The organism is Paracoccus marinaquae, from assembly GCF_018860165.1.
GTDB classification, from domain to species: Bacteria; Pseudomonadota; Alphaproteobacteria; order Rhodobacterales; family Rhodobacteraceae; genus Paracoccus; species Paracoccus marinaquae.
Genome location: NZ_JAHKNG010000013.1, coordinates 1 through 57,029 on the forward strand (window position 1 = coordinate 1; position 57,029 = coordinate 57,029).

The window sequence follows — 57,029 nt, forward strand, 5'->3', positions numbered from 1 at the left end:
GCATCAGCCATGGGAGGGTCTCCTGATGAAAGGTTGGTCTTCAGCAACCAAACCTTCCCATCAGGGGGCCATTCCCGCCAACACAGACACCTCTCCCGCGTCAGCGGCTTCGTTCAATCATGAACGTTAACAGACCCTAGGTTCTTTCGGAAAGACCCTTGTTTTCGTCATCGACGACCGGAGACCGGATCACCATGGCCTTCATTTCCGAACTCAATTTCTTCGGCGGCAGCGGCGCCGCGGGCGGGGAGCATGTGGAGATCGTCCTCGGCCCCGGGGAGGATCCGGCGGATTTCGTTGTCAGCGCCTATACCGATACCGGCGCATTGCACACCGGGGCCGGCGGCCCGACCAATCCGTCCGGGCAGGTGAACCTCGCCAGCCTGACGGGCGTGCCCGACCCCGACCACCCCACCTACACCGTCTATGTCATTCCGCTGGGTTTCAGGATCGCCGCCAGTTCCCCGACCGAGGCCAGTGGCGTTGCGCTGACCAATGTCGACACGGACACGGTCATTGCATTCTATTCGGGGACCCGGACGGGTCCGGTCACGGCGACCGAGGGGGCAGCCTCTGGCGCAACGTCAGAGGACATCGTCGGCGTCGGGGCGGGAGGCGGTCAAAGCTATCAATGGGATATCAACGACAACCTGACCATCGGCCCGCCAACGCCCGGCGAGGCTGCCGTTTGCCTCACCGGGGGCTGCCTTGTCAGAACGGCCAGCGGCGTGAAGGCGGCGGAAGAGCTAAGCCCCGGTGATCTCGTCTGGACGCTGGATCACAGCTATCAGCCGATCCGCTGGATCGGGCGGCGCAAGCTGCGGCAGGACGAACTGGCCGCCGATCCGCGACAATGCCCGATCCTGCTGCAGCCATCCAGCTTTGGCCCCGGCCGGCCGGAACGTCCGCTGATGCTGTCGCCCCAGCATCGGGTGCTGGTCCGGGCGCGGGCCGCGCAGCGGATGTATGGCGATGACGAGGTCCTGATTGCGGCCAAGAAGCTGACCGCCTTCCTGGGCATCCAGCCGGCGGAGGTGGCCGAGGTCACCTATGTCCACCTGCTGTTCGATCGGCACGAGGTGATCGAGACCGATGGCCTGCTGGTCGAGAGCCTGCTGCTGGCGCCCGTCTCGAAGGACCTGCTGTCCCGTGCGGCGCTGGTGGACGAGGTCGGGATCCTGCCCGATCCCGACCGCTTTCCCGGCGCGCAGGTTCCCTGCCGGCCGGTCGCGGACGGGAAGAAGGGCAAGCAGCTGCTGCAGCGCCTGCAACGGAATGCGAAGCCGCTGCAGCCGGATGCGGACGGTGACCACGCGCTTCGCCGCGCCGACTGACCGGATATCGCGAGGCCAGCCCGGGGGCAGCCGAACGCCCCGTGCACCACGCGTATGCCGGGGGTGCACAGGCTGTACACAGCTTGCGCGCGCCGGGTTAAGGATCCGTTGAGATCCGGCAGGTCGGCGGGGGCAGGCAGGGAAGATGCCCTATTTCGTCGGGGGTTTGTCTGGCGAGCACAATCCGAGGGGCGGATTTGCGGATGAAGGTGCCGCTCAGGGATAGACCTGCACGACAACATCAGACGAAACAATCATTCCCGGCGTTACGATGGCCAGGTTCTTCATCCATCCCCAGCACATCTCCGTGTCTGTGGCCTCGATACAAGGGAAATGGCCTATTCGGTTCTCCAACAAAGCCTCCCCAAGCGGGGCGTCTATTGTTGTGACATCCCGGAGGGGCTTCGGCGCGACGAGCATGACGCCAGCGTTAAGCGCGGCCGCAAATGGAAGCTCGGCATTGTAGAGCTTGCCGTTTTCGAGCATCAATTCAGTATCATATGGCATTCCAAAGGCCACAATGCCTGAAAATAACGCCATCGGTCCAAGATCGTAACTTTCAGCCCTCACAGCCTCCAAGCCCTTGACGCGAAAAACGGCATAGGCCTCACTCTCAATGAACAGGTCCAGCGGGGTCTCGGTAACACCCTGCTCCTGGTCAACATAGATTACGACTGGCCCACCGCTTGACGGGCGGATCACGCCTACCGACGCCCACTCGCCAGATTCATTCTGCCGCACGATTTCATCGAAATCGTTGAGGCCGTTTCGGAAGACCAGATCGCCGGGAAGCCAATCCCAGGCTGCTTCGGCCATCATCCCGGTATAGTCGGAGTCCTGCGCAAAAGCGGAAGAGCCGGAAAAAGTCGCCAGAACCAGCGAAAGACGGAGAAGGATGCGCCGCATGGGATCTGCTCTGTTGTTTTCTTGCGCCAATCATCGGACCTGTTCCGAGCGAGGGCAAGCCGAAGGCCGGACTTTCATGAAGTGGCGCACCCGCGCGGCGGGTGCAGATAAGGTGTTTGCCCTGTCGCGGCGGGCAAACCGAGCCGGGGCGCAGCCGCACCCAAAGGGCATTTCGTGACCCGACAGGGCAAATGCCATGACTATCGACAGACGGCGCGCCTGCCGCCTCGGTCAGGTCCGGGTTGCGAGCCAGTCATGGGCGAGCAGACCAAGCTGAAGCTGGGTCCGGGTGTCGGTCTTGTCGAACAGGCGGGACAGATGCGTCCTTGCCGTGGTGAGGCTGATCTCGAGGCGTTCGGCGGCCTCGGGCAATGAACAGCCCGAGGCGAGCAGGCAGGCGATGTCGCATTCCCTCGGGGTCAGGCCGAAGGCCCGTGCAAGCCTGGTTCTCGGCTCTGCCTCCGAGGCGCGCGATATCCGCAGGCGTACCGCCCCGGGCGCGCTGCGGCCACCGGGCAGAAGCGCGACGTTGATGCGTCCAAGACTCGTCGCCACGGGGCCGATCACAATGCCGACGGGAGGCGGCCAGTCATCCGAGGCGCGGCCGGTCGCGCGCAACGCCGCGGCAAGCCCGGGCAGAAGCGGCATGGACAGGGTGCCTTGGCGAAGCACGATGACACCGGCGCGCGACCATTCCGCCAACCAGGCCTCGTGGCGCAGGACGCGCCCTTCGGGGGTGACAAGGGCTTCACGCGGCAGGTCCGTGGCGGGCTCATCGGCCAGGAAAACCGGCTGCGACGCATCCAACATGCGCGCGAGAGCGGTCGCAAGTTCAGCACCGAAACGGATGTCATCGCTGTCGAAGGGATCGCGTCCCTGCCGGCGCCCGACGGTCAGCAGACCGATGGTGCCCGAGCGAGGGTTCGTCAGGGTCAATGTCATCAATGCGTCGAACCCCTGCGGCCGGATGAAGTCGTTGAAGATCGTCGAGCGGCGATAGCCCCGGCGGGCCTTGTGATCGGTGGCCGTCAATGCCCGACCTGCGGGCTGGCCTGCGGCCTGAGCCCAGATATGGTTGGCCGCGTGCATCTCGGCATCGTAGCGTTCGTGCCAGTCGGGATCGGTGTCGGGACAGGCGCGCTCAAGCATCGTGCCGCGCCTGTTCAGAAAGCCGATGGTGGCCCGCCCGGCATCCAGCGCGCGCGCGGCCAGCCGGGCAACATCGGACCAGCGATCCGGATCCCGCGACGCCGCCGCGGTCTGCCCGACCGCCCCCAGCGCGGCGGAAATGTCATGCCTGACCATCAGGACGCCTCCCACGCATATCCTACGATCGAAGGACGCGCGCCGCCAGAGAATCATCCAAGAGTTGGACAGTCACATTCACCGAAGGAAGGGGCAAAGGAAGGAAGGGGCAAAGAATGTCGAAAGTGATTGATGGGCGGTTCACGGCGCGGATCGAGGGCGATTTCGTCGTCTTCCTGATCGGCATGCGGATCAACAAGCCCTGGAAGATCGCAAAATGGTGGCCGGTGTTCACGGGCATGCCGAAGATGGTCAAGGAACTGCAGCGTGCCGGAACCCAGAGCGGCTTTCTGGGAACGACGCCGGTCCGGCCTGGTGTCATCGCGCAATACTGGCGGTCGTTCGAGCAATTGGAAGCCTTTGCGCGGTCGGCTGACCAGGCCCACTGGCCGGCCTGGGTCGCATTCAACAGGCGGATCAAGGGGGCACGCGGCGATGTCGGGATCTGGCACGAAACCTACAAGATCCGGGCCGACGAATACGAGTGTTTCTATTCCGGCATGCCGCCCTATGGGCTTTCGTCAGTGGCCGAGTTGATCCCGCTTGGCCGGATGAAGGGTGGCGAAACTGCGGCGCGGGACCGACTGGCCGGGAAGCTGGGCTGAGGGAAAGACATGGCGACCTTCGTTCTTGTCCATAACGGTTTCGCCGGGGCATGGGTCTGGCGGCAGGTCGAGCACCTGCTGCGCGATGCCGGGCACGAGGTCCATACGCCGACCCTGACGGGGCTTGGCGCGCGCGCGCATCTCGCTCATCCCGGCATCGACCTTGGCACCCATGTCGCCGATGTGCTTGGCACTTTTGCCTGCGAAGAGATCAGCGGGGCGATTCTGGTCGGGTCGAGTTCCAGCGGCACCGTCATCGCCGGCGTGGCCGAACGCCTGCCCCGGGCGATCCGTCAGCTGGTCTTTCTTGACACGCCGGTCCCGACCGATGGCCAGTCCTGGTTCGATATCATCGGGCCCGAGGTCGCGGCGCCACTTCTCGACGCCGCCCGCCTTCATGGCGACGGCTGGCGTGTGCCGCGCAACGACGTGCCTCCGCCGAGATGGGTTCCGCACCCGCTTGGCGCCGTCACCGAGCGGCTGCGGCTGACCGACCCGGACGCCGCGCGTCTGCCGCGCACGATGATCCACTGCACCGATCGGCCGCCTGACTGGTTCCTTGGCCTCGGCGGGGTGATCGACCGCGCAGCCGAGGCCGCGCGCGGCTCCGGGATCGAGGTGCTGTGCCTGAAGGCGGATCATCTGCCGCAACTCAGCTGCCCGGGCGACCTTGCAGGCATGCTGAACGCGATTGCCGGGTCGTCCGACGAGGATCAGTTGAAGAAGGCTCCTGCGGAAAACCGCGGCCCCGCGTTCTGAACGCGGGGCCGCGGGGCGAAAATTCGATGCCGGAGCCGGTTCTGACGGGACGCGCGGGACGGCGGCTATTTCCGCGGCTTGCCCCTGAACGTGTCCAGCCAGCCGGTGAAGCGTCCGCGGGCCTCGCTGGCCTCGGCCACGACCCGGTCGCGGGCGGCGTCGGCGCCGGCCTCGACATCGTCCCAGGCCTGATCGACGCGGGCCACGGCCGGGTCGATGGTGCGTTCGCGGAACTGCGCCCACATGCGCCAGACCAGCAGCAGCAGGATCAGCAGGATGCCGCAGACAACCATGGCGGCCCAGTTGCGCGGACGCTCATCCGGGCCGGCGAGCGTATCGACCGAGATGGCGTTGGGATAGATCGTCAGCCACGGGATCCGCCAGCCATAGGCGGTGATGCTGACCCATTGCGGATCGGCCGAGTTGGAACGGAGATTGGTCGCCTCGGAATGCAGGTTGGCGCTGTCATATTTGAAATAGGGCGGCCAGATCCAGCCGGTATCCTCGTTGCGATAGACGAAGACCTTGCCGTTCGGGCGCACCGTGTCGATGAAGCGCACGTCGCGCTGGCCGGCGGCGTTCTCGACCGTGCCGGTATCCTCGGCGGCGTAGAAGATCGCGTTCGACGAGGTGATCGGGGTCAGCCGGTTATAGGTATTGGTGATCCGGACCGTGTTCTTCGAGGGCAGCGTGTAGTCGAGGAAGGCGAAGACCACGACGCCCAGCAGCACCCCCAGCAAGACCTTGACGTAATACAGCATGCGTGGCGCCCCTTATTGCCAGTTGACCCAATAGACGACCGCCATGACGGCCAGCGTCGGGATGATGAAGACCAGCCACAGCAGCCGCGCCTTCAGCGTCCGGTCGAAGCCGACCATCGACTTGCGGACAAACTCGTCCCGGGCCGGGTTGTTCCCGGCGCGGTCGGGATGACGCGCGTCCCAGATCTCCTCGAGCCGCTCGCGCCGCAGCGACCGGATATAGATCCGCAGGAGCAGATAGAACATCGCCTCGAGAAGCAAGACCAGGACGATCAGGCGAAACAGCGCAGCCATCCTATTCCCCCCATGGACCGGCGGGGCGCGGCAGCCCGGCTTCGCTGAGGCTGACGCGCGGGCTGCCCCAGGGGCCCGAGCCGGCCCGGGCCGGAGCGGGGGGCGCGCCGGGTTCGCGCATGCCCGGCTCGGGGCCGAACAGGGCCTCACGGGTGCCCTGCTTGTCGATGGCGTATTCGCGGGCCAGCATCTCGGCCACATAGGCGCGCTTGTCGTCGGGCCAGGTCTGGTAGAGGCGGTAGAACAGCGGCTTGTGGGTGATGAACAGCTGGCGGATGTCATGCGGCGCCAGTTCCGACAGCAGCCGGTTGATCAGGTCGCGGGCCGGGCCGGGCGTGGCGCGGATGGCGTAGAAATAGGCCGGGTCGGCGCTGTCGATCACCGGCCAGTCGCCGCCCTGTTCGGCATAGCGCTGCAGCGCCGCCAGCCCCCTGACCTCGGGCGGCAGGTCGGCGCCCATCCGGCCCGCCGCGCGGCGCAGCCCGGCGCGGCCGCCATCGCCGGCCCCGATGCCCAGCCGCACCGCCGCATCGGCCAGCACGAAGTCGATCTTCTGGCGCAGGATCGGGCCGGCATCGGCGCCGCGCGCGCTGATGATCGGCTCGGCCAGCGCGTTGCGCGCCAGCCAGGCGGCCAGCTTGTGGCGGTCCCCGGTGGTGAGGCTGAGAAAGCCCTTGACCTCGACCGCCTGGGCCGGGTCGGCGAAGATCATCGCCGCCTCCTTCGACGAGCGGATCACATAGACGCCGCCGAAACCGGCGGTCCAGAAATCCGGCACCTCGAAATCGGTGCGGTTCAGGCGGATCGGGTTGCGCAGCACATCGCCGGATTTCCGGGCCTGCTCGATCATCCGGGCGATCAGCACGTCGTCCCACCAGGCATCGGCTTCAGTGCGGAATTTCTCGATCATCGAGGCCAGCCGGTCGGCCTCGGCCACATGGTTGCCGGTGGTGTCGGCGCTGACGGTCAGGCGGCGGATATTGGGAAGATCGGCGGGGCCGGTCAGCTGCCAGACCTGATCGTCGATCTGGCCCAGCACCGCGTCGCGGGCGGTCAGGCTGAACAGCTGGCTTTCGTTTCCGGTGATGAACTGGCGCATCACGTCGCGCAGCACCGACAGATCCGCGTTCAGCATCGGCGCGGTCTTCTGCTCGGTCGTCAGCAGGATGAACTGCCGCTCGGCCCCCTTCGGCGCCAGATAGTCCATGTCGCCCAGCTCGTCCCCGATCTCGGGGGAATGGCCGCTGATGTCGATGTGGAATTCGCTCAGCGCGGTTTCGCGGCCGGTGATCTTTTTCAGCGCGCGGTTATAGAGCCCCACCCAGGCGGTCGAATCCACCCGGATGAGATTGCCGAACATCAGGCCCTTTTCGATGAGGCGTTTCATCTGCGGCTTCCGGGCGTGACAGAGGGCTGCGTCCAACCGTGGAGGGACGCGGCGACGGTGCCGACGGGCAGTTCATGGGACCACACCGCCAGACCCGACGAGGGGGCGCAGGCGACAGCAAAGCCCCCGCCCATGGGGGCCTGCCCGGGTCGCTGACGCGGCTGTTCCGGGCGGGGAGCGATTCTGCAACAACCCGCAACCAATCGTATCATTCGCAGACACCCATCCCGATGGCTACCCCCGAAACTGCAATGAAGGGTTTATTCGAGCCATCCGCGAAAGTTTCGATTTGAAGGTAAACGGTATTCCGAAACGGTGCTTCGCCCTCGCTGGGAGACGATGACAAAGGTGATAGAGAGATCACTTTGAAACTCGATTCTGATGCGCCATAATCTAGAACTTGCCTTTCACCATATGTTTCATTTCCAAACTTTGGATGGAACACGGTGCCGGTTTCTCGATCAACAATCATTATGTCGTCGCTAAAATCATCAGAAAGAGGATGCGGATCTAGCAGACCGTCGCTTCTGAGAGTTTTGACTTCAACAAGTTTGCAGCGAAAAGACGCTCCGAACGAAGGCCCAGCCAAGACTTGCAGCAATACTAATGCGGCAGCGAATATATGAGTATGGTTCATTCGCCCTCCCCAAACCGCCGCTTTGCCTCCTGCATCCGCTCCATGCCACGCACGGCGTCCTCGATGGCGGCCTCATCGGCGCTGTCGGAATAGCGCCATTCGCTGTCGGCATAGCGGTTGATCTCCTGCACCACCATCGCGGTGGTGATCGGCTTGCGCAACGTCTCGATCATCTCGAGCTTGCGGGCATAGGGCTGGTGCAGGAACGGCTCGGGCGCCGCAAACCATTCGTCGGGCATGTCGAAATCCATCGCCCGGGCCTTGACCGCATCGGTGATGTTCTTGACCGCGCGGCCGGTGAAGCGCGGCTCGGCCTCGGCGATGGCGTGGAGATAGCTGCCCAGTTCGGCCAGATCGTCCAGCGCGCCATAGGTCGCGCTGATCTCGGTGAAAACCTTGTCCAGCCCGGCCTCCTGCGGGCGGGAATGGCCGTCATAGCTGTCGGCCACGGCCTTTCGCATCGCCTGCGCGGCCATCAGCTGGTGGTCGCCCACGGGGATGCCGTGGCGCTGGCCCAGCAGCAGGGCGAGGATGTCGATGTAATCGGCCCGCGTCTTCGGCCCGTCGATCAGGAAACGGGCAGAGGCGCGCTGACGCAGGGCGTCGTCGATCGCCTCGGCATGGTTCGAGAACATGCCGAAGGTCGCGTTGCCGCGCACCACGGTCGAGGCGCCGGCAAAGGCCTCCATCAGTACGGCGGTGATTTCCTGCTGCCCCGAGGAGGACTGCCGGTCGCCGCGCCGGCCGGCGATCTGGTCGATATCGTCGATGGTGCCGAAGCCGATCACCTTGGGGTCGATCACGGCATTGATGAAGGCGCGCGCGTTCTGGCCCGACTTGCCCTGATAGCTGTCGATATTGTCCACCGACAGGTTGCGATAGCGGAACGGATAGCCCGCCATCTGGCAATAGTCGTTCAGCAGCCCGGCCATCATCTGGATCAGCGTGGTCTTGCCGGTGCCGGGGCGGCCATCGCCGAGGAAGGTGAAGGTAAAGCCGCCCAGTTCGACGAAGGGATTGGTCATCCGGTCGAAATCATAGGCGACCATCATCCGCGCCAGCCGCATCGCCTGATGCTTGGCGATGGCATTGCCGATGACCTCCTCGGGCTTCTTGAAGCTCATGGCGACGGGGCCGCCGCTGGCCTTGGTGGCGGGCGCGAAGCCGGCGATGGGAAAATCGTCGGCCCCGACCCGCCAGCCGGCACCGGTGAAGGCGCCGATGCGCGGCGCGGTCTCGCCGCGCGCCGCTGCGGCCGAGGACAGGGCCTCGGCCCAGGCCAGCACGGTGGCGATCAGGCTGTCATCGTCGCGCGCCGCGCGGGCGAGGTTCTGGTCCAGTTCCCACAGCGCGCCCTGAAGCGCGGTCAGCGGGTTGTCGGTCAGCACCTCGTCGGCGCTGACCTCCTCGACCGTCTTGGCGCCGGCATGTTCGGCCAGAAGGAAGGTCGTCGCATTGGCCAGAACCGACAAGGCCGCCAGCGCCTCGACCGCCAGCAGTTCGGCGAATTCGCGGTGCCGGTCGGGCGCCAGGCGGTTTTCCAGATTGACCCGGCGCAGTTCCGCCGCCCCCGAACGCGCCGCCACCTCATCGGCCACCGCGAGCGCGATGGCCAGCGCCCGGCGCAGCACCCGCGCCATGGTCGCCGCCGCGGGCGTCAGCAATTCGTCGCCGCCGGCATTCTCGATCCGTTCCAGCAGGCGCACGCCCTCGGGACGCGCGGCCGGGCGGCCGACCAGCCCCGGCGTGGTCGGGCGGAACCGCGCCCCCGAGGGAATGCCGGGCGAGCGTTCGGGCACGGCCCGCGGCGCGCCCTTGCCCAGCCGCGGCGCGTGTTCAAAGCCGGTCAGCAGCGACAGCGCCTGCGGGTAATGCCGCAGGATCTCGTCTTCGGGCAGTTCCATCTCGTTGCGGGCGTCCATTCAATCCTCTTGCGTCCAAAATTCCGGATAGTCGGTCACGAAACCGTGCCGGTTCACCGTCAGGAATGTCTCGAAACCGGGTTCGGCGGCGCGGTAATGCCAGCGCCCGTCCGCCTGCCGGCGATAGCCTTGATGCAACGGTTTCAGCCGCCAGTCACCCTCGTCCAGCCAGATTGCCGCGCTGTCGCCGCCGCCCGGCACCTTCAGGCGGTTCAGCGCCAGCGTGTTGGTGGCGGGGGTGAAGGCCAGATCCAGATCGATCAGCCCGTGGCTGCCGGGCACCTCGGCACCGTTCGCGCGCCATTCGCCGCCCGCGCCGCGCCGGATCGAGAGGCTGAGCCCCTGCCCCGCCACGCGCCCCGACAGCCGCGCCGAACGGGTCTGCCAGTCCTCGCCGCAGATGATGCTGTAGGTGACCTGCGCCGGGCCGTTGCGGTCGCGCCAGGCCGCCGCCCCCTCGAGATGCCACTCGCCCGCCTCGAAGCGCAGCGCGCAGGCGTCGTGGCCGGGCCGGTCCAGCCGCCGCCACAGGATCAGCGCGCCGGCCGCCATCAGCGATACCCCGCCACGCGCCCGTCCGGGCCGGGCACATATTTGCGGATGTCGCGGAACCCCGCCGGATCCAGCGCCGCCAGCGCCTGATAGGGTCGCTGCGGCAGGATCAGCGCGCGGGTCGCGGCACTGGCCCCCTGCCCGGCGCCGTGCGCGTTCAGCGGATCCAGCCGGAACACCTGCCGCTCGACCACGCCGAAGAAGCCGCTGGATTCCAGTGTCGCGCGCGCGGCCTGCAGATCCTCGACGGTCAGGGCCATGGCCCAGTCCTCGCCCGCCGGGGCGGCGGCGTTTTCCAGCACCTGCCGGATCGGGCCTTCCTGACGGGTGAAGCCCTGCGAATAGACCGGACCCAGCACGATCCGGCGCAGCCGCATCGGATGCAGCGTGTCGAAATCGCGGTCGAAGCCCTGGGCGATGGTCAGAAGCTGCAGCGAGGTCACCGCCTGCGCCAGAAGATGCGCGCGCACCTCGGGCCAGCGCTTGGCGTCCTCGACCAGCGGGCGGCGGCCGCTGTCATCGGCATCCATCAGATAGATCACCGGCACGTTCAGCCGGCTGTCATAGACGCCCCAATGCAACAGCCAGCGCCGCCGCTGCCGGTCATTGCCCGACAGCCAGTAGCCCTGCGGATGCATCTGCGGCCAGAACAGCCCGCCCTTCGCCAGCGCCTCGTAATAGAGCCGCTGCGACAGCGCATATTGCAGCCGCGTGGGGATGGTCAGCCGGCCGACGATCTCGCGGATCATGTCATCCTTGATCGCCTCGGGCGCGGGCGTCCGGGCCAGTTCCTCGCCCGCCTGCGCGGCATCGGCGGCGGTCTGGGCGATCTCCTGCCAGACGGGAAAGCCCGATTCGTGGATGTCGATGGTCAGGTGCCGGCGCAACGGCCCCTCGATCCGGCCCGCGACGAGATATTTCATCGACAGCGCCTCGATGCTGGTGCCAAGCGCCGCCAGATAGCCGCCGATCACCTCGGTCTCGATCCGCGTGAACAGCCCGTCGCGCACCATTTCGGCCAGCGCCGCGGGCAGCACGCCCGCGACCCTGCGCGTCTGGTCGAAATAGGCCCGCGCGGTCAGGTCGTCGTCAAGCGCCCGGTGATCGGCGTCAAGATTGCCGGTTTCAGCCACCGCTCAGCCACCATAGAGGTTGCTGTCGTGCTTCTGGACGATCTCGGCGAAGCGGCGGGCGAAGCGCTCGTCGGCCTTGGCCTTTTCCTCGAGCACCTTGCGGGCGAAGACCATGTGGTCGCCATGCGCCTCGAGCATGTCGGCCATCCGGTCGTTGGTGGCGGTACCGATCGCGGCCATCGCGGCCTGCGCCTCCTGATCGGTCTTCACGCCGATCTCGTTGATGCGATGGGCCACGTCCTGCTGCTGCGCGGTCTTCAGCGACTTGGTCAGCGCGTCATACAGCACCACCCGCTGGCGGGTATCGGTCTGCAGCTTGTTGATCAGCACCATCTGGGTCGCGGCCTGGTTCTGCAGGCTGTCCACCCAGGTCTTGCCGGCCTCGATATAGCGTTCCAGCGTCTGCGACTTGGCCAGCGCCACCTGTTCGTCCTGGATCAGCGCGTTGTGATCCTTGTTGGCATTGGCAAGCTCGGTCTCGACGCGGGTGCGTTCGGCCGGATCGGTGGTCGCGGCGACCTTGTTTTCCAGTTCGATCAGCTTCGGATCCATCGCCTTGATCCGGTCGCGCAGGCCCTCCAGCGTGGCGACCGTGTCCTCGCGCTCGGTCAGGGTCGAGGTCAGGTTGCTCTCGACCTTCTGCTTCTGGTCGTTCAGCAGTTCAAGCTGGCCCTGCAGCAGCCGGGTGATGGTGTCAGACTTGGAAATCAGGTCCTGCAGCTTGTCGTCGATACTGGCCGAGCGGAGCCGTTCCTGCCGCATCGCCTCGGATTTGCCGCTGGCGAAGATGCCGACGAAGCTTTCCCAGCCGGTCTTGCTGCGCAGATCCTCGAAATCCTTCGAGAAGCCGGCGGTCACATCGTCCAGGCCCATGATAAGTTCGGCGATATTGGCGTTCATCGCCTCGGTATGGGCGTGGACATCGGCCAGCGTGGCATTGGCCACGTCGATCGGCATCTCGGCCACATCGGCCCGCGCGGTGGCCCGGTCCAGCGCCGCCGTCATCTCGGAAATCTTGCCCTGCGCCAGCGTGACCTGCTGCTGGCTGTCCTTGATCTGCTGTTCCAGCGACGCCATCGTCACCTCCCTTGTGCTTTTGCCTGATGTTAGGGCCACAGGCTGCCGGTGCAAGGGGCGCGTCTGCCTATCCGCCCGGCTGCAATGGAAACGTCATTGTCTCCGCGACCGGCCCGGCCTAGCGTGATCGGCATGAATCTCTTGAAAGCCGCCATCGCTGCCCGCCGCGATCAGCTGATCGCGCTGACGCAGGATCTGATCCGCATCCCGACGCTGAACCCGCCGGGGCGGCATTACCGCGACATCTGCGACTATCTGCAGGCGCGCATGGCCCCGCAGGGATGGGAGTGCGAGATGATCCGCGCCCATGGCGCGCCCGGCGACAGCGAGCAGTTTCCCCGCTGGAACATCGTCGCCCGCCGCCGGGGCGCAGGGCCGGGCGACTGCGTGCATTTCAACAGCCATCACGACGTGGTCGAGGTCGGCCACGGCTGGACCCGCGATCCCTTCGGCGCCGAACTGGACGGCGACCGCATCTATGGCCGCGGCGCCTGCGACATGAAGGGCGGGCTGGCGGCCAGCATCATCGCCGCCGAAGCCTTTGTCGCCACCTGCCCCGACCATGCCGGCAGCATCGAGATCAGCGCCACGGCGGACGAGGAATCGGGCGGCTATGGCGGCGTCGCCTTTCTGGCCGAACGGGGCGCCTATGCCCATGTCGATCACGTCATCATCCCCGAACCCCTGCACAAGGACCGCATCTGCCTTGGCCATCGCGGCGTCTGGTGGGCCGAGATCGAGACGCAGGGCCGCATCGCCCATGGCTCGATGCCGTTCCTGGGCGATTGCGCCGTGCGCCACATGGGCGCGGTGCTTGCCGAGATGGAGGCGGCGCTGTGGCCCCTGCTGGCGGCCAAGCGCACCGAGATGCCGGTGATCCCCGAGGGCGCGCGATCCTCCACGCTGAACATCAACGCCATCCATGGCGGCGCGGCGGAGCAGGCCGAGGACTATACCGGCCTGCCCACGCCCTGCGTGCCCGACCGCTGCCGGATCACCATCGACCGCCGCTTTCTGATCGAGGAGGATCTGGCCGAGGTGAAGGCCGAGGTCACCGCCCTGCTGGAGCGGGTCCGGGCGCGGCGGCCGGGGTTCCGCTATGAGATCCGCGACCTGTTCGAGGTGATCCCCTCGATGACCGACCGCGAGGCGCCGGTCGTGCGCACGACGGCGGCCGCGATCGAGCGTGTTCTGGGGCGCGAGGCGGGCTTTGTCGTCAGCCCCGGCACCTATGACCAGAAACATATCGACCGGATCGGCAAGCTGAAGAACTGCATCGCCTACGGGCCGGGGGTGCTGGATCTGGCCCATCAGCCCGACGAGTGGATCGGCGTTCAGGACATGCTGGACAGCGCCGGGGTCATGGCGCTGGTGCTGCAGGATCTGCTGTGCCGCGAGGCCGGGTCATATTGAGCATATTCTAACCCTTTCCGAATCTGCTAACATCATCCCGGTGTCGCTTTTCGGGGTGATCGGGTGCAGCGCAATCTGGTTCTTGTCGTTCACGGCATCGGCGAACAGCAGGCGGGTCAGACGATCGACGCGCTGACCGGCGGCGCGCTGCGCGAACTGGGCCTGCCCGGCCCGGTCGAAAGCCGGGTCGAGATGATCGCCGAGCAGCGCCCCGGCAGCCGGCAGCTGAAGCTGTTTCCCTGCAATATCCGCCGCAGCGTCCTGCCGGCCTCGCAGCATAACGGATTTGCCGAGGATCAGGAGGTTCTGGCCGGCGAAATCTACTGGTCCGACCTGTCCCCCGCCCCGCGCGGCGCGCTGGCGACCGGGTTCGACCTGCTGCGCACGGTGCTGACGCTGGGCTATCTGGCGCTGGACAATGTCTCGCAGAGCGGGGCGCCGGCCAATCGCTGGATCCGCGCCCTAGTGCATGTCTTCGTCTGGATCTTCTACGCCCTGATCGCGCCGATGAACGCGCTGCTGCTGATCGGCTCGTTCCTGACGCTGATCGACAGCTTCGTGATCCGGGTGGGGCCCGGCGGCTTGCACGGGACCATGCTGATCGCGCTGATCGGCGCCGCCGTTCTTGCGGCCTATCTGTTGTGGCGCGGCTGGATCCGGCGGCCCGATGCCTCGTATCTGGAACGCTGCTTCATGTCCGGGCTGGGCGGGCTTGGGGCGGCGACACTGATGGCCGGCATGGTCATGCGGCTGGCCCAGCCCGCCCCGGGCACGGCCGCGCCCGGCTGGCTGGGCTGGCTGCGCCGCGCCTCGTGCGATTCGGTGGACTTCACCGCCTGCTGGAACCTCGCCTATCAGGACATCGCCGCCCTGCTGTGGGGCTTCGTTCTGGTGATGGCGCTGACCTGGCTGGCCGCCGTCGCGGTCCTGCTGCTGCTGTTCGCGATCTCCTCGGTCTCCGAGATCGGCGTGCTGCGCACCGGGCTGCTGGTCGGGGCGCCGCTCTTGGTCATCCTGGCCATTCAGGTGGCGCCCAGCCGCGCCTGGCTGCTGCTGCTGTTGGGCCTGCTGGTGGTGGCGGGCGCCCTGTTCGCGCGCCGGATCGCCCGGCGCGGCCTGCGCGCCCTTGGCCGGCTGACCCGGCTGTTCGGCCGGCGCGAGCGGATCTATCTGCCGATCTGCAATGCGATGCTGTTCCTGTGGATGCTGATATCGGCGGCGCTGTGGTCGCTGTTCAGCGAACTGGTGCGCAAGATCGACGGCGCCGAGGGCGGGCAGAGCCTGCTGACCCAGCTTTATGTCGATTATTCGGCGCTGGCGACCAGCACCATGTCCTATATCGTCTTCGGTCTGGCCGGGCTGATCCTTGCCGGCATCGTCCCGCTGGCGATCCGCCAGCGCCGCAAGGCCGCGCTGGCGCTGGACCCGGCCTCGCCGCTGGACGTGTGGTGCGGGCGGGTGATCCTGAACCCGGTGCTGAACCTGTTGCTGATGTTCCTGATCCTGTGGATCGCCTTTGGCGGCGCGCTGCAGGCGCTGCGCACCGGCTTCGACCTGCTGGGCATTCCCTATTACCCATGGAACACCGACACGCTGATCGGCCAGCTCAGCAGCTTTCACGACCGGATCAACAGCTATAACGCGCTGGCCATCGCTCTGGTCGGGCTGGTCGGGGTTCTGGCCTATCGCGCGGCCGATTTCATCTCGGCCGCACTGGGCGTGGCCCGCGACATCTCGGTCTATTCGGCGCGCACGCTGGCCTACAGCCCCGAAAACGACGCGGGCAGCAGCACCTATGCCGCGCGGCAGCGGATCAAGGCCCGGTTCCACATGGTCCATGACTATCTGGCGCGGCAATATCCGCATGACCGGCTGATCGTCATCGCCCATTCGCAGGGCACGGTGATCGCCGCCCAGGCCCTGCAGGAGGCCGAACCCGCCGGCCTGCCCACCTATCTGGTCACCATGGGCTCGCCCCTGACGCATATCTACGGCCAGTATTTCGCCAGGGGCTTCGATATCGGCAATCTGCCGCCGCGTCTGGAGCGCTGGATCAACATCTATCGCTGCGACGATTTCGTCGGCACCGAGGTCCGCCTGCCCGACGGTTTCGTCGAGAATTACCGGATTCCGCCGGGCGGGCATACGGGCTACTGGACCGACAGCCATGTCTGGCAGGCGGTCCGCGAGGTGCTGCGCCCGGCGACGCCCTAGGCGTCGGGCGTCCGGGGCGTCGTCACCCGGGTCCGGGTCGCGGGCTTGCGGGTCGCGGGCTTGCGCGCCGGCTTGGCCGGCGCCGCCGCACCCTCTGCCGCCGGCGCCGTCTTCCCGGCCGCCGTTCTGGTCGCGGCGGCCCTGCGGGTCGCGGGTTTCTTCGCCCCGGTTTCCTCCGGCTTTGCCGCAGGTTTCACCGCCGGCTTCGCCGCTGTTTTCGCGGTCCGTCCTGCGGCCGGCTTCGCGGCCGTTTTCGCGGCCGGCTTGGCCGGGGCAGCCGCGGCAACCGCCTCGGTCTTGACGGCCCGGCGCGTCGTTCCGGACGCCGCAGGTTTCGCCGCAGGTTCAGGCACCACCTCCGGCGCAGGCTCCGCGGCCGGTTGCGTCACCGGCGCCACCGCCCTGTCCACGGGGGGCACCACCTTGACGGCAGGCTGAGCAGGCACCGGTTCGGACGGGGGGGCCACATCGGCCTTGACCGCAGGTTTCGGCGCGGCCTCTTCCGCCTTGGCGGCAGCCGCCTTTCCTGCCTTCACCGGCGCGTCGGCCACGGCATTTTCGCTGATCCAGGCCCTTGCCGCCGCCATCGCCTCATTCGGGAAGACCGCCACCTCGGCCGGCATCAGCGGCGCGAACATCTTCACCGACCGGGTGATCCAGCCGATGTCGCTGACCACCGCGACCCGCTCGAAGCTGCGCCAATGGGTCAGGCCCAGCCGCGCATCGTCCCACATGGCGCCGGCGGTATAGTTCTCGAAATCCGGACCAAGTTGCAGCAGCAGCCGGACCTTGCCATGCCGCGCCGCCATCTTGCGCACCAGCGGGATCAGGCGATCCTCGTAATCGCGCGCGGTGACCTCGCCCACGGCCCGAATCGCGATCACGTCATCGGGGAAATCCTCCAGCAGCAGATAACCCTCGGGCTCCTTGTCGGGCGATCCGGCCCAGACGATGGCCTCGTCCATCTGCCGGACATCGAAATGCCGCACCCGGGCGCGCACGAAAATATCGGCGAGGCTGGGCAGCATCGCCAGCCCGAAGGTATCGGTGACGATGGCCACGCGCGGCAGCACCATTCCATGCCGGCGCACCACCTCGAAATGCGCCCGCATCGCCGACAGGCCCTGCCAGTGCGGCAACCCCTTCAGATGCACCACCAGCCCGGGCATCCGGTCATGCCGGTTGGCATGATCCTCGATCGCCGCGCCCAGAGCCTCGAATTCCGAGGCCGGGATCTGCCCCTCGGGGCGCGCGGTGATGACGTTTCTGTCGGCATCCGCCTGGATGTTCAGCATCTGCTTTCCTCGTTGCTGGCCGCCCTGTCCTTTCAGAACGGCACGTCCTGGTCCTCTCCGGCCGGCCTGACATAGCCGGCCTTGACGGTCTTGAAGCCGCCCGTGAACTGCACGGTCAGCGTATCCTCGGCAATGCCCATGATCTGGCCTTCGCCGAATTTCGCATGGGCAACCCTGTCCCCAACGCTGAAAGGCGCCGCGGGTTCGGCGTCGATGGTCACCGGCGCGCGATGGACCGGCGGTTTGCGTTCGGCCGCGCGGGCCTGCATCCGCTTCCAGCCGGGCGAATTGTAGACATCGGCCCGCGCCGCCCGGTCATGCATGTCGGTGCCGGCATTGGCCCCGGCAAAGGCCATCGCCGCCCCATAGCCGCCGCCATACAGCCCCGGCGGCGTCAGCACCTCGACATGATCCTCGGGCAGTTCATCGACGAAGCGCGAGGGCATCGAGGATTGCCACTGGCCGTAAAGCCGCCGGTTTCCGGCAAAGCTGATCGTCGCCAGCCGCTCGGCCCGGGTGATGCCGACATAGGCCAGACGGCGCTCTTCCTCGATGCCCCGGGTGCCGTTCTCGTCCATGGCGCGCTGGTTCGGGAACAGCCCGTCCTCCCATCCCGGCAGGAACACGACCGGAAATTCCAGCCCCTTGGCGGCATGCAGCGTCATGATGCTGACCTGCTCGGCCCCCTCGCCCTCGTCGCGATCCATGACCAGCGCGACATGTTCCAGGAAGCCCTGAAGATTGTCGAATTCCTCCAGCGCCTTGACCAGTTCCTTGAGGTTGTCCAGCCGGCCCGGCGCGTCGGGCGATTTCTCGTTCTGCCACATGGCGGTATAGCCGGATTCGTCCAGGATCCGCTCGGCCAGTTCGACATGGCCGGCGGTGCTGTCGGTGGCATCGGCATGCCAGTGCCCGACGGCGGCCACGAAGGCGCGCAGATTGGCCAGCCCCTTGCCGCCCAGATGGCCGTCCTCGACCACGATCCGCGCGCCCTCCAGCAGGGACACGCCATTCTGCCGCGCCACCGCCTGGATGGTCTGCACCGCCTTCTCGCCCAGGCCCCGCTTGGGGGTGTTGATGATGCGCTCGAATGCCAGATCGTCCTCGGGACCGGTGACCAGCCGGAAATAGGCCATGGCGTCCCGGATCTCCTGCCGCTCGTAAAAGCGCGGGCCGCCGATCACCCGGTAGGGCAGACCGATGCTCATGAAGCGGTCCTCGAAGGCGCGCATCTGGTGGCTGGCGCGGACAAGGATGGCGATGTCGTTCAGGCCGACCGGGCCAAGCGCGGCGCGATGCCCGCCCTGAAAGGCCTCGATCTCCTCGCCGATCCAGCGCGCCTCTGCCTCGCTGTCCCAATGCCCGATCAAGCGGACCTTCTCGCCCGCCGCGGCCTCGGTCCACAAGGTCTTGCCCAGCCGCCCGGCATTGGCCGAAATCAGCCCCGAGGCGGCGGCCAGGATCTGCGGGGTCGAGCGGTAATTCTGTTCCAGCCGGATCACCTGCGCGCCGGGGAAATCGGTCTCGAAGCGCAGGATGTTGCCGACCTCGGCGCCGCGCCAGCCATAGATCGACTGGTCGTCATCGCCCACGCAGCAGATATTGCGATGCCCCTGCGCCAGCAGCCGCAGCCACATGTACTGCGCGACATTGGTATCCTGATACTCGTCGACAAGGATATAGCGGAACCGGTCCTGCCAGTCCTTCAGCAGATCGGGATGGGCCTGGAACAGGGTCACGCAATGCATCAGCAGATCGCCGAAATCGACCGCGTTCAGCGCCAGCAGCCGGTCCTGATAGGCCTGGTACAGCCGCCCGCCCCAGCCATCGAACCCCGCCGCCTCGCTCTTCGGCAGCCGCGCCGGCGTCAGGCAGCGGTTCTTCCAGCCATCGATCAGATGCGCCAGTTGCCGCGCGGGCCAGCGCTTCTCGTCCAGCCTCTCGGCCGCGATCAGCTGCTTCATCAGCCGGATCTGATCGTCGGTGTCCAGAATGGTGAAGCCGGGCTTCAGATGCAGCTCGCCATTGCCGATCAGTTCGGCGTGGCGGCGCAGGATCTTCACGCTGATCGAATGGAACGTGCCCAGCCAGGGCATGCCCTCGACCGCCTCGCCCAGCAGGCGGGCGATCCGCTCCTTCATCTCGCGCGCGGCCTTGTTGGTGAAGGTCACGGCCAGGATCTGTCCGGGCCGCGCCCTGCCCTGCGTCAGCAGATGCGCGATCCGCGTGGTCAGCGCGCGGGTCTTGCCGGTGCCCGCCCCCGCCAGCATCAGAACCGGCCCGTCCAGCGCCTCGACCGCCGCGCGCTGCGCCGGGTTCAGCCCGTCCAGATAGGGCATCGGCCGCGCCGCCATCACGCGCCGCGACAGCGGCACGCCATCGAAATCGTCGGAATCGTCCAGAAGCTCCATGCCCCCACCATAGGCGCAGCGCCGGAACAAGGAAAGGCCGCGTTCCGCTTATGTTCCCGCCTCGCGCTCTTTCAAAATACCTTCGGGGGTCCGGGGGCAGACAGCCCCCGGCGTCCTCAGGCCCTGAGCCCCGCGAAGGTCATCGGATCCAGCGAGGCCTGCGCGAAGGTCTGCCCCTCGACCAGCAGGCTGACCGCGTCATGCGAATGCAGCGATTCCTGGTGGCTGGCCACGACCCGGAAATCGCCGATCCGGGGATCGGCCTGCAATTCGCGCGCGAAGGCGCGCACCGCATCCTCGACGAAGATCGGGTTGGCGGCGTTCAGCTCGGCGAAGGCCTGCTCGTCCTCGCGCTTGACCATCACCTGGGTCTCGGTCGGCACGGCGCGGCGGCAGAGTTCGACCATGTCCTCGAACCACAGCTTCTCGGGTCCCTTCATCACCGCCGAGATCCGCGCGATCGAACGCTGCGAATGCGGCGTGGCCAGCCGCGAACGCGTCTCGCGGGCATGTTCGGACAGTTCCAGCGAACAGGGGCAGGTCGAGGAATAGACATAGTCGAAATACATGATCCGCAGCCGCTGTCCGCGATGTTCCACGACCTCCTGCGCGATGTCGTAATACTGCCAGCCGCTGAGCCCCGAGCGCAGCGATTCGACCCGGACCGGATAGGAAAACCGCATCAGGATCCGGGCGTCGAAGGCGTCGAGATCGGCCTTGTAATCGTCCAGCGCCGCCTCCAGCACCTTCAGGCTGAACAGGTGATCGGCATGGCCATAGAAGGACCGCATGATCCGGCTCATGTTGATGCCCTTGCGGTCGGCTTCCAGGCTGACCGTGCCGGTCACGCTGGTCTCCAGCGCGATCTCGCCGCCCTCGCGGGTCTGATAGCGGATCGGCAGCCGGAAGTCCGAGATGCCGACATGCTGGATCGGCGCGCGCGCGCCGACGATCAGGCTGGCCGGGCCGTTCTGCAGATCCGGCAGGCTGGCGCGATAGGCGGCATCGGCGCGAAACGACGAATCATAGTCGCGGATCAGCGCCGGATAGGCCGGAACCAGCGGACGGGCGTCGGTCATGCAATCATCCTCCTGCGCGGCAGCGCGACCGGCAATATGGGCAGGAACGGGACGTTTCTAAAGCCCCGAGCGGCCATTTCCCGATGAAATCCGTCATTCGCGGCGGATTTCGGGGACGATCAGCCCTCCAGCGCCTGCCTGAGATCGGCGATCAGGTCCTGCGTATCCTCAAGCCCGACCGACAGCCGCATCAGCCCCGGCGTGATGCCCAGCTGCGCCTTGACATCATCGGTCAGGCGCTGGTGGGTGGTGGTCGCCGGATGGGTGACGATCGAGCGCGCATCGCCGAGGTTGTTGGAAATGCTGATGATCCTCAGCCGGTCCAGCGCCCGGAACGCCGCCTCCTTGTCGCCCTTGACCTCCAGCGCCAGCATGGTTCCGCCCGACCCCATCTGCGCCATGGCCAGATCGTGCTGCGGATGATCGGGCAGGCCGGGATAGATCACCCGGCTCAGCTCCGGATGGTGCTGCAGGGCCTGCGCGATGCTCAGCGCCGCCTCGGCCTGCGCCCGGACCCGCAGATCCATGGTGGTCAGCCCGTTCAGCATGATCCAGCTGTGGAACGGGCTGATCGCGCCGCCGGTATGTTTCAGATAGGGCTCCACGGTCTTGCGGATATAGTCGCGGCTGCCGCAGATGACCCCGGCCAGCGCTCGGCCGCCGCCATCGATATGCTTGGTCGCCGAATAGATCACCACATCGGCGCCCAGTTCGACCGCACGCGAAAACACCGGCGTCGCAAAGACATTGTCCACGATCACCAGCGCCCCGGCCGCATGGGCCAGATCGGACACGGCTTGGAGGTCGATCACTTCCAGCCCCGGATTCGAGACCGATTCGAAAAACACCGCCCTGGTGCCGGGCCGGATGGCCTTGCGCCACTGATCCGCATCGGTGCCGTCGACCAGCGTGACCTCGACCCCGAATTTCATCAGCAGGTCCAGTATATAGAGGCAGGACCCGAACATCGCCCGCGCGGCGACGACGTGATCGTCCGGGCTGCACATGGAAAACAGCGCGCCATTCACGGCGGCCATACCGCTGGCGGTGGCAAAGGCGTCCTCGGTCCCCTCCAGCGCCGCCATCCGGTCCTCGAACATGCGGCTGGTGGGGTTGCCGTATCGGGCATAGATGAATTCGTCCGGTCCCGACTGCACGAACCGCGCCTCGGCCTGCTCGGCGCTGTCATAGACGAAGCCCTGGGTCAGGAACAGCGCTTCGGCCATCTCGCCATACTGGCTGCGGCGGGTGCCGTGATGAATGGCCTTGGTGCGCGGATGCGGTCCGCCGTCCGCCGCGGTCTTGGGCTTGTCAGTCATGCGCGTCCCTTTCGACTGTCGCGACGGGTTAACGCCGTGCCGCCAGCAGTGCAAGGGTTCAGCCGCATCCCGCGGGGGCCGGCCCTGCTGCGACGCCCCCGGGCGGGGCACCCTCCGACGCGGTGCCGGAACCGGGCGCCTGCGCACCGGCCCGGGCCTGCCGGCGCCCGGAGGCCGCTGACTTCACGGCAGCGCTGGAACTTCCGCCGGCATGCCGGATAAGCTTAAAGGCGAACAAAGACACCCAAAAGCCGCGTGACGCGAGAGAGGAACCCGGCCATGACCACCGCCCTTTTCACCCATCTCGCGGCCTCGCGCCATCTGACCGCCCCCGGCCATCCCGAACAGGTTGCCCGCCATGCGGCCGTCACCCGGGCGCTGGAACCCTTGGATCTGATGCGGCTCGAGGCGCCCATGGCCGGGGATGCCGAGATCCTCAGATGCCACCCCCAGCGGCATCTGGACCGCATCCGCCAGAGCCAACCCGAACGGGGATATGCGATGCTGGATGCCGACACGCAGATGTCGCCCGGCAGTTTCGAGGCGGCCCTCAGGGCGGTGGGCGGTGCCTGTGCCGCCGTGGATGCGGTGCTGGCCGGCGAGGCCGCAAACGCCTTCGTCGCCATGCGCCCGCCCGGACACCATGCCGAGCGCGAGACGCCGATGGGCTTCTGCCTGTTCGGCAATGTATCGATCGCGGCAAAGCGGGCGCTGGACCATCACGGGCTGTCCCGCGTCGCCGTGCTGGATTTCGACGTGCATCACGGCAACGGCACCCAGAATCTGCTGTGGGACGAGCCGCGGGCCTTCTTCGCCTCGAGCCACCAGATGCCGCTCTATCCCGGCAGCGGTGCGCCGGGCGAGACCGGCGCCCATGGCCAGATCATGAACATGCCGCTGCAGCCCGGCTCGGGCGGGGTCGAGGCGGCGGCGGTCTGGCGCCATATCCTCGAACGCTGCCGCGACTGGGCCCCGCAGCTGGTGTTCGTCTCGGCCGGCTTCGACGCCCATCACGACGATCCGCTGGCCGAACTGAACTGGTCGGACGGCGATTTCGCCGATATCACCCGGATGATCTGCGACATGGCGTCCGATTGCGGGGCGCCGGTGGTATCCTGCCTCGAAGGTGGCTATGATCTCGCCGCTTTGGGGCGGTCGGTCCGCGCCCATGTCGAGGTGCTGATGGAGGCCGGGAAATGAGCGAGATCGAAAAGCTGTCCTTCGAGGACGCCATGCGCGAGCTTGAGGCGACGGTGGGCAAGCTGGAGACCGGCGAGGCGACGCTGGAGGAATCCATCGCGCTTTATGAACGCGGGGCAAAGCTGCGGGCGCATTGCGAAAAACGCCTGCGCGAGGCCGAGGAACGGGTCGAGAAGATCACCCTCTCGGCAAACGGCCAGCCGGTCGGCACGGAACCCGCCGAGGGGCTGTGATGCAGGCAAGACTGGATGAGGTGAAGGCGCAGGTCCGGGCCGCGCTGGACGAGGCGCTGTCGGCCCTGCCCAAGGGCGAACTGGCCGATGCCATGGCCTATGCGACGGTGGGCGGCAAGCGTATCCGGGCGCTGCTGGTGCTGGAATCGGCCCGGCTGCACGGGGTTTCCGATACGGCCGCCCTGCCGGTCGCGGCGGCGGTCGAGGCGCTGCATGCCTACAGCCTCGTGCATGACGATCTGCCGGCGATGGATGACGACGACCTGCGTCGCGGCATGCCGACCTGCCATATCCAGTGGTCCGAGGCCACCGCGATCCTCGCCGGCGACGCCCTTCAGGCGCTGGCCTTCGCGCTGCTGACCAGGGACGAGATCGGCGGACCCGAGGCGCGGCTGCGGCTGATCGGGGCCTTCGCCGGGGCCGTGGGCGCGGCCGGCATGGTCTGGGGACAGGCGCAGGACATCGCCGCAGAAACCGCGCTGCGGCCCCTGGATCTGGAGGCGATCACCCGCCTGCAGGGGGCCAAGACCGGTGCGTTGATCCGTTTTGCCGCCACCGCCGGGCCGCTGATCGCGGGCGGCGAGACCGAGGCGCTGGACCACTATGCCCGCAAGCTGGGGCTGGCCTTCCAGATCGCCGACGACATTCTGGATGTTACCGGCGACCAGGACCTGACCGGCAAGCGCGTCGGCAAGGACGATGCGGCGGGCAAGGCCACCTTCGTGTCGCTTCTGGGCCTCGACGGCGCCCGGGCCGAGGCCGCGCGGCTGGCCGCCGAGGCCGAAGCGGCGCTTGCCTCCTATGGCGAGGCCGCGGAAAACTTGCGGGACCTCGCGCGTTTCGTTATCGAACGCGACACCTGACAGCCGCCCGCCCGGAGGGCCAGCCATGACCGACCGACCGAATACGCCCGTTCTCGACCGGGTCAACCTGCCTTCGGATCTGAAGGCCCTGTCCGACCGCGAGCTGCGGCAACTGGCCGACGAGTTGCGGGCCGAGACGGTCAGCGCGGTCAGCGTCACCGGCGGGCATCTGGGCGCCGGGCTGGGCGTGGTCGAACTGACCGTGGCCCTGCATGCGGTCTTCGACAGCCCGCGCGACAAGATCATCTGGGATGTCGGGCATCAATGCTATCCGCACAAGATCCTGACCGGGCGGCGCGACCGCATCCGCACCCTGCGCATGGGCGGCGGGCTGGCCGGCTTCACCAAGCGGGCCGAAAGCCCCTATGACCCGTTCGGCGCCGGCCATTCCAGCACCTCGATCTCGGCCGCGCTCGGCTTTGCGGTGGCGCGCGATCTGGGGGGCGATCCGGGCGACGCCATCGCCGTGATCGGCGACGGCGCGATGAGCGCGGGCATGGCCTATGAGGCGCTGAACAATGCCGGCCATCTGGGCAAGCGGCTGTTCGTGATCCTGAACGACAACGAGATGTCGATCGCGCCGCCGGTGGGGGCGATGTCCTCGTATCTGACCCGGCTCTATACGCAGGGACCGTTTCAGGAACTGAAGGCCGTGGCCAAGGGCGCGGTCGGCTTCCTGCCCGAACCCCTGCAGGAGGGCGCGCGCCGGGCCAAGGAAATGCTGAAGGGCATGACCATCGGCGGCACCCTGTTCGAGGAACTGGGATTCTCCTATATCGGCCCCGTGGACGGCCATGACATGGAGCAGTTGCTGCCGCTGCTGCGCACCGTCAAGGCACGGGCGACGGGGCCGGTGCTGATCCATGCGGTGACGAAGAAGGGCAAGGGCTATGCGCCCGCCGAAAACGCCGCCGATTGCGGCCATGCCACCGGCCGGTTCGACCCCGTCACCGGGATTCAGGCCAAGGCGAAATCGAACGCGCCCAGCTATACCTCGGTCTTTGCCCGCGCGCTGATCGACGAGGCCGGGCGCGATGAACGGATCGTCGGCATCACCGCCGCCATGCCCGACGGCACCGGGCTGAAACAGTTCGCCGAACGCTTTCCCCGCCGCAGCTTTGATGTCGGCATCGCCGAACAGCATGCCGTGACCTTCTCGGCCGGGCTGGCGGCAGGCGGGCTGAAGCCGTTCTGCGCGCTCTATTCGACCTTCCTGCAGCGCGGCTACGACCAGGTCGTGCATGACGTTGCGGTGCAGGGCCTGCCGGTCCGATTCGCCATCGACCGTGCCGGGCTGGTCGGACAGGACGGGCCGACCCATGCCGGCGCCTATGACATCGCCTATCTGGCCAATCTGCCGGGCTTCGTGGTGATGGCCGCCGCAGACGAGGCCGAACTGGTGCATATGGTCGCCACCGCCGCCGCCCATGACAGCGGTCCCATCGCCTTCCGCTTTCCGCGCGGCGAGGGCACCGGGATCGACCTGCCCGACCGGGGCGAGGTGCTGCCCATCGGCCGCGGCCGGATCGTCGCGGAAGGCAGCGGGGTTGCGCTTTTGTCGCTGGGCACGCGGCTGGCCCCGGCGCTTGAGGCCCGCGAGGCGCTGGCCGCGCGCGGGATCCGGCCGACCGTCGCCGATGCGCGTTTCGCCAAGCCGCTGGACCGCGACCTGATCCTGCGGCTGGCCCGCAGCCATCAGGCGCTGATCACCATCGAGGAGGGCGCGGTCGGCGGCTTTGGCAGCCATGTCGCCCAGCTTCTGGCCGATGAGGGCGTCTTTGACGGTGGGCTGAAGTTCCGCTCGATGGTGCTGCCCGACCGGTTCGTCGATCACGACGCGCCGATGGCGATGTATGACGATTCGGCGCTGAACGCCCGCCATATCGAGGCCAAGGTGCTGGAGGTCATGGGTGTCGGACAGCTTGCCGACCGCCGCGCCTGATCGCGGCTGAGGCGCGGCCGGAGACCGGTTATTCCTGCTCGCCCGGACTGGCGGGATCGGTGGCCCTGCGGGCGGTCGCCGCATCCCCTGCCCCGGCGGCGGTCTCGACGATGTCGCGGGCCTCGTCCTCGTCGAGGGCGGGAGGATTGTCTCCGGCCAGGAAATTGCCGAACTTCCCCCAGCCCGGCACATGCTCGGCCAGCACCCGCAGCACGACCAGCACCGGCACGGCGATCACCATGCCGATCACCGACCACAGCCAGGCCCACAGCGCCACGGCCAGAAACACCACGACGGCGTTCATCTGCAGCCGGCGCGAGACGAAATAGGGCGTGATCAGCTGCCCCTCAAGCGAGGTCAGCGCCAGATAGGTCAGCGCCACCATGGCCGGCCCGAACAGCCCCGGCATCACCACCAGCGCCACCGCGGCCGAGATCGCGACACCGGCGATCGCGCCCAGATAGGGGATGAAGTTCAGCAGGAACGCCCCCAGCCCGAACAGCAGCGGCCCCGGCATGTCCCAGACCCACATCGCCAGCCCGACCGACAGGCCCAGCCCGGCATTGATGACGGTGATCGCGCCCAGGTAGCTGCCCAGCGAATCCTCGATCTCGCGCAGGGCCAGATAGGCGTTGCGCTTGTCGCGCAGGGAATCGAAGCTTTGCACGATCTTCAGATACAGAAGATCGCCCGAGGCCAGCATGAAGAACATCAGGACCAGCGTGAACAGTACCTGCCCCAGAAGCTGAGGGGTCAGCTTGACCACGGTTTCGAGGGTGGTTTCCCCCTCTTCCTCGACCCTGATCGTCGGGGCGGCGGCGGGCCTCTCGTCGCCTACCACCTGCGCCTGATCCAGCTTCTGCGCCGCCTCCTGAAGATCCCGCATCGAGGCGCGGACGCTCTGGAACTTCTGCTCCAGCCGGGTGCTGATCGTGGGGATGTTGCCGACCGCGCGGTTGATCGGCCCGCTGGCGGTATAGGCGATCACCGCGACCAGCGCGAGGATCCCGAAAGTCACCACCGCCGCGGTGATCGCGTCCGGCACCCCGCGCCGCCGGGCAAGGCGCCTGAGCGGGGTGAAGACGAAGAACAGCAGGATCGCCATCGTCACCGGCATCAGGAAATCGCGGCCCGCGGCAATGGCCGCGAAGGCGAGGATCAGGAAGATGCCGATGACCGCCCAGTTCGCCACGCGGCTGCTGGTGCTGCCGTCGCCCCGTCCGAAACGCGGAAAATGATGCCCGCCCGGTTCCTCCATCCCCTCCCCCCTCGTGTCAGGGGGCGGAAACGCGGCGGGCGGGCCGATTGTTCCGGCCCGCCCGCGATCTCTCGGCCTCGTTCCGGTGCGGTCAGATCGGATGATCGCCGCTGGCGTCGATCACGCGGGTCGGCAGGCCCAGCTTGCCCAGCAGTTCCAGGAAGGGCCGCGCCGGCAGATCCTCGACATTGACCATCTTCTTCACGTCCCAGACCCCGCGCGCGATCAGGATCGCCGCCGCCACCGGCGGCACGCCGGCGGTATAGCTGATGCCCTGGCTGCCGACCTCGTCATAGGCGTCCTTGTGATCGGCGACGTTGTAGATGAAGACCTCGCCCTCCTTGCCGTTCAGGCTGCCCTTGACCAGATCGCCGATGCAGGTCTTGCCCTCGTAATCGGGCGCGAGGCTGGCCGGATCGGGCAGCACGGCCTTCACCACCTTCAGCGGCACGACCTCCAGCCCCTCGGCGGTCCTGACCGGCTGTTCGGACAGCAGGCCCAGATTCTGCAGCACGGTGAAGACATTGATGTAGTGATCGCCGAAACCCATCCAGAAGCGAACATCGCTGTCCTTGTAGCGGGCCGAGAGGCTGTGCACCTCGTCATGGCCGGACAGATAGGCGGTGCGCTTGCCGACGACGGGCAGATCCCATTCGCGGCCGATCTCGAACATCCGGTTCTCTTTCCACACGCCGTCCTGCCAAGAATAGACCGTGCCGGTGAATTCGCGGAAATTGATCTCGGGGTCGAAATTGGTGGCGAACCAGCGGCCATGCGACCCCGCATTGATGTCCACGATGTCGATCGAGTCGATCCTGTCGAAATATTCATCCTCGGCAAAGCGGGCATAGGCGTTGACCACGCCCGGATCGAAGCCTGCGCCGAGGATCGCGGTGATCCCGGCCCTGGCCACATCGTCGCGCCGTTTCCATTCGTAATTGGCGTACCAGGGCGGCGTTTCGCAGACCTTGGCCGGATCCTCGTGGATGGCCGTGTCCAGATAAGCGGCGCCGGCGCGGATGCAGCCTTCCAGCACGGTCATGTTGATGAAGGCGCTGCCGACATTGATGACGATGCCCGCATCGATCCGCCGGATCAGCGCCTCGACCGCGCCGGCATCCATCGCGTCCAGCGCATGGCTGGTAAAGGGCATCTCGTGGCCCTTTTCGCGCAGGCTGTCGATGATCGCATCGGCCTTGGCCTGCGTGCGGTTGGCGATATGCAGATCGCCGAATTCCACCGCCTGCTGCGCGATCTTGTGGGCGGTCACCTGCGCGACGCCACCCGCGCCGATGATGAGGACATTCTTCTTGGCCAATTCAGTCTCCTTTCCCGGTGGCGGGGGGCGGCGCCTCAGGACAGGCTGCCCTTGTAATCGTCGTAAGAGAAGCTGCGGACGGCGCGGATCGTGCCGTCCTCTTCGCGGATGGCGATGGCGGGCATGGCGACGCCGTTGAACCAGTTCTTCTTGACCATGGTGTAACCCGCCGCATCCGCGATGCTGATCCGGTCGCCGATCCGCAGCGGACGGTCAAAGCGGGCATCGCCGAAGATGTCGCCCGCGAGGCAGGTCTTGCCGGCGATCTGATAGGCGTGGTCGCCCGCCTGCGGCAGACCCGCCGTCTCGCGATAGATCAGCAGATCCAGCATATGCGCCTCGATGCTGCTGTCGACGATGGCCACGTCCTTGCCGTTATGGATCAGGTCGAGGACCGAAACCTCAAGCGTCGTGGTTCCGGTGATGCTGGCCTCGCCCGGTTCCAGATAGACCTGCACGCCGAACTTCTGGCTGAAGGCCGCCAGCCGGTCGGCCAGCCGGTCCAGCGGATAGCCGTCGCCGGTGAAATGGATGCCGCCGCCAAGGCTGACCCAGTCCAGCCGGGCCAGCAGATCGCCGAATTCGGCCTCGATGCGGGACAGCTGATGGTCGAACAGCTCGAAATCGCCATTCTCGCAATTGTAGTGGATCATCACCCCGCTGATCCGGCCCATCGCCGCCTCGAGCCGGGCCGTGTCCCATTCGCCGAGCCGGCTGAAGGGGCGCGCGGGATCGGCCAGATCGAAGCCGCTGGTCGAGAAGCGGGGGTTCAGCCGCAGCCCGGTGGTGATCCCCTTCGCCTTGCCGGCGAAACGGTCCAACTGGCCAAGGCTGTTGAAGATGATCTTGTCGGCATAGCCGACCGCCTCGTCGATCTCGTGATCGGCCCAGGCGACGGAATAGGCATGCGTCTCCTTGCCGAATTCCTCGTGCCCCAGCCGCAGTTCGAACAGCGAGGACGATGTGGTGCCGTCCATGAACTCGCGCATGAAATCAAAGGCCGACCAGGTGGCAAAACATTTCAGCGCCAGGAGTGCCCTCGCGCCCGAACGCTGGCGCAGGCGGGCGATCTTTTCCATGTTGCCGCGCAGAAGGGCCTTGTCGATCAGGTAGAAGGGTGTTTGCGGCTGGGTCATGGCAGTCCTGCGGCGAAGGCGTGGAGGGCAGTCGGGAATGGGCCGTATAGCGATGCGGCCCGCTTTTCGCAAGGAAAGGTGACAGCCCCGTGACAGGCGGTTCGCGGTCTCAGGCCTCGGCCGCGAAGCGACGGAACTCGCGCTTGAGCAGCTCCAGTTCCGAGCGCAGAAGGGCCAGTTCCGCCGCCACGTCGTCATCCAGCACCCTGCCGGCGGCCAGGTTCAGCCGGGCCAGATGCACCGAGGCGGGGCCGACCGGCGCGCCGGGCCCGCCCTCGTCTGCGACCAAGATCAGGCTTGTCACCCCCTCCGAGATCAGTGCGGCCGGCAGGGCGACCCGCAGATCCCAGGCGTTTCCGGCCGCCTCGGTCATCACGGCCTCGGCCACCACCTCGCCCAGATGGGTCGCGCAGACGCGCCCCGGGAGCCTGGTCGCCGTCAGCCGGCCGGACCAGACGCCGCCGCGCACCCCGTAATCCTCGAATTTCGGCATCATGCCTCCTTACATCTCGGCGCGGGGATGACGTGACAGCATCGCCTCGGTCACAGTGACGGCGTTCATGCGCGGCGCCTCGAAGATCAGGTCGAGCCAGACCTTGTCGACCGGACGCTGCGAGAGTTCGGCAAAGCCGAGATCGAATTCGACGGTCCGGCGGCATTCGCGCCCGTCGATGGGATGGCCAAGCTGGCGCAGGATGGTTTCGGTATTCGGCCCCTGGGCAATGTTCAGCCGCCCATAGACGACGATGGATCGTTCCGAATGCAGCGTCGCGTCCAGCCGGATGACATGATGGCGGCCCAGATCCGGGTTCAGATCGGCCGGCAGGGCCAGTGCCAGCGACAGATAGCTGCCGCTGAACCCCATCATCTCGAGCGTCAGGGCATAGGGCGCCAGATCCGCCGCCCGGCGATTGGGGACCTGGCGCAGGATCAGGGCCTGGTGCGGACAGTCGTGATACAGCGCCACCTCATCGCCCAGATGCTGGCCGTTCTGCGGGGCCACGGCCGCGCCGGGCCGGATGCGGCCGCGCACAATCAGCGGGCGCCAGTGCCAGTCGGTCCCCAGCGGCAGGTCCTGCGTCCCGGCCGCTTCGCCTCGGCGGACCAGATGCGCATCGGCCAGTTGCAGGAACCGGCCCAGCGACCGGTGCAGGTCAGCCGCCTCGTCGCGCAGTTCGGGCGCGGGCGTGCCGCCGCCGCGTTCCAGCGCATCTGCCCGCATGGCCCATCGCGCTGCTGCGCGCGTGCTGCCCCAATGCGGCAACCGTGTCCGCCCCTTGCCGATCATCTGCCCTACTGGTCCATGTAGACATGGGTTTCCGCGGCCGCGCCGGGATGGGTCACCGCGCCCCAACGCGCGCCGCCCACCAGCCGCGCATATTTCCACAGCGCGCCCGAGGCGTAATCGGTCGGGCGCGGTCCAGCCCAGGCGGCCCTGCGCACCGCCAGTTCGTCGTCGGAGAGATCGACATCGATCTCGCCCTTCACCGCGTCGATGGTGATGACGTCGCCATCCCGCAGCAGCGCGATCGGCCCGCCATGCGCGGCCTCGGGTCCGACATGGCCGACGCAGAAGCCGCGGGTCGCACCCGAAAAGCGGCCGTCAGTAATCAGCGCCACCTTCTTGCCCATGCCCTGGCCCGACAGCGCCGCGGTAGTGGCCAGCATCTCGCGCATGCCCGGCCCGCCCGCCGGGCCCTCGTTGCGGATGACGATCACCTCGCCCTCCCTGTAGGCGCGCTTCTGGACGGCGGCGAAGGCCTCTTCCTCGCTGTCGAAGACCCGGGCGGGGCCGCTGAAGACCTGTTCCTCGGGCGTCATGCCTGCGACCTTCACGATCGCCCCGTCGGGCGCAAGGTTGCCCTTCAGCCCGACCACCCCGCCGGTCGGCGTGATCGGCGTCGTGACCGGATGGATCACCCTGCCGTCCACCACACGATCCACGAGGTCCAGTTCCTCGCCGATGGTCCGGCCGGTGGCGGTGATGCAATCCTCGTGGATCAGCCCGGCGCGGCGCAATTCGCGCATGACCACCGGCACCCCGCCGACCTCATAGAGATCCTTGGCGACATATTCGCCGCCCGGGCGCAGGTTCACGAAATAGGGCGTGTCGCGGAAGATGTCGCAGACATCGAACAGGTCGAACTCGATCCCGGCCTCATGGGCGATGGCCGGCAAATGCAGCCCGCCATTGGTCGAGCCGCCGGTACAGGCCACGACGCGGGCCGCATTTTCCAGTGACTTGCGGGTCACCACGTCGCGGGCGCGGATGTTCTTCTCGATCAGCCGCATCACCGCCTCGCCCGAAGCAAGGCCATACTGGTCGCGACTCTCGTAGGGCGCCGGTGCCCCGGAACTGTTGGGCAGCGCAAGCCCGATCGCCTCGGAGACGCAGGCCATGGTGTTGGCGGTGTACTGCCCGCCGCAGGCCCCGGCCGAAGGGCAGGCCACACGTTCCAGAATGTCCAGTTCGGCATCCGACATGTTGCCGGCCTGATGCTGGCCCACGGCCTCGAACACGTCCTGCACCACCACGTCGCGGCCGTTCAGCTTGCCCGGCAGGATCGAGCCGCCATAGATGAAGACCGAGGGCACGTTCAGCCGCACCATCGCCATCATCATCCCCGGCAGCGACTTGTCGCAACCCGCCAGCCCGACCAGCGCGTCATAGCAATGCCCGCGCATGGTCAGTTCCACCGTATCGGCGATGGCGTCGCGGCTGGCGAGGCTGGAGCGCATCCCCTCATGCCCCATGGCGATACCGTCGGTCACGGTGATGGTGGTGAATTCGCGCGGGCAGCCGCCGCCCTTCTTCACCCCCTGCTTGACCGACTGCGCCTGCCGGTTCAGCGCGATATTGCAGGGCGCGGCCTCGTTCCAGCAGGTGGCGACGCCGACCCAGGGGGAATGGATTTCCTCTTCCGAGATCCCCATTGCATAGAAATAGCTGCGATGCGGCGCACGGGCCGGGCCTTCGGTGACATGGCGGCTGGGCAGCCGTGACTTGTCGAAACGCGAATTTCTCATCTGACCCCCCCGGTTGCAGCGCCATCCCTTGGATAAACCGCCGCAACCGGCGGAACAAGCGTCAGGCGACCAGCGCGTCCAGTCTTGCCGCGCAGATGAAGTCGTTCTCGGTCAGCCCGCCGGCCTCATGGGTGGTGAACGCCACCTCGCAATAGCCCCAGCCGAAGGTGATATCGGCGTGATGGCCCTGATGGTTCCCCAGCCACGCGGCCAGATTCGCCATCTCGACCGCCTTCAGATAGCCCTTGAACTCGAACCTCCGGCGAACGGTCCTGCCGTCCTCGGACAGAAGCCAGCCGTCCAGCCGCTGCATCAGCGCCGCCACCTCGCCGGCCTCAAGTGGCGCCACGCCGCCCCTGCAGGGCTGGCAGGTCCTGCCGGCCAGATCATCATTGCCCATCGTTTCCTCCTCCTTCACGGGCGACCCGCCCGCACCGAACGGCTTCGGCCGGCCCCGCTAGAGCAGCGGCGAGGCCAGGGCGAAGAGGTTGTTGCGCAGAATTCGCAGGATGCTCCAGCCGCGCACCTCGTCCAGCGTGATCTCATGCGCGCGCTCCACATAGGTCGATTGCCGCGCATCGATCTCGGCCACCAGCGGATCGTCGAAGATCGCCATGTTGACCTCGTAGTTCAGCTCAAAGCTGCGGCGGTCCAGATTGGCGCTGCCGACCATCGCCATGCGCCCGTCCACGGTCATGATCTTGGCATGAAGCAGCCCCGGCTGAAACAGCATCAACCGCACACCGGCCGACAGCAGGCCGTAATAGAAGCCCTGACTGGTCGCCCCGACGATCAGCGAGTCGTTGCGCGCGGGCAGGATCATGGTGACATCGACCCCACGCCGGGCAGCGGCGCGGATCGCCGCGTCAAGGGCCGCGTCGGGAACATAATAGGGCGTGGTGATGACCACCCGTTCGCGCGCGGTATGCAGCATCCCGGTCAGGCAGTCCGAGATGCTGCCCGCGCGCCGGTCCGGCCCCGTCGCCACGACCTGCGCCGGAACGCCGGGCTGCTCGACGGCATGGACCAGTTGCAGCATCCCGCCCAGATCATGGCCGGTATAGCTCATCCAGTCGGCCAGAAACACGGTCTGCAACTGCCGCACGATCGGCCCCTCGACGCGGAACAGCACATCGACCCAGGGCGCGAAGCGCGGCTTGGTCGCAAAGGCCATGTCCGAACAGTTGCGGCTGCCGGTGAAGGCCACACGGTTGTCGACGACCAGGATCTTGCGGTGGTTGCGCAGATCCAGCCGGCGATAGAGGAAGCTGACGATCGGCAGGCTCCAGGGAAAGGCGGTCACGCAATCCGCCCCCGCGCCCTTCATCTGCGCCCAATAGGGCGACCGGACCAGCAGCCGCGATCCCACCGCATCGACAATGATCCGGCAGTCCACGCCGCGCGCGGCCGCGCGCCGCACGGCCTCGGCGACCTTGCCGCCGCTCTGGTCGGACAACCAGATGTAGAACAGGATATGGACGTGATCGCGCGCGCCGTTGATCGCCTCGACCAGCCGGTCGATGGCGGTATCGGCTTCCTCGAGCAGATCGACCCGATTGCCGCCCAAGGCCGGCAACCCCCCGACTGCGGCGTTGGCGGCGATGATCGGGCGCTCGAAGTCGGGCGGATCCAGGATCCTCTCGGGGCTGGGAAGGCTGAGACCGGTCAGCCGGTCGCGCACATCCGCCATGCGCTGCACGTCGGCCCGGTTCATCCGGATCTCGCCGAACAGCAGATAGGCGACGATCCCGGCCACCGGCACGACATGGATCACCATGATCCAGGCCACACGCACCGACGGCTCCATCCGCGGCCGGACCAGAACCCGCATCGCCAGTGCGAGGGCCGTAACCATATGCAGCAGAAAGAAGAACGAGGTCCACATGGTCGGCATCATCACCGCCCGATCCGGGAATTGCAATTCCTTCGCGCGCGGCCTATCTGGGGGCCTGAAACAGCCAAGGTCGCCCGCGATGAACTGGATCACCAACTATGTCCGCCCGCGCATCAACTCGCTGTTCTCGCGCCGCGAGGTGCCCGAGAATTTGTGGACGAAATGTCCCGAATGCGGAACCATGCTGTTCCATCGCGAACTGACCGACAATCTGAATGTCTGTACCAGCTGCGACCATCATCTGGGGATCAGCCCGCGCGACCGGTTCGCCGCCCTGTTCGATGGCGGCGTCTTTGTCGAGGTGAAGATCCCCGAGCCGCTTCTCGATCCGCTGCAGTTCCGCGACCAGAAGAAGTACCCCGAGCGGATGAAGGCCGCGCAGAAGGCCACCGGCGAGAAAGAGGCGATGCTGGTCGCCGAGGGCGAGATCGGCCGCACCCCGATCGTCGCCGCCGCGCAGGACTTTTCCTTCATGGCTGGCTCGATGGGCATGTATGTCGGCAACGCGATCATCGCCGCGGCCGAACGCGCGGTGAAGCTGAAACGCCCGCTGGTGCTGTTCTCGGCTGCCGGCGGGGCGCGCATGCAGGAGGGGATCCTGTCGCTGATGCAGATGCCGCGCACCACCGTCGCGGTCGAGATGCTGCGCGAGGCCGGCCTGCCCTATATCGTCGTGCTGACCCACCCGACCACCGGCGGGGTCACGGCCAGCTATGCGATGCTGGGCGACATCCAGATCGCCGAGCCGAATGCCCTGATCTGCTTTGCCGGCCCCCGCGTCATCGAACAGACCATCCGCGAGAAGCTGCCCGAAGGGTTCCAGCGCGCCGAATATCTGCTGGAACATGGCATGCTGGACCGGGTGACCCATCGCGGGAAGATGCGGGACGAGCTGATCTCGATCCTGCGGATGCTGGGTGGCCTGCCCGCCCCCAGCAAGGGCGACCTGCCACCGCCCTCCGGCCTCGCGCTGCCCGATCCGGGCGGCGACGCGAAAAAACCCGCGACCGCCTGACCGGATCTTCCGTGCCCAACCATCCCCGGGGACCGGGGGCAGACCGCCCCCGGCTTGCGCAACCATGAGCCATTCCGACGCCATTCTCGACCGCCTCATGTCCCTGCATCCCAAGGTGATCGACCTGTCGCTGGACCGGATGCACCGCATCCTCGCCGCGCTTGACCATCCCGAACGCAGGATCCCGCCGGTGATCCATATCGCCGGCACCAATGGCAAGGGCTCGACGCAGGCGATGATCCGCGCCGGACTCGAGGCCAGCGGCGCGCGCGTCCATGCCTATACCTCGCCGCATCTGGCCCGCTTTCACGAACGCATCCGCCTGGCCGGCGAACTGATCTCGGAGGCCGATCTTGCCGCCGCGCTGGAGGAATGCGAGGCCGCGAATGAAGGCAAGCCGATCACGTTCTTCGAGATCACCACGGCGGCGGCCTTTCTGGCCTTCTCGCGCCTGGCCGCCGATTACACGTTGCTCGAGGTGGGGCTTGGCGGGCGGCTGGACGCGACCAATGTGATCGACCAACCGGCGCTGACGGTCATCACCCCGGTCAGCATCGATCATACGCAATATCTGGGTGAGACGCTGGCGCTGATCGCGGCCGAGAAGGCCGGCATCATCAAGCCGCGCATCCCCTGCATCGTCGGCCCGCAGCAGGACGAGGCGCTGCGGGTGATCGAAGCGCGCGCCTCGGGGCTGACCGCCCCATTGTCAATCTATGGCCAGCACTGGATGGTCGCGCCCGATCGCGATGGCATCGTCTATCAGGACGACCACGGGCTGTGGGATCTGCCCATGCCGAACCTGATCGGGCCGCATCAGATCCAGAACGCCGGCACCGCCCTCGCGGCGCTGCGTCATCTGGGCGCCAGCCACGGCCAGGCCAGCGCCGCGGTAACCCGGGCCGAATGGCCGGCGCGCATGCAGCGCCTGACGCGGGGACCGCTGGTCGAGGCCGCCGGGCCGCAGGCGGAATTGTGGCTGGACGGCGGCCACAACCCGGCCGGCGGCGAGGCGCTGGCCGCAACCCTGAAGACGCTGCCCCCTCGCCCGACACGACTGGTCTGCGGCATGCTGAACACCAAGGATGTCGCGGGCTATCTGCGCGCCCTTGCCCCCCATGCCGAGGGGCTGACCGCGATCGACATCCCGGGCGAGCCGAACACCCTTCCGGCCGCGACCACCGCCGGTATCGCCGCCTCGGTCGGCCTTCCGGCAGACAGCGCCCCGGACGCCGAAACCGCCATCCGCCGAATCGCGGACCAGGAGCCGCGCGCCCGGATCCTGATCTGCGGATCGCTCTATCTTGCCGGGCGGATCCTCAGATCGAACGGATGACGTCGCCCTGACGCCACGGGAACTGTATTTTCAGTCAGTTTTCCCGTCCAGATAGTGGAAACTGCCTGTTAACCAACCTATTATAGGCTCCGGGTTTTGCGTGGCCCGATATTGTATAGATTTTATTGTGTTGTCGGAGTTATTGAGATGCCGATTGTTCGCATCACCCTTTATCGAACCGAGGTGATCCGCGGCAAGGTTCAGGCCGACTCGCAGACCGTGTCACTGGAGATCGACGACAGCAACGACAACGGCCTGATCGAAGCCGACGAATGGCAGGCCTTCACCGGACTTCACAACTCGCGGGTTGCCGGCGAATCCTTCCCGGCGATGCTGTTTCACAGCACCAACGACACCGGCAGCAACCGCACCGGAATCCTCTATTCGCCCGTTTCCCACACGGCGGGTACGGATCTCACCAAGCTGTTGCGCGACCTCGACCGCAAGCATTTCGCGCCTTCACTTGACGACCTGAACATCTGCTATCTGGCCGGCACCATGATCGCGACCCCGTCGGGCGAGGTTCCGGTCGAGGCCCTGCGGGCGGGTGATCTGGTCCTGACCCGCGACCATGGCGCGCAGGCGCTGGTCTGGACCAGTTCAAGCCATGTCACCCCCGCCGATCTGGACCTCGCACCCAACCGGCGCCCGGTGCGGATCGCGGCCGGGGCGCTTGGCCAGGGCCTGCCGCGTCGCGATGTCGATGTTTCGCCCCAGCACCGGATCCTGGTTCGCGACTCGGAAGGCGGCGAATACCTGATCTCGGCGCGGCACCTGATCATGTCCGGGCATCCCGGCGTGGCCCTGCGTCCGCTGGGGGGCGAGTTCGACCTTGTCCATATCGCCTTCGCGGATCACGAGATCATCATGGCCGAAGGCGCCGCGATGGAGTCGTTTTTCACCGGGCCGCAGGCGGTTCGCGCACTGGCCCTGCCGCAGCGGATGGGGCTGATCCTCAGCTTTCCCGACCTGGCCCGCGGAGAGAACCCGATGCACCCCGCCCGGCCCTTCATAAAGCATCGCGACTATGCCCGGATGCGCGGCCAGCTTCCGGCCAGTGTGGACGGATCGGCCTGACCCGCCGGGCAGGTACTGCCGGCTGATGCGCGCCACGAAGCGTGGCAACGCTGCCGCCGTAGTGCCGCCACTGCCTCAGGTCTTCTCGTCCTCGGGATAGGCCGCCTTGCAGGCCTCGACCGCCTGCGCCGCCTTCCCGCTGAGCGCGGCCCTGCGCTCGGCAAGGAAATCGCGCTTGCGGGTTTCGGCGGCGGGATCGATCGGGATGCGATAGGGAACAATCTCGACCGTATCAACGAAACAGGGGTCGTAATAGACCACCACATTGCCATCGCCGTCGGTATAGGCGCGGCGGCATTGCACCAGCCGGTCGCTTTCCACCGCGCGCTCGCCCCAGGCATAGCCCCGTGCCAGATTGCCCTCGACCTCGGCAAGCAGCCGGCTCACCGCGCGATACTCGCCCGTATTGTCGCGAATGCACCGTTGCTGCGGCGTGCCGCAGGCCGCCAGCACCAGCGGCAGGGCAAGCAGGACAAGGGCAGAGTTGCGGGACATGGCCAGTCTCATTACAGCGGGTCAATGAATCCTAACGGCCCGGCACGAGGCTTGGCAAATCAAGATTGAGGTTCGCATGGAAGATCAACGCCGTCGCGCCGCCCACTGGTTCCGCGAACTGCGCGACCGCATCACCGCCGCCTTCGAGGCGCTGGAGGATCGCGGCCCCGGCGACGGCCCGGCCGGTCGCTTCGAAATCACCCCGACGCAACGCGGCGAGGATGGGGGCGGCGGGCTGATGTCGGTCATGCGCGGCGGCCGGGTCTTCGAGAAGGTGGGTGTGAACTGGTCCGAGGTCCATGGCGTGCTGGCCCCGAAGGCGCAGGCGGCGATGGCGGCCCGCGGGGTGCCGGGCATGGACCTCGATCCGCGCTTCTGGGCCTCGGGCATCAGCCTTGTGGCGCATATGCAGAACCCGCTTGCGCCCGCCGTGCACATGAACACGCGGATGTTCTGGACACCGGGCGCCTGGTGGTTCGGCGGCGGCGCCGACCTGAACCCCTGCATCGAATATCCCGAGGATACCGCGCATTTCCACGCCACGCTGCGCGCTGCCTGCGACCTGCATGACAGCGGTGACTATGACCGCTTCAAGGCTTGGGCGGACGAGTATTTCTTCATCCCGCACCGGGGTCGCGCGCGCGGTGTCGGCGGCATCTTCTACGACGACCTGAACAGCGGCGACTGGGAGGCCGATTTCGCCTTCACCCGCGCCGTGGGCGAGGCCTTCCTGCCCGCCTTCCTGCCCCTGGTCGAGGCGCGCATGGATCTGCCCTTCACCGAGGCCGACCGCGAGACGCAACTGATCCATCGTGGGCTTTATGCCGAATACAACCTCGTCTACGACCGCGGCACGAAATTCGGCCTCGAGACCGGCCATAATGCCGAAGCCGTGCTGATGAGCCTGCCGCCACTGGCGAAATGGGTCTGACCGACGCGCGGCGGTCGCGAAGAAGGCGCCGTTCTGTCCGGTGGTTTGGTTGAATCGGCCCTTCACCCTGTCTAAGTGATGCGCAAGAGAGACAGGAGCCTGTGATGACCGACCTGACACCGCGTGAAATCGTGTCCGAACTGGACCGCTTCATCATCGGGCAGAAAGACGCCAAGCGCGCCGTCGCCGTGGCCCTGCGCAATCGCTGGCGCAGGAAGCAACTGGCCGACGATCTGCGCGACGAGGTCTATCCCAAGAACATCCTGATGATCGGGCCGACCGGGGTGGGCAAGACCGAGATCAGCCGCCGGCTGGCGAAACTGGCCAACGCGCCCTTCATCAAGGTCGAGGCGACCAAGTTCACCGAGGTCGGCTATGTCGGCCGCGATGTGGAACAGATCATCCGCGACCTGACCGACGCCGCCATGATCGACACGCGCGAGCGGATGCGCGAAGAGGTCAAGGCGCGGGCGCATCAGTCGGCCGAGGACCGGGTGATCGAGGCCCTGGCCGGAGAGGGTGCGCGTGACGGCACCCGCACCATGTTCCGCGACAAGCTCAAGCGGGGCGAGCTGGACGACACCCTGATCGAGCTGGAACTGCAGGATCATTCCAATCCTCTGGGGATGCTGGAATTGCCCGGCATGTCCGGCGGGCAGGCCGGCGGCATGATGGATCTGTCGGGGCTGATGAAGGCCTTTGGCGGTCGCCGGACGCGGCGCAAGGTGACGGTGGCGGAAAGCTATGAACTGCTGATCGCCGAGGAAGCCGACAAGCTGCTGGACGATGACGCCGTGAAGGCAGCCGCGCTGGAGGCGGTGCAGGAAAACGGCATCGTCTTCATCGACGAGATCGACAAGGTCGCTGCCCGTCAGGAGGTGCGCGGCGGCGATGTCAGCCGCGAGGGCGTGCAGCGCGATCTGCTGCCGCTGATCGAAGGCACCACGGTCGGGACCAAATACGGCCCGGTGAAGACCGATCACATCCTGTTCATCGCCTCGGGCGCCTTCCATGTCGCCAAGCCCTCGGACCTTCTGCCCGAACTTCAGGGCCGGCTGCCGATCCGGGTAGAACTGCGGGCGCTGACCGAAGAGGATTTCATCCGCATCCTGACCGAAACCGACAACGCGCTGACCCGGCAATATACCGCCCTGATGGCGACCGAGGGCGTGACCGTCGGCTTTACCGAGGATGGCATCGCGGCGCTGGCCCGGATCGCGGCCGAGGTGAACGCCGCGATCGAGAATATCGGCGCGCGCAGGCTCTATACCGTCATCGAGCGGGTGTTCGAGGATCTGTCCTTCACCGCCCCCGACAAGGACGGCGAAACGGTCAGCGTCGATGCGGCCTTCGTGGACCGGCATCTGGGCGATCTGGCGCGTTCGACCGACCTGTCGCGCTACGTTCTGTAAGGCGCCGGGCGGCGTCGCCTATCCGGGGCGTGACGCGGGAGGTCAGGCATGAATACGCCTTGCAGGGGAAGTCTGTCGGTCAGGATCGCAGCCGGCGCTGCCGTGCTGTTCGGCGCAATGACCCTTCTGTCGGGCGGGCAGGTGCTGTTCGGCGGCGGCGCGGCGCAAGCCGCGGCCGGAAACTTCGTGCCCTTCGTGCTGTGGTTCAACTTCCTGTCGGGCTTTGCCTATATCCTCGCGGGTATCGGGATGGTTCTGGATCGATCATGGGCCCCTTGGCTGGCCATCGCGCTGGCATCCGCGATCGCCGCCGTCTTTGCGTTGTTCGGCCTGCATGTCCTTGGGGGCGGGGCCTTCGAGTTCCGCACGGTGGCGGCCATGACGCTCCGCCTGGCGGTCTGGGTGGCCATCGCGATGATCGCCAGACGCAGCATCCGCTGACGGTTCCCCGCCACCGGCCCGGAGCCTCCTGCCCCGGCGCCGGAAGAAGGTGATCGCGCAGCTATTCCAGCGAGTCCAGATTGCTCATCCGGGCCATCATCTCGGTGAACATCTGCAGGTCAAACTGGAAGGCGTCGAGGCGTTTGAACTCGCCCCGCGTATGGCCCAGATACTTGTCGCCCGGCATGTTCGGCCCGAAATTGACCGCGTTGGGCAGCAGCTTCGCGGTGGTGCTGCCGGCGGTCGATGTCGGCTCGGAGGGCAGGCCGGTCGTTTCGCCGAAGATCTCCAGCAACAGCGACAGCCACGCGCCTTCGGGGTCGCGATACATCCAGTTGCGCAGGCTGACCTCGATCTCGGCGGGCGAGCCGCTGCTGCCCTTCCACGCCTCCAGTGCGGTCTGGATATCGGCCTGCACCGCCTCGAAATCCTTGTCGGCATGGCGCGGCGCACGCAGGTTGACGGCCATGGTCAGGACGCCGTCAGCCTCGTTGAAATAGGTCGGCGAGACGGTCAGAGGCCCCATGAAATCATCGGCGTAGCCGACCCCCAGTCCTCCGGCCAGATAGTCGAGGCCGTAAGCGCCGTCGATATACCGGATCGCCTGAAGGTAATGGTTGTCGGCGGGCTCAAGGCCGCTTTGCAGCAGAAAGGCCGCCAGGCGTGGCACCGGGTTGACGCCGGTTTCGGGTTGCGAGGCATGGGCCGAGACCCCGGTGACGGTCAGTGTCACCAGACCGTCGCCGGCTTCGGCACCGATGCTGAAATCGCCGCCATTCGCCGCGATGAAGGCGGGCGCGGCGTCGTTTAGCTGCCTGGCCACCCCTGCCGCGTCGTCGGCGCTGATCTCGGCGATGGCGGTTTCGGGGATCTGGTTTGCCGCCGCAGATCCCGTGAGGCCGGTGATCACCAGCGCGCCGAACGCCTCGACCACCGGGAACCGCGCCGAGATCGTGCCCGGCCCCTTCTCGGCGGTGACCGCCGGATAGCGGCTGTCCAGCACGATGTTGTAGTCGGGCGCGGGTTGCTGTTCGAGATAATATTCCATCGCCGAGCCGCCGATTTCCTCGGTCGTCTCGATCATCAGGCGGATGTCGCGGCCCAAGGGCAGCCCGCTGTCCCGGATCGCCTTCATCGCGTAAAGGCCGGTGGCGATCGAACCCTTGTCGTCAAGCGTGCCGCGCCCGTAGATGCGATTGCCCTCGACGGTCATCTGGAAGGGGTCGATGGTGGCCCCGCCCTCGGTCTGCCATTCACGGCTGAGGACGGGGACCACATCGGAATGGGTCAGGATGCCGAACACGTCCTCCGAGGGGCCGTCCAAAGTGACCTCGAAGATGCGGCCATCGACATTGCGGAGATTCAGGCCGAAGGCCGCGGCGGTGGCGCCGATCTTCTCACCCATGGCGATGAAGGCCGGGTTCTCGTGCTGCTCGGGGTAGTCCGCGCTCTGATGGCTTTCGATGGCGACAAGTTCCGCCAGAAGTTGCAGGGCATCATCCTCATTGACCACGCGGTTATAGACGCCCAGCATCCGGGCCAGCAGTTTCAACTGATCGGGCCCGTGGGTGCCGGCCTCGACCGCTGTCCGGGCCTCGGCGACGCCGGCCACCCCCTGTTCCTGAACCGCGTCCAGAAACGCGTCGAAACTGTCGAACTCGGCCCCGGAATACCGGGCGACCAGCGCGGCCAGATCGGCGGCGGCGGGGCTCTCCTGCGCCATGGCCGGCAATGAGAGACCACAGACGAGCAGTGGCGTCGCACAGAGGGCTGTGAGATTGCGGGTCATCATATACTCCTCCTGAACACGTATTTCGGGGGGTCGTCCGGTTTCCCCCTGGTCATTATGGTTGTACAATTTGCCATGCCGGACAAGAACGTTCCGGCTTTCGTGACGGCGTGATCCGGGCACAGGCGGGGTTTGGCTTGCGAAAGGGCGGCGGGACCGGGGAAGGTCAGCGCCTGCCGCCGGCCAGCAACGCGGCCTCGGGCATCCGGCGCAGGCGCAGCATGGCCCAAGCGCCCACCGCCGGGCCGGGCAACAGGGCGAGGAAGGTCCATTGCCAGCCGCCCAGCAGCCCGGCGATCTGCGGCATCAGCCAGATCGCCAGAACGGTCAGCGCAAAGCCGATGCTGACCTGCAGGGTCAGGGCGGTGCCGATCAGGCGCTGGTCGGCAAGTTCGGTCACCGAGGCCGAGAACTGTGCGCTGTCACCGATGATCGAGACGCCCCAGATCACCGCGATCAGCGCCAGAAGCCATTCCGGCCCGTCGAAGGCAAAGCCGATCAGCGCGGCGCAGGCCCCCGACACCGCCATCATCCCCGCCGTTGTCAGGCAGCGGCCGATCCGGTCGCTGAGCAGGCCACCGCCGATGCAGCCGGCAACACCCGATCCGACCGCGACGAAGGCGAACATCGAGGGCGAGCCGAAGGGCATCACCCCGCCCTGCCCGGCCGCCGTGGCGAAGGCCAGAAACCAGGCCCACATCGCGTAAAGTTCCCACATATGGCCGAAATAGCCGATATTGGCCAGCAGCACCGGGCGGTTGCGCAGCACCGCCAGCGCCTGCCGCGGATCGAAGGTGGCGCGGCCAAATGCGTGCGGGCCCTCGCGCACCAGCAGGCCGAAGATCAGCGCCGAGGTCAGCGTCGCCAGCGTCGAGGCGATCACCACCACCCGCCAGTCAAGCCCGCCGCCAAGCGCGCGGAACAGATGCGGCATCGAGGACCCCAGCGTCAGCCCACCCACCAGCAGGCCCAGGGCGAAGCCGCGCCCGCGCACGAACCAGGTCGCCATCAGTTTCATCGCCGGCGGGTAAAGCCCGGCCAGCGCCGCACCGGTGACGAAGCGCGCGGCAATGGCGCCGGCGAATCCCGGCTCAAGCAGCAGGGCGGCATTGGCCAGCGCGGTCAGCAGCGCCGACCCAGCGATCAGTCGGGTCAGGCGCATGATGTCGGGCAGGTTCACCAGCGAGGCGGCCAGCGCCCCCAGCACAAAGCCGATCTGCACGGCATTGGTCAGCCAGCCCGCCTGCGCGGGCGTCAGCCCCCAGTCGCGGATCAGTTCGGGCAGGATCGCGGTGGCCGAGAACCAGCAGGTCATGGCCCCGATCACGCCGGCACCGATCAGCGCCAGCGCGACCCAGCGCCCCTCGGCCGGCGTGCTCAGGTCTCGTCCTGCGGCTCGCGCGGGGGGCGGCCGATGATATCGCGCAGGGCATCAAGCTCGATGAAATTGTCGGCCTGGCGACGCAGGTCATCGGCGATCATCGGCGGCTGCGAACGGATGGTCGAGACCACCGAGACGCGCACGCCCTGACGTTGCAGCGCCTCGACCAGCGGCCGGAAATCGCCATCGCCCGAGAACAGCACCGCATGGTCCAGCCGCGGCGCCAGTTCCAGCGCGTTGACAGCCAGTTCGATATCCATGTTGCCCTTGACCTTCCGCCGGCCCATCGAGTCGGTATATTCCTTGGCCGGCTTGGTCACCACGCAATAGCCGTTGTAGTGCAGCCAGTCGACAAGCGGGCGGATCGGAGAATACTCCTCGCCATCCATCAGCGCGGTGTAGTAATAGGCGCGCACAAGCTTGCCCCGGCGGTCGAATTCCTGGCGCAGCAGCTTGTAATCGACGTCGAACCCCAACGACTTGGCCGCAGCGTAAAGATTGGCGCCGTCAATGAACATCGCCAATCGGTCGTCCTTGTAAAACATTTGTGTTGCCTTCAATCAGACTTAAGTGGTGATCGTCCGGGCCAGGACCCTGGTGCGGGGTCGGACGGCAAGCCCGGTTTCGGTTAGCAAATACGGTCAGGGGGTCATGCCTCAGTTGTCTTTCGGTCTTGTCAGTCTTGGCGCGAACCTGCCCTCAGCCGACCGCCACGCGAGTGAGACGTTGCGATCAGCGTGGGGCATTCTGCACGGCGCCCCGGATATTTCAATAACCGCGATAAGCAGGATATGGCGAACGCCGGCCTTTCCGCCCGGATCGGGACCCGACTTCGCCAATGCCGCCGCCCGGATCGCCACCACGCTGACCGCCGGGGCATTGCTGGAGCGGCTGCATGCGATCGAGGCGGAATTCGGGCGCGACCGCAGCACCGGACGGTGGTCGGTACGCGTTCTGGATCTGGACCTGATCGCGCTGGATGATCTGGTGCTGCCCGATGCCGCCACCCTGCGCCGCTGGATCGACCTGCCCCCCGGGCAGCAGCGGAACGAGGCGCCCGGACAGTTGATCCTGCCGCATCCGCGCCTGCAGGACCGGGGCTTCGTGCTGGGGCCGCTGGCCGAGATCGCGCCCGGCTGGCGCCATCCGCTGATCGGGCAAAGCGTGGCAGAGATGCTGGATCGCCTGGGCCCCGCGGGATTGGCCGGAATGCGGCCACGGTCCGGGGATGACGGGCCCGGTTTTCCTTGACATTCGGCGCAAGGACCATCAGTTATCCGTCTCCGCCCGGATATCCGATTCGAAATTGCACAGGTGAGACATGGCCCGCGTAACGGTTGAAGACTGCGTCGACAAGGTTCCCAACCGCTTTGATCTGGTGATGCTGGCCTCGCATCGCGCCCGCGAGATCGCCACCGGCAGCGCGCCCACCGTGGACCGCGACAACGACAAGAATCCGGTCGTCGCCCTGCGCGAGATCGCCGAGGAAACCCAGCCGGTCGACGACCTGCGCGAGCGGATGATCGAATCGAGCCAGACCCAGATCGAGGTCGACGAGCCGGAAGAGGACGCGCTTGCGCTGATGCTGGGGGCCGAGACGGACCGGCCCAAGCCCGTCGACGAAGAATCGGAAGAGCGGATGCTGCGCATGATGCTGGAAGCCAGCCAGCGGTAAGACGTGGATGACCGGGGTCTTCGACTGGACATGATCGACGTCGAAGACCTCATCGCGCTGGTTCGCAACTACAATCCGCGCAGCAATGCCGAGTTGATCCGCGATGCCTATGAATACGGCATGCGGATGCATGAAGGGCAGATGCGCCATTCCGGCGAGCCCTATTTCACCCATCCCGTCTCTGTCGCCGCCATCCTGACCGAGATGCGGCTGGACGACGCCACCATCGTCACCGCCCTGCTGCATGACACGGTCGAGGACACGCGCTCGACCAAGCAGGAGGTCGAGGCGATGTTCGGCAGCGAGATTGCCGAGCTTGTGGATGGCGTCACCAAGCTGACCAATCTGCAACTATCCTCGGCTCAGTCCAAGCAGGCCGAGAATTTCCGCAAGCTGTTCATGGCCATGTCGCGCGACCTGCGCGTCATTCTGGTCAAGCTGGCCGACCGGCTGCACAACATGCGCACCATTCGCTCGATGCGACCCGAGAAGCAGGTGCAGAAGGCGCGCGAGACGATGGAAATCTATGCCCCGCTGGCCGGGCGCATGGGCATGCAGTGGATGCGCGAAGAACTGGAGGATCTGGCCTTCAAGGTCATCAATCCCGAGGCCCGCAACTCGATCATCCGCCGCTTCGTCAGCCTGCAGAAGGAATCGGGCGACATCATCGGCCAGATCACCGCCGATATCCGCAACGAACTGGACAAGGAAGGCATCGAGGCCACCGTGTTCGGGCGGGCAAAGAAGCCGTTCTCGGTCTGGCGGAAGATGCAGGAAAAGCAGCTGGCCTTCTCGCGCCTGTCCGACATCTACGGGTTTCGCATCATCACCCGCAGCGAAATGGACTGCTATCGCGCGCTTGGCGTGATCCATCACCGCTGGCGGGCGGTGCCGGGCCGCTTCAAGGACTACATCAGCCAGCCGAAATCGAACGGCTACCGCTCGATCCATACCACCGTCTCGGGGCGCGACGGCAAGCGGGTCGAAGTGCAGATCCGCACCCGCCAGATGCACGAGGTGGCCGAGGCCGGCGTCGCCGCGCATTGGGCCTACCGCGACGGCGTGCGGACCAAGAACCCCTTCGCTGTTGATCCCGCCGCCTGGATCGACAGCCTGACCGACCGCTTCGAGGATGCCGATCACAACGAGTTCCTCGAACATGTGAAGATGGAGATGTATCAGGATCAGGTGTTCTGTTTCACGCCGAAGGGGGACGTGATCCAGTTGCCGAAGGGCGCGACGCCGATCGATTTCGCCTATGCGATCCATACGAGGCTGGGCAATTCCTGCGTCGGCGCCAAGGTGGACGGAATCCGGGTACCGCTGTGGACGCGGCTGAAGAATGGCCAGGCGGTCGATGTCATCGCCGCCTCGGGGCAGCGGCCGCAGGCGACCTGGCTGGACATCGTGGTGACCGGCCGCGCCAAGGCGGCGATCCGGCGATCCCTGCGCGAGGATGACCGCGACCGCTTCGTGCGGCTGGGACGCGAACTGGTCCGGGTGAGTTTCGAGCATGTCGGGCGCAAGCCCACCGACAAGGCCTTGCGCACCGCCGCCAAGCAGATGGGGCTGGAGGGCGCCGAGGAGTTGCTGGCCCGGATCGGCAGCGCCGAACATTCCGCCAAGGAGGTGCTGGAGGCGCTCTATCCGGAACTGGCCAACGCCCCGCAGGACGAGATCGACGGCAAGCGCCCCTTTGCCGGACTGGAGGCGGATGCGAATTTCCAGCGCGCGCCCTGCTGCAACCCGCTGCCCGGCGAGCGGATCGTCGGCATCACCTATCGCGGACGCGGCGTGGTCATCCACGCGATCGACTGCCCGGTGCTGGCCGAGTTCGAGGACAGCCCCGACCGCTGGGTCGATCTGCAATGGCGCGACGGGCGGCATCCTGCGGTCTATTCGACCCTGCTCAGCCTGACCATCCGGCATGACGCCGGAGTCCTGGGCCGGATCTGCGGCTTGATCGGCACGCAGGGGGCGAATATCTCGAACCTTGAGTTCATCGACCGCAAGCCGGACTTCTACCGGATCGAGGTCGAGGTCGAGTTGCGAGACCACGAGCATCTGCACAACCTGCTGACCGCGCTGGAAGCGGAAAGCGATGTGGCGCAGGTCTGGCGGGTCCGCGACCCGGCGCTGAAACCGTAAGCCGCGATCCGGCCGGGTCTGCAAGGGAACGGGTGACGAAGTGTTCAAGCGGCGCAAGCCCCGCAGCTATGGGCAGATGGCCAGCGACATGATCTATCCGCGCGGCGGCTGGCGGCGGGCGGCGACCTATGTCTGGCACCGGCTGCGCCGCCTGCCCGACCAGCCGCACCGGATCGGGCGCGGCGTGGCGGCAGGGGTCTTCGTGTCCTTCACGCCGCTTTTCGGGTTCCATTTCCTGTCCGCCGCCGGCGTCGCCTGGCTGATCGGCGGCAATATCCTGGCCGCGCTGCTGGCGACCTTCGTCGGCAATCCGGTCACGTTTCCCTTCATCGCCGTGATCTGCGTCGGGCTCGGGCGCGAGATCCTCGGACTGCCCGGCGATCTGGAACCGCAGCGGATCCTGAGCGAAATCACCCTCGCCGGTGTCGAGCTGTGGCAGAACCTGCGCACGGTCCTGTCCTCGGAGCGCGCGCATTGGGGACGGTTCCACGAGTTCTTCGAGCAGATCTACTGGCCCTACATGGTCGGCGGCGTGATCATCGGCCTGGCCGTCAGCATCGCCGCCCATTACCTGACCGTGCCGGTCTTCCGCGCCTATCAGCGCCGCCGCGAGAAGAAGATGGCCGAACGGATCGCGCGGGTCCGCGCGCGCGCCGAGATCGTCACCACCGCCACCCCCGGCGCCGATGGGCAGAAGGGGGGCGCTGCCCCCCGTCCTGCGGACTCCCCCCGGGATATTTGAGTGAAGAAGAAGGGCCTCAATATCCCTTCGCGCGATCAACGAGATGCAGGACCGGCCGGCCCGACATGGCGCGGCGCAGGTTTTCGGCCACGACCGGGGCGGCGGTTTCGGGGCGGGTTTCGGCGGCGATATGCGGGGTGACGGTGATGCCCGGATGCGCCCAGAACGGGTGGTCCGGGGGCAGCGGCTCGGTGCGGAAGACATCGAGGACGGCATGGCCCAGATGGCCGCGGTCGAGCGCGGCCAGAAGCGCATCGTCATCGATCAGCGTACCGCGGCCCGGATTGACGATCCAGGCGCCTTTCGGCAGGCGGGCGAGGCGCCGGGCATCCAGAAGGCTGCGGGTCGCGGGCGTATCGGGCAGCAGGCAGATCAGGATCTCGGCGCGCTGAAGCGCCCGGTCCAGATCTCGCGCGCCCAGCATCTCGACGCCATCGGCGGGGCGGCCGGACGCGCTCCAGCCGGTCAGCGCGAAGCCGATCGCGCCCAGCATGGCGGCGGTGGCGCGGCCCAACTCGCCCATGCCGAGGATCGTCACCCGGCGGCCGGAGGCCAGCGGCGGGGTCAGGTCGTTGCGCCAGATGCCGTCCTGCAGATAGCGGTCCATGCCCAGATGGGCGCGCATCGCCCAGCCGGTACAGAACTCGGCCATGCCCTGGGCAAGGCCCGGATCGACCATGCGCGCCAGCGGCCGGGTCAGGGTCGGGTTGGCGACGATGCGTTCCACCCCGGCCCAGAGGCTCTGGACCAGGCGGGCGTTGCGATAGGGGGACAGATCCTCGATCTCGCCGCCCGGCGCATAGATGATCGCGTCGAACCCGTCCGGATCGCCGTCGCGGGCCAGATCCATCTCGGGGCAGGCCGCCAGAAGTGCCGGGGACCAGCGGGGCCAGTGGGCGGCGGGGGCGGCGAACAGGACCTTCATGGCGCTATCTCGGGCGGTGGACATGGGCGGACTGGACCATGCCGAAGCCCATCAGCAGGATCATCATCGCGGTACCGCCATAGCTGACCAGCGGCAGGGGCGAGCCGACCACCGGCAGCAGTCCCATCACCATGCCCATGTTGATGGCGAAATAGACGAAGAAGGTGCCGCTGATGCCGAGGGTCAGCAGCGCCCCGAAACGGTCGCGGTTGCTGAGCGCGGAATAGAGGCAGAAGCCGATGACCAGCGTGTAGAGCACCAGCAGCGAGAAGGCCCCGATGAAGCCGAATTCCTCGGCCAGGACGGTGAAGATGAAATCGGTCTGCTTCTCGGGCAGGAAGTTCAGCCGCGACTGGGTGCCCTGCATGAACCCCCTGCCCGACCAGCCGCCCGAGCCGAGCGCGATCTGCGCCTGGGTGATGTTGTAGCCCGCCCCCAGCGGATCGACCGAGGGGTCGAGGAAGGTGTCGATGCGGCGGTACTGATAGTCCTTCAGAAGCTGCCAGTCGGTGCCGCGGCTTTCCAGAACCGCCCAGACCAGCCCGACCACGGCCGCGATCACCGCGCCGAAATACCACAGCGACACGCCCGCCGCGAACATCACGATGCCGCCCCCTGCCATCAGCATGATCGAGGTGCCGAGGTCGGGCTGTTTCAGCACCAGCGCCGTCGGCATAAGGATCAGCGCCACCGGGATCAGCACCCAGAGCGGGCGCGAGGTCCGGTGCAGGGGCAGCCATGCGTAATAGGCGGCGAGGATCAGGACCAGCGCGATCTTCATCAGTTCCGACGGCTGCAGGCGGATCGGCCCCAGTTCAATCCAGCGCTGCGCGCCCATGCCGATATCGCCGAAGAGTTCGACCGCGACCAGCAGCAGCAGGCAGATCACATAGGCGAAGACCGACACCCCGCGCCAGAACCACATCGGCACGAAGGCCAGCGCGAACATCGCCGCCATGCCCGCGGCAAAGCGATAGATCTGCGGCTTGGCCCAGAGATCGGCGCGCCCGCCGCCGACGGAATAGAGCATCAGGAAGCCGATGCAGGCGATGGCCGTCAGCAGGAAGACCAGCGGCCAGTTCAGATAGAGGATCCGGCGCCATCCGGCCGGCACATGGGCGACATCGTAATCGAGATAGGCCATGCCCGCCCCCTCCCCTCAGGCCCGCGACCGGGTCGGCCGCGGCGGCTCGGGCGTGTAGAGATGCATGGCGTTGTGGCGCGCCTCCATCGCCGCGCGCTGGTCCGAGGGCACCGCCTCCAGCGGCGGCAGCCCACCCTCGAGCGCGAACAGCAGGATGTCGCGGCCGATGGGCGCCGCTGCGGTCGAGCCGCCGCCGCCATGTTCGACCACCACCGACACCGCGTAGCGCGGTGCATGCACCGGCGCATAGCAGACAAACAGCGCATGGTCGCGGCGGTTCCATGGCAACTGGTCGTTGCTGATGACGCCACGGGCGCGTTCGGCCGCGGTGATGTTGCGGACCTGGCTGGTGCCGGTCTTGCCGGCCATGCGCCAGTCATCGGCGATGATCCGGGCGCGCCGCGCGGTGCCGCGCGCGCCGTTCATCACCGCGTCCATGCCGTCGCGGGCCTGACGCAGATGCTCCTCGGACAGGCCCAGCGACGCGGCTTCGGGAACCTGCTGCGCGATGCCGTCAAGCGCCCGGATCAGCCGCGGCACCACCTCGCGCCCCGAGGCCACCCGCGCCGTCATCACCGCCAGTTGCAGCGGCGAGGCCAGAACATAGCCCTGCCCGATCGAGGCGTTGATGCTGTCGCCGATCAGCCATTCCTGGTCATAGCGGGCGCGTTTCCAGGCGCGGTCGGGGGCGATTCCCTCGGCCACGGCCGACATCGGCAGGTCATGCTGGATGCCGACGCCCAGCCGCCGGGCCATGGCCCCGATCCGGTCGATGCCGATGCGCTGCGCCAGTTCGTAATAGAAGACATCGCAGCTTTGCTCGAGGCTCTGGATCGGGTTCATCGTGCCATGTCCGCCGCGCCGCCAGCAATGGAAGCGGCGGCCGCCGACCTCGACGAAGCCCGGGCAATAGAACCTTGTGCCGGAATTGATCAGGCCCGATTCGAGCCCCGCCAGCAGGACCACCATCTTGAAGGTCGAGCCGGGCGGATAGACGCCCTGCACGGTCTTGTCGGCCAGCGGGCGGTGATCATGTTCCATCAGCGCCCGGTAATCCGGGCTGGAAATGCCGCGTACGAACTTGTTCGGATCGAAGCTGGGCGAGGAGCAGATCGCCAGAAGATCGCCGTTCTGGACATCCATGACCACGGCGGCGGCACTTTCCTCGCCCATGCGCTGCGCGGCATAGTTCTGCAGCCGCGCATCGACGGTCAGCTGCACGGTGGCGCCCTGCTCGCCCTCCTGCCGGCCGAGTTCGCGCATCTCGCGTCCGGCGCTGTTCACCTCGACCCGGCGGGTGCCGGCCTTGCCGCGCAGATCCGCCTCGAGCTTGGTCTCGACCCCGACCTTCCCCAGCTGGAATTCCGGCAGCATCAGCACCGGGTCCGGATCCTCGATCTTCGAGAGGTCGTAATCCGAGACCGGGCCGACATAGCCCAGCACATGCGCCAGATCGCCGGCGCGGGGATAGGACCTGGACAGGCCGGATTCGGGGGTCACCCCGGCCAGCGAGGGGGCATTCACCGCGATCGAGCTGAACTGTGCCCAGCTCAGCCGGTCGGCCAGCACGATCGGGGTGATCGCGCTGCGTTTGGAAAATTCTTCCAGAAGTTCGGCCATACGCTCGTCGCTGATCGGGATCAGTTGCGACAGCCGGTCCAGCACCGGCCTTACATCGCCGCCGGCCTCCTCGCGGGTCAGGGTTACGCGGTAGTTCTGTTCGTTGCCGGCAACCACCAGGCCGTTGCGGTCGAGGATCAGTCCGCGCGCCGGTGGCAGCAGCCGGATCTTGATCGAGTTGCCATCGGACAGCAGCCGGTATTCCTCGGCATGATCCAGCTGCATCGAGCGCAGCCGCAGCCCCAGCGTGGTCACCACGCCCAGCTGGATGCCGGCCAGCATCAGACCGCGCCGGCCGATGCGGCGGGTTCCGTCCTGGGTGTCGCGCGGCGATTTCCTCATCCCTTGTATCTCATCATCTCGGCCTCGGAGGGGGTGATCCGGCGCAGCCCCAGCAGCAGTCGGGCGACGACGACGACCAGCGGATAGGCCATCGTCGTTGCCAGAAATTGCAGGATCACCTGTCCCAGGGCCGGAACCGGTACCAGAAACAACAGCGACACGATGCGATAACCCAGCATCATCGCGCCGATCAGCAGGGCGACGCGCAACCATTCAACCATGAATGGCTGGCCCCGCCAACGGTGCTCACGCAGGCGTGCGGCCTCGCTGCCCAGAAGCACCGCCACGGCCCAAAGGCCGACCGGGCGCAACAGCACCAGATCCTCGACCAGAAAGACCAGCGCGATCGCCGGCGCCGGCAACTGGTCGGGGCGGCGCAGCACCCAGGCAAGCGTCAGGCACAGGCCCAGATCCGGGCCAGGCCAGCCGGTCAGCCCGGTGGACAGCGGCAGCAGCCGCAGGAACAGAAGCAGCCCCATGCACAGCCCGAACAGGATCGTTCCGACCAAAGCCGGCCTGCCCGGACCCTCAATCATTTTCTGTGCCCGTGGACAGCGGATCGGCGGCCTGCGCCGCATCGACCCGCGATGCCGGCAGTTGCGGCCCGATCGGCCCGCTCTGGCGCGGTGTGATGATGGCATCGGAATCCGTCACCGCCTCGGCCGGATGCGAGCGCAGCACGCGCAGGAATTCCAGCCGGCCGTAATCGGCGGCCATGCGCAACCGCATCCGCCCGTCGCTGCCCTGCACCACCTGCCCGACCAGCAGGCCCGGCGGGAACACGCCGCCATCGCCCGAGGTCACCACCCGGTCGCCGGGCCGCACATCGTCGAGGTTCTCGATGAAATCCAGAAACGGCAGCGAGGTATTGTCGCCGGTCAGCAAGGCCCGTTCGCCCGAGGGTTGCAGGGTCACCGGAATCCGCGATGAGGGATCGGTCAGCAGCACCACCCGGCTGGTGCGCTCGCCCACGCCCGAGATGCGGCCGACCAGCCCCAGCCCGTCCATCGTCGCCCAGCCGTCGATGATGCCGTCCTGCGCGCCCACGTTCAGCAGCACCGATTGCCGGAAGGCCGAGCCGCTGTCCACCGTGACCAACCCGGTCACGCTGGTCAGAGCCGGGTCGATGCGGACATTGTTCTGCGCCAGAAGTTTCGAGTTTTCCTGCTCAAGCTGCACCGCCGCCTCGCGCCAGGCCTGCATCTTCTGCAACTCGCGGCGCAATTCCTGGTTCTGTTCGTAGATGCGGGCATAGGACTGGAAGCCCGCGACCATCTGGCTGACCTTGGTGACCGGCACCAGCGCCCATTCGAAGCTGGGCACGAAACGGTCGATCAGCGCGATCCGCATGCGTTCGGCCCGCGGGCTGTCGATGCGCCAGAACAGGAACAGCGCCAGCAGGACAATCGCCAGCAGCGCGATCAGCACGCGCCGGATCGGTGTGGCGAAATCTGGTCCCTTGCGCGCCATTCAGCGCCTCCGTCGGGCCGGCTCAGCTGTCGTAATCGATGACGTGGCGCAGCTGTTTCTCGAATTCCAGCGCCTTGCCGGTGCCCAGCGCCACGCAGCTCATCGGCTGGTCGGCCAGGGTGATCGACAGCCCGGTCTGTTCGCGCAGCGCCAGATCCAGATCGCCCAGCATCGCGCCGCCACCGGTCAGCATGACGCCGCGGTCGACGATATCGGCGGCCAGATCCGGCGGCGTGGCCTCAAGCGCCACCATCACCGCCTCGCAGATCGCCTGCATCGGCTCGGTCAGCGCCTCGGCCAGCATGGCTTGGCTGATCTCGATCTCCTTCGGGATGCCGTTCAGAAGATCGCGGCCGCGCACCATGATCGTGGCGCCGCGCCCGTCATCGGGCATCCGCGCGGTGCCGATCGAGGTCTTGACCCGCTCGGCCGTCGAATCGCCGATCAGCATGTTCTGGTTGCGGCGCAGATAGTTGATCAGCGCCTCGTCCATGCGGTCGCCGCCGATCCGGACCGAACGCGCATAGACCACATCGCCCAGCGACAGCACCGCCACCTCGGTGGTGCCGCCGCCGATATCCACGACCATCGAGCCGGTCGGCTCGGTGATTGGCATGCCGGCGCCGATGGCGGCGGCGATCGGTTCCGCGATCAGTCCGGCCTTGCGCGCGCCCGCCGACAGCACCGACTGGCGGATCGCGCGTTTCTCGACCGGGGTGGCGCCATGCGGCACGCAGACGATGACCTTGGGCTTGGAAAAGCTCGTGCGCTTGAAGACCTTCTTGATGAAATGCTTGATCATCTCTTCGGCGCTGTCGAAATCGGCGATGACGCCCTCGCGCATCGGCCGGATCGCCTCGATCGAGCCCGGCGTGCGGCCCAGCATCAGCTTGGCGTCCTCACCCACGGCCAGCACCTGCCGCTTGCCGTCCTTGACGTGATAGGCGACAACCGAGGGCTCGTTCAGGATGATGCCCTTGCCCTTGACATAGATCAGCGTGTTCGCCGTGCCCAAATCGATTGCGATGTCGGTCGAAAACAATCCGCCGAATGCCATGCCTGTAATCCCCACTCGCGCCGGTTTCCCCGGCCTGCCCGATTTCCTCAAGCGCCACATGACGGAATCGACCCGCATTACGGCGTGGTCCCGTATAAAAGTCTCGGCCGGAGGTTGAAAGCCCCGTTTCGGGCAATTGCGGGGCATCACGGCCGGGCGAGGCATAACGCCGGAATGGTTAAGATTGCGTTTACCTCCCCGGATGGAAACGCCACATCCGGGTGCAGCGCGCGACCTGCCGCCGAAGCGATGAAACGGCTTTCGCGGCCAGGGCAAAAGCCGCAGATTGGGCCGGTTGACCATACGGAGCGGAAGAGATGCAGATTCGCGATGCCGGACCGCAGGATATCGAAGGGATCCTCGTCATCTACAACGATGCTGTGACCCGGACGACGGCGATCTGGAACGATGCTACCGTCGACGCCGAGAACCGCCTGGCCTGGCTGCAGGACCGGCAGCGCGCGGGCTATCCGGTGCTGGTCGCCGTCACCCCCGAGGGCAGGGTCATGGGATATGCCTCCTTCGGGGATTGGCGCGCCTTTGACGGCTATCGCCATACGGTCGAACATTCGGTCTATGTCTCGGCCGAGGCGCGCGGGTGCGGGATCGGCGGGCTGCTGATGTCCGCGCTGATCGAACGAGCGCGGACACTGGGCAAGCATGTCATGGTTGCGGGGATCGAGGCCGGGAATGCCGGCTCGATCAGGCTGCACGAAAAGCTTGGCTTCCGACCCGCCGGTGAATTGACCCAGGTC

At 66.9% G+C, this 57,029-nt stretch carries 52 protein-coding genes (1 of these 52 running past the window's edge); 20 read left to right on the top strand and 32 right to left on the bottom strand.

Annotated elements, in window-relative coordinates; all coding sequences use genetic code 11:
* Positions 1-194 precede the first annotated feature (194 nt).
* Positions 195-1,334 carry a Hint domain-containing protein gene (locus KNW02_RS09240; protein WP_216032984.1) on the top strand — a complete coding sequence of 380 codons (1,140 nt, stop codon included), beginning with the start codon at positions 195-197 and terminating at the stop codon, positions 1,332-1,334.
* A 216-nt stretch (positions 1,335-1,550) separates the two neighbouring features.
* On the opposite strand, the gene KNW02_RS09245 is transcribed toward KNW02_RS09240, so the two are convergent.
* Both KNW02_RS09245 and KNW02_RS09250 read right to left on the bottom strand, forming a co-directional pair.
* Entirely contained in the window at positions 1,551-2,240 is a 690-nt protein-coding gene (locus KNW02_RS09245) for a peptidoglycan peptidase (protein WP_216032985.1), read from the bottom strand.
* Between the two features lie 231 nt (positions 2,241-2,471).
* Positions 2,472-3,545, bottom strand: coding sequence for a helix-turn-helix transcriptional regulator (locus KNW02_RS09250; RefSeq protein WP_216032986.1), 1,074 nt, complete (start codon positions 3,543-3,545; stop codon positions 2,472-2,474).
* Between the two features lie 116 nt (positions 3,546-3,661).
* On the opposite strand from KNW02_RS09250, the gene KNW02_RS09255 reads away from it, so the two are divergent.
* A complete protein-coding gene (locus KNW02_RS09255; protein ID WP_216032987.1) occupies positions 3,662-4,150 on the top strand; it encodes a DUF4188 domain-containing protein in 489 nt (162 codons plus the stop codon).
* A gap of 9 nt (positions 4,151-4,159) precedes the next feature.
* Complete coding sequence (locus tag KNW02_RS09260; protein ID WP_216032988.1) at positions 4,160-4,909, top strand: alpha/beta fold hydrolase; 750 nt, start codon at positions 4,160-4,162, stop codon at positions 4,907-4,909.
* 65 nt (positions 4,910-4,974) lie between these two features.
* Here the strand turns inward: KNW02_RS09260 and KNW02_RS09265 are convergent, their stop codons facing one another.
* The 8 genes from KNW02_RS09265 to KNW02_RS09300 all read right to left on the bottom strand — a co-directional run bounded on the left by KNW02_RS09265 (position 4,975) and on the right by KNW02_RS09300 (position 12,672).
* Entirely contained in the window at positions 4,975-5,670 is a 696-nt protein-coding gene (locus tag KNW02_RS09265) for a DUF1523 family protein (protein WP_216032989.1), read from the bottom strand.
* Between the two features lie 12 nt (positions 5,671-5,682).
* On the bottom strand, positions 5,683-5,964 hold the full coding sequence (locus KNW02_RS09270) for a hypothetical protein (protein WP_216032990.1): 282 nt from the start codon (positions 5,962-5,964) through the stop codon (positions 5,683-5,685).
* Position 5,965: 1 nt separating this feature from the next.
* A complete protein-coding gene (locus KNW02_RS09275; protein WP_216032991.1) occupies positions 5,966-7,351 on the bottom strand; it encodes a DUF6638 family protein in 1,386 nt (461 codons plus the stop codon).
* A 208-nt stretch (positions 7,352-7,559) separates the two neighbouring features.
* Positions 7,560-7,988, bottom strand: a complete 429-nt coding sequence (locus KNW02_RS09280; protein ID WP_216032992.1) for a hypothetical protein — start codon at positions 7,986-7,988, stop codon at positions 7,560-7,562.
* Positions 7,985-9,910, bottom strand: coding sequence for an AAA family ATPase (locus KNW02_RS09285; RefSeq protein ID WP_216032993.1), 1,926 nt, complete (start codon positions 9,908-9,910; stop codon positions 7,985-7,987). Before KNW02_RS09285 ends, KNW02_RS09280 begins: the two co-directional genes overlap by 4 nt.
* Positions 9,911-10,462 carry a putative glycolipid-binding domain-containing protein gene (locus KNW02_RS09290; RefSeq protein ID WP_216032994.1) on the bottom strand — a complete coding sequence of 184 codons (552 nt, stop codon included), beginning with the start codon at positions 10,460-10,462 and terminating at the stop codon, positions 9,911-9,913.
* Positions 10,462-11,595 carry a hypothetical protein gene (locus tag KNW02_RS09295; protein ID WP_216032995.1) on the bottom strand — a complete coding sequence of 378 codons (1,134 nt, stop codon included), beginning with the start codon at positions 11,593-11,595 and terminating at the stop codon, positions 10,462-10,464. The genes KNW02_RS09290 and KNW02_RS09295 overlap by 1 nt, the downstream gene beginning before the upstream one ends.
* Before the next feature lie 3 nt (positions 11,596-11,598).
* Positions 11,599-12,672 carry a hypothetical protein gene (locus KNW02_RS09300; RefSeq protein ID WP_216032996.1) on the bottom strand — a complete coding sequence of 358 codons (1,074 nt, stop codon included), beginning with the start codon at positions 12,670-12,672 and terminating at the stop codon, positions 11,599-11,601.
* 132 nt (positions 12,673-12,804) lie between these two features.
* Here KNW02_RS09300 and KNW02_RS09305 point away from each other — a divergent pair, with 132 nt between their 5' ends.
* A complete protein-coding gene (locus tag KNW02_RS09305; RefSeq protein ID WP_216032997.1) occupies positions 12,805-14,085 on the top strand; it encodes an acetylornithine deacetylase/succinyl-diaminopimelate desuccinylase family protein in 1,281 nt (426 codons plus the stop codon).
* 63 nt (positions 14,086-14,148) lie between these two features.
* A complete protein-coding gene (locus KNW02_RS09310) occupies positions 14,149-16,299 on the top strand; it encodes a lipase family protein (protein WP_216032998.1) in 2,151 nt (716 codons plus the stop codon).
* Here KNW02_RS09310 and KNW02_RS09315 read toward each other — a convergent pair.
* From KNW02_RS09315 to metZ, 4 genes are all read right to left on the bottom strand, one after another.
* Entirely contained in the window at positions 16,296-17,594 is a 1,299-nt protein-coding gene (locus KNW02_RS09315) for a SpoIIAA family protein (RefSeq protein WP_216032999.1), read from the bottom strand. The genes KNW02_RS09310 and KNW02_RS09315 overlap by 4 nt on opposite strands.
* Before the next feature lie 32 nt (positions 17,595-17,626).
* Complete coding sequence (locus tag KNW02_RS09320) at positions 17,627-20,005, bottom strand: ATP-dependent helicase (RefSeq protein ID WP_216033063.1); 2,379 nt, start codon at positions 20,003-20,005, stop codon at positions 17,627-17,629.
* A gap of 116 nt (positions 20,006-20,121) precedes the next feature.
* Positions 20,122-21,084, bottom strand: coding sequence for a GTP cyclohydrolase FolE2 (folE2, locus tag KNW02_RS09325; RefSeq protein ID WP_216033000.1), 963 nt, complete (start codon positions 21,082-21,084; stop codon positions 20,122-20,124).
* Positions 21,085-21,203: 119 nt separating this feature from the next.
* Complete coding sequence (metZ, locus tag KNW02_RS09330; protein ID WP_216033001.1) at positions 21,204-22,403, bottom strand: O-succinylhomoserine sulfhydrylase; 1,200 nt, start codon at positions 22,401-22,403, stop codon at positions 21,204-21,206.
* A gap of 279 nt (positions 22,404-22,682) precedes the next feature.
* On the opposite strand from metZ, the gene KNW02_RS09335 reads away from it, so the two are divergent.
* From KNW02_RS09335 to dxs, 4 genes are read left to right on the top strand one after another with little or no spacing between them, the layout of a single operon-like run.
* Positions 22,683-23,603, top strand: a complete 921-nt coding sequence (locus KNW02_RS09335; protein WP_216033002.1) for a histone deacetylase family protein — start codon at positions 22,683-22,685, stop codon at positions 23,601-23,603.
* Entirely contained in the window at positions 23,600-23,836 is a 237-nt protein-coding gene (locus KNW02_RS09340; protein ID WP_216033003.1) for an exodeoxyribonuclease VII small subunit, read from the top strand. Before KNW02_RS09335 ends, KNW02_RS09340 begins: the two co-directional genes overlap by 4 nt.
* A complete protein-coding gene (locus tag KNW02_RS09345; protein WP_216033004.1) occupies positions 23,836-24,699 on the top strand; it encodes a polyprenyl synthetase family protein in 864 nt (287 codons plus the stop codon). The genes KNW02_RS09340 and KNW02_RS09345 overlap by 1 nt, the downstream gene beginning before the upstream one ends.
* Before the next feature lie 25 nt (positions 24,700-24,724).
* Positions 24,725-26,641: a 1-deoxy-D-xylulose-5-phosphate synthase gene (gene dxs / locus KNW02_RS09350; RefSeq protein ID WP_216033005.1), complete on the top strand. Its 1,917-nt coding sequence runs from the start codon at positions 24,725-24,727 to the stop codon at positions 26,639-26,641.
* Positions 26,642-26,669: 28 nt separating this feature from the next.
* Here the strand turns inward: dxs and KNW02_RS09355 are convergent, their stop codons facing one another.
* The 8 genes from KNW02_RS09355 to cls all read right to left on the bottom strand — a co-directional run bounded on the left by KNW02_RS09355 (position 26,670) and on the right by cls (position 35,277).
* The gene (locus KNW02_RS09355) at positions 26,670-27,899 is read right to left on the bottom strand and encodes an AI-2E family transporter (protein ID WP_216033006.1); all 1,230 of its coding nucleotides are present in this window, start codon (positions 27,897-27,899) and stop codon (positions 26,670-26,672) included.
* 91 nt (positions 27,900-27,990) lie between these two features.
* Positions 27,991-29,217, bottom strand: coding sequence for a saccharopine dehydrogenase family protein (locus tag KNW02_RS09360; RefSeq protein WP_216033007.1), 1,227 nt, complete (start codon positions 29,215-29,217; stop codon positions 27,991-27,993).
* A 35-nt stretch (positions 29,218-29,252) separates the two neighbouring features.
* Positions 29,253-30,353 carry a carboxynorspermidine decarboxylase gene (locus KNW02_RS09365; RefSeq protein ID WP_216033008.1) on the bottom strand — a complete coding sequence of 367 codons (1,101 nt, stop codon included), beginning with the start codon at positions 30,351-30,353 and terminating at the stop codon, positions 29,253-29,255.
* 109 nt (positions 30,354-30,462) lie between these two features.
* Positions 30,463-30,849 carry a hypothetical protein gene (locus tag KNW02_RS09370; protein WP_216033009.1) on the bottom strand — a complete coding sequence of 129 codons (387 nt, stop codon included), beginning with the start codon at positions 30,847-30,849 and terminating at the stop codon, positions 30,463-30,465.
* A gap of 6 nt (positions 30,850-30,855) precedes the next feature.
* Positions 30,856-31,641, bottom strand: coding sequence for a DUF6478 family protein (locus tag KNW02_RS09375; protein WP_256447704.1), 786 nt, complete (start codon positions 31,639-31,641; stop codon positions 30,856-30,858).
* Between the two features lie 5 nt (positions 31,642-31,646).
* Positions 31,647-33,380 carry a dihydroxy-acid dehydratase gene (gene ilvD, locus KNW02_RS09380; RefSeq protein WP_216033011.1) on the bottom strand — a complete coding sequence of 578 codons (1,734 nt, stop codon included), beginning with the start codon at positions 33,378-33,380 and terminating at the stop codon, positions 31,647-31,649.
* 61 nt (positions 33,381-33,441) lie between these two features.
* Complete coding sequence (locus tag KNW02_RS09385) at positions 33,442-33,780, bottom strand: 4a-hydroxytetrahydrobiopterin dehydratase (protein ID WP_216033012.1); 339 nt, start codon at positions 33,778-33,780, stop codon at positions 33,442-33,444.
* A 57-nt stretch (positions 33,781-33,837) separates the two neighbouring features.
* Positions 33,838-35,277 (bottom strand): cardiolipin synthase, encoded by a 1,440-nt coding sequence (gene cls / locus KNW02_RS09390; RefSeq protein ID WP_252733621.1) that lies wholly within the window; start codon positions 35,275-35,277, stop codon positions 33,838-33,840.
* Positions 35,278-35,353: 76 nt separating this feature from the next.
* Between cls and accD the strand changes: the two genes are divergently transcribed.
* The 3 genes from accD to KNW02_RS09405 all read left to right on the top strand — a co-directional run bounded on the left by accD (position 35,354) and on the right by KNW02_RS09405 (position 38,702).
* Positions 35,354-36,289: an acetyl-CoA carboxylase, carboxyltransferase subunit beta gene (gene accD / locus KNW02_RS09395; protein ID WP_216033013.1), complete on the top strand. Its 936-nt coding sequence runs from the start codon at positions 35,354-35,356 to the stop codon at positions 36,287-36,289.
* A gap of 64 nt (positions 36,290-36,353) precedes the next feature.
* On the top strand, positions 36,354-37,625 hold the full coding sequence (locus tag KNW02_RS09400) for a bifunctional folylpolyglutamate synthase/dihydrofolate synthase (protein WP_216033014.1): 1,272 nt from the start codon (positions 36,354-36,356) through the stop codon (positions 37,623-37,625).
* A gap of 147 nt (positions 37,626-37,772) precedes the next feature.
* Positions 37,773-38,702: a Hint domain-containing protein gene (locus tag KNW02_RS09405; protein WP_216033015.1), complete on the top strand. Its 930-nt coding sequence runs from the start codon at positions 37,773-37,775 to the stop codon at positions 38,700-38,702.
* Positions 38,703-38,777: 75 nt separating this feature from the next.
* Here KNW02_RS09405 and KNW02_RS09410 read toward each other — a convergent pair whose 3' ends face one another.
* Positions 38,778-39,197, bottom strand: a complete 420-nt coding sequence (locus KNW02_RS09410; RefSeq protein WP_216033016.1) for a hypothetical protein — start codon at positions 39,195-39,197, stop codon at positions 38,778-38,780.
* 76 nt (positions 39,198-39,273) lie between these two features.
* Here KNW02_RS09410 and hemF point away from each other — a divergent pair, with 76 nt between their 5' ends.
* From hemF to KNW02_RS09425, 3 genes are all read left to right on the top strand, one after another.
* Positions 39,274-40,128, top strand: a complete 855-nt coding sequence (gene hemF, locus KNW02_RS09415) for an oxygen-dependent coproporphyrinogen oxidase (RefSeq protein WP_252733624.1) — start codon at positions 39,274-39,276, stop codon at positions 40,126-40,128.
* Positions 40,129-40,232: 104 nt separating this feature from the next.
* Positions 40,233-41,540 carry an ATP-dependent protease ATPase subunit HslU gene (hslU, locus tag KNW02_RS09420; protein WP_216033017.1) on the top strand — a complete coding sequence of 436 codons (1,308 nt, stop codon included), beginning with the start codon at positions 40,233-40,235 and terminating at the stop codon, positions 41,538-41,540.
* A 48-nt stretch (positions 41,541-41,588) separates the two neighbouring features.
* Complete coding sequence (locus KNW02_RS09425; RefSeq protein ID WP_216033018.1) at positions 41,589-41,981, top strand: hypothetical protein; 393 nt, start codon at positions 41,589-41,591, stop codon at positions 41,979-41,981.
* A gap of 61 nt (positions 41,982-42,042) precedes the next feature.
* Here KNW02_RS09425 and KNW02_RS09430 read toward each other — a convergent pair whose 3' ends face one another.
* The 3 genes from KNW02_RS09430 to KNW02_RS09440 all read right to left on the bottom strand — a co-directional run bounded on the left by KNW02_RS09430 (position 42,043) and on the right by KNW02_RS09440 (position 45,696).
* The gene (locus KNW02_RS09430; RefSeq protein ID WP_216033019.1) at positions 42,043-43,770 is read right to left on the bottom strand and encodes a dipeptidase; all 1,728 of its coding nucleotides are present in this window, start codon (positions 43,768-43,770) and stop codon (positions 42,043-42,045) included.
* A gap of 166 nt (positions 43,771-43,936) precedes the next feature.
* Positions 43,937-45,097: an MFS transporter gene (locus KNW02_RS09435; protein ID WP_348524703.1), complete on the bottom strand. Its 1,161-nt coding sequence runs from the start codon at positions 45,095-45,097 to the stop codon at positions 43,937-43,939.
* Positions 45,098-45,147: 50 nt separating this feature from the next.
* Positions 45,148-45,696, bottom strand: a complete 549-nt coding sequence (locus KNW02_RS09440; RefSeq protein WP_216033021.1) for a LabA-like NYN domain-containing protein — start codon at positions 45,694-45,696, stop codon at positions 45,148-45,150.
* A 106-nt stretch (positions 45,697-45,802) separates the two neighbouring features.
* On the opposite strand from KNW02_RS09440, the gene folK reads away from it, so the two are divergent.
* From folK to KNW02_RS09460, 4 genes are all read left to right on the top strand, one after another.
* Positions 45,803-46,402 (top strand): 2-amino-4-hydroxy-6-hydroxymethyldihydropteridine diphosphokinase, encoded by a 600-nt coding sequence (folK, locus tag KNW02_RS09445; protein WP_216033022.1) that lies wholly within the window; start codon positions 45,803-45,805, stop codon positions 46,400-46,402.
* Positions 46,403-46,472: 70 nt separating this feature from the next.
* Positions 46,473-46,826: a DNA-directed RNA polymerase subunit omega gene (gene rpoZ, locus KNW02_RS09450; RefSeq protein WP_216033023.1), complete on the top strand. Its 354-nt coding sequence runs from the start codon at positions 46,473-46,475 to the stop codon at positions 46,824-46,826.
* A 30-nt stretch (positions 46,827-46,856) separates the two neighbouring features.
* Positions 46,857-48,974 carry a RelA/SpoT family protein gene (locus KNW02_RS09455; RefSeq protein WP_216033024.1) on the top strand — a complete coding sequence of 706 codons (2,118 nt, stop codon included), beginning with the start codon at positions 46,857-46,859 and terminating at the stop codon, positions 48,972-48,974.
* Between the two features lie 40 nt (positions 48,975-49,014).
* Positions 49,015-49,716, top strand: coding sequence for a DUF2062 domain-containing protein (locus KNW02_RS09460; protein ID WP_348524704.1), 702 nt, complete (start codon positions 49,015-49,017; stop codon positions 49,714-49,716).
* Between the two features lie 16 nt (positions 49,717-49,732).
* On the opposite strand, the gene KNW02_RS09465 is transcribed toward KNW02_RS09460, so the two are convergent.
* The 6 genes from KNW02_RS09465 to KNW02_RS09490 are packed head-to-tail and all read right to left on the bottom strand — an operon-like array spanning position 49,733 to position 56,274.
* Positions 49,733-50,641 carry a 2-hydroxyacid dehydrogenase gene (locus KNW02_RS09465; RefSeq protein WP_216033025.1) on the bottom strand — a complete coding sequence of 303 codons (909 nt, stop codon included), beginning with the start codon at positions 50,639-50,641 and terminating at the stop codon, positions 49,733-49,735.
* Positions 50,642-50,645: 4 nt separating this feature from the next.
* Entirely contained in the window at positions 50,646-51,785 is a 1,140-nt protein-coding gene (rodA, locus tag KNW02_RS09470; protein WP_216033026.1) for a rod shape-determining protein RodA, read from the bottom strand.
* Between the two features lie 15 nt (positions 51,786-51,800).
* Positions 51,801-53,747: a penicillin-binding protein 2 gene (gene mrdA / locus KNW02_RS09475; protein ID WP_216033027.1), complete on the bottom strand. Its 1,947-nt coding sequence runs from the start codon at positions 53,745-53,747 to the stop codon at positions 51,801-51,803.
* Entirely contained in the window at positions 53,744-54,283 is a 540-nt protein-coding gene (locus KNW02_RS09480; RefSeq protein WP_216033028.1) for a rod shape-determining protein MreD, read from the bottom strand. The genes mrdA and KNW02_RS09480 overlap by 4 nt, the downstream gene beginning before the upstream one ends.
* Entirely contained in the window at positions 54,276-55,217 is a 942-nt protein-coding gene (gene mreC, locus KNW02_RS09485; RefSeq protein ID WP_216033029.1) for a rod shape-determining protein MreC, read from the bottom strand. The genes KNW02_RS09480 and mreC overlap by 8 nt, the downstream gene beginning before the upstream one ends.
* Positions 55,218-55,239: 22 nt before the next feature.
* Positions 55,240-56,274 carry a rod shape-determining protein gene (locus KNW02_RS09490; RefSeq protein WP_216033030.1) on the bottom strand — a complete coding sequence of 345 codons (1,035 nt, stop codon included), beginning with the start codon at positions 56,272-56,274 and terminating at the stop codon, positions 55,240-55,242.
* A gap of 317 nt (positions 56,275-56,591) precedes the next feature.
* Between KNW02_RS09490 and KNW02_RS09495 the strand changes: the two genes are divergently transcribed.
* Positions 56,592-57,029 carry the 5' portion of a GNAT family N-acetyltransferase gene (locus KNW02_RS09495; RefSeq protein WP_216033031.1) on the top strand. The gene runs 93 nt beyond the window's last position, so the window shows 438 of its 531 coding nt (coding positions 1-438); it begins with the start codon at positions 56,592-56,594; the stop codon falls past the right edge of the window.

Coding starts and splice junctions, on each gene's coding strand:
- KNW02_RS09270 (WP_216032990.1), bottom strand. CDS start 5,964: ATGGCTGCGCTGTTTCGCCTGATCGTCCTGGTCTTGCTTCTCGAGGCG.
- KNW02_RS09345 (WP_216033004.1), top strand. CDS start 23,836: ATGCAGGCAAGACTGGATGAGGTGAAGGCGCAGGTCCGGGCCGCGCTG.
- accD (WP_216033013.1), top strand. CDS start 35,354: ATGAACTGGATCACCAACTATGTCCGCCCGCGCATCAACTCGCTGTTC.
- KNW02_RS09430 (WP_216033019.1), bottom strand. CDS start 43,770: ATGACCCGCAATCTCACAGCCCTCTGTGCGACGCCACTGCTCGTCTGT.
- KNW02_RS09335 (WP_216033002.1), top strand. CDS start 22,683: ATGACCACCGCCCTTTTCACCCATCTCGCGGCCTCGCGCCATCTGACC.
- KNW02_RS09480 (WP_216033028.1), bottom strand. CDS start 54,283: ATGATTGAGGGTCCGGGCAGGCCGGCTTTGGTCGGAACGATCCTGTTC.
- KNW02_RS09385 (WP_216033012.1), bottom strand. CDS start 33,780: ATGGGCAATGATGATCTGGCCGGCAGGACCTGCCAGCCCTGCAGGGGC.
- KNW02_RS09465 (WP_216033025.1), bottom strand. CDS start 50,641: ATGAAGGTCCTGTTCGCCGCCCCCGCCGCCCACTGGCCCCGCTGGTCC.
- KNW02_RS09365 (WP_216033008.1), bottom strand. CDS start 30,353: ATGACCCAGCCGCAAACACCCTTCTACCTGATCGACAAGGCCCTTCTG.
- KNW02_RS09320 (WP_216033063.1), bottom strand. CDS start 20,005: ATGGAGCTTCTGGACGATTCCGACGATTTCGATGGCGTGCCGCTGTCG.
- mrdA (WP_216033027.1), bottom strand. CDS start 53,747: ATGAGGAAATCGCCGCGCGACACCCAGGACGGAACCCGCCGCATCGGC.
- KNW02_RS09275 (WP_216032991.1), bottom strand. CDS start 7,351: ATGAAACGCCTCATCGAAAAGGGCCTGATGTTCGGCAATCTCATCCGG.
- KNW02_RS09375 (WP_256447704.1), bottom strand. CDS start 31,641: ATGATCGGCAAGGGGCGGACACGGTTGCCGCATTGGGGCAGCACGCGC.
- KNW02_RS09425 (WP_216033018.1), top strand. CDS start 41,589: ATGAATACGCCTTGCAGGGGAAGTCTGTCGGTCAGGATCGCAGCCGGC.
- KNW02_RS09265 (WP_216032989.1), bottom strand. CDS start 5,670: ATGCTGTATTACGTCAAGGTCTTGCTGGGGGTGCTGCTGGGCGTCGTG.
- KNW02_RS09400 (WP_216033014.1), top strand. CDS start 36,354: ATGAGCCATTCCGACGCCATTCTCGACCGCCTCATGTCCCTGCATCCC.
- dxs (WP_216033005.1), top strand. CDS start 24,725: ATGACCGACCGACCGAATACGCCCGTTCTCGACCGGGTCAACCTGCCT.
- KNW02_RS09290 (WP_216032994.1), bottom strand. CDS start 10,462: ATGGCGGCCGGCGCGCTGATCCTGTGGCGGCGGCTGGACCGGCCCGGC.
- KNW02_RS09250 (WP_216032986.1), bottom strand. CDS start 3,545: ATGGTCAGGCATGACATTTCCGCCGCGCTGGGGGCGGTCGGGCAGACC.
- rpoZ (WP_216033023.1), top strand. CDS start 46,473: ATGGCCCGCGTAACGGTTGAAGACTGCGTCGACAAGGTTCCCAACCGC.
- KNW02_RS09280 (WP_216032992.1), bottom strand. CDS start 7,988: ATGAACCATACTCATATATTCGCTGCCGCATTAGTATTGCTGCAAGTC.
- KNW02_RS09305 (WP_216032997.1), top strand. CDS start 12,805: ATGAATCTCTTGAAAGCCGCCATCGCTGCCCGCCGCGATCAGCTGATC.
- KNW02_RS09490 (WP_216033030.1), bottom strand. CDS start 56,274: ATGGCATTCGGCGGATTGTTTTCGACCGACATCGCAATCGATTTGGGC.
- ilvD (WP_216033011.1), bottom strand. CDS start 33,380: ATGAGAAATTCGCGTTTCGACAAGTCACGGCTGCCCAGCCGCCATGTC.
- KNW02_RS09410 (WP_216033016.1), bottom strand. CDS start 39,197: ATGTCCCGCAACTCTGCCCTTGTCCTGCTTGCCCTGCCGCTGGTGCTG.
- metZ (WP_216033001.1), bottom strand. CDS start 22,403: ATGACTGACAAGCCCAAGACCGCGGCGGACGGCGGACCGCATCCGCGC.
- KNW02_RS09260 (WP_216032988.1), top strand. CDS start 4,160: ATGGCGACCTTCGTTCTTGTCCATAACGGTTTCGCCGGGGCATGGGTC.
- KNW02_RS09285 (WP_216032993.1), bottom strand. CDS start 9,910: ATGGACGCCCGCAACGAGATGGAACTGCCCGAAGACGAGATCCTGCGG.
- KNW02_RS09355 (WP_216033006.1), bottom strand. CDS start 27,899: ATGGAGGAACCGGGCGGGCATCATTTTCCGCGTTTCGGACGGGGCGAC.
- hslU (WP_216033017.1), top strand. CDS start 40,233: ATGACCGACCTGACACCGCGTGAAATCGTGTCCGAACTGGACCGCTTC.
- KNW02_RS09440 (WP_216033021.1), bottom strand. CDS start 45,696: ATGTTTTACAAGGACGACCGATTGGCGATGTTCATTGACGGCGCCAAT.
- KNW02_RS09370 (WP_216033009.1), bottom strand. CDS start 30,849: ATGATGCCGAAATTCGAGGATTACGGGGTGCGCGGCGGCGTCTGGTCC.
- cls (WP_252733621.1), bottom strand. CDS start 35,277: ATGATGCCGACCATGTGGACCTCGTTCTTCTTTCTGCTGCATATGGTT.
- mreC (WP_216033029.1), bottom strand. CDS start 55,217: ATGGCGCGCAAGGGACCAGATTTCGCCACACCGATCCGGCGCGTGCTG.
- folE2 (WP_216033000.1), bottom strand. CDS start 21,084: ATGACCGACGCCCGTCCGCTGGTTCCGGCCTATCCGGCGCTGATCCGC.
- KNW02_RS09455 (WP_216033024.1), top strand. CDS start 46,857: ATGATCGACGTCGAAGACCTCATCGCGCTGGTTCGCAACTACAATCCG.
- folK (WP_216033022.1), top strand. CDS start 45,803: ATGCCTCAGTTGTCTTTCGGTCTTGTCAGTCTTGGCGCGAACCTGCCC.
- rodA (WP_216033026.1), bottom strand. CDS start 51,785: ATGGCCTATCTCGATTACGATGTCGCCCATGTGCCGGCCGGATGGCGC.
- KNW02_RS09255 (WP_216032987.1), top strand. CDS start 3,662: ATGTCGAAAGTGATTGATGGGCGGTTCACGGCGCGGATCGAGGGCGAT.
- hemF (WP_252733624.1), top strand. CDS start 39,274: ATGGAAGATCAACGCCGTCGCGCCGCCCACTGGTTCCGCGAACTGCGC.
- KNW02_RS09240 (WP_216032984.1), top strand. CDS start 195: ATGGCCTTCATTTCCGAACTCAATTTCTTCGGCGGCAGCGGCGCCGCG.
- KNW02_RS09245 (WP_216032985.1), bottom strand. CDS start 2,240: ATGCGGCGCATCCTTCTCCGTCTTTCGCTGGTTCTGGCGACTTTTTCC.
- KNW02_RS09300 (WP_216032996.1), bottom strand. CDS start 12,672: ATGGCGTCGCTGGAACAGCAGATCAAGGACAGCCAGCAGCAGGTCACG.
- KNW02_RS09340 (WP_216033003.1), top strand. CDS start 23,600: ATGAGCGAGATCGAAAAGCTGTCCTTCGAGGACGCCATGCGCGAGCTT.
- KNW02_RS09315 (WP_216032999.1), bottom strand. CDS start 17,594: ATGCTGAACATCCAGGCGGATGCCGACAGAAACGTCATCACCGCGCGC.
- KNW02_RS09405 (WP_216033015.1), top strand. CDS start 37,773: ATGCCGATTGTTCGCATCACCCTTTATCGAACCGAGGTGATCCGCGGC.